This is a genomic window from Bradyrhizobium iriomotense (assembly GCF_030160715.1).
GTDB lineage: Bacteria > Pseudomonadota > Alphaproteobacteria > Rhizobiales > Xanthobacteraceae > Bradyrhizobium > Bradyrhizobium iriomotense.
The window spans coordinates 170,569-226,948 of sequence record NZ_BSOW01000003.1 but is presented as its reverse complement, the minus strand read 5'-3'; the positions used below and the strand labels follow the sequence as shown (position 1 = coordinate 226,948).

The window sequence follows — 56,380 nt, the reverse complement described above, 5'->3', positions numbered from 1 at the left end:
GTCCAGTTCATCAAGGGCGCCTGGGATACCGGCGAGCGCCGCCTGCTCACGGGGCACTTTGGCGATCTCTGCCAGTTCCACGCCATGGGCGAAGGCTTTACCTGGGAGACGCAGGATCGTGCTCGCGACATCGCCGCCGCGCGCGCCGGCTGGGAGAAAGCCAAGGAGCTGATATCGGATGAACGCCTGCGCATGGTCGTGCTCGATGAGATCAACATCGCGCTGCGCTACGACTATCTCGATATCGCCGAGGTCGTCGACTTCCTGCAGACGCAAAAGCCGCCGCTGACGCATGTCGTCCTCACCGGCCGCAACGCCAAGGACGAGCTGATCGAGATCGCCGACCTCGTCACCGAGATGACGCTGGTGAAACATCCGTTCCGCTCCGGCATCAAGGCGCAAGCCGGCGTCGAGTTCTGAGACTTCGGATGGCGCGCGCATTGATGATCCAGGGAGCGGGCTCGGACGTGGGCAAGTCGCTCGTCGTTGCGGGCCTTGCGCGCGCTGCAAAGCGCCGGGGCCTGCGCGTGCTCCCCTTCAAGCCGCAGAACATGTCGAACAATGCGGCGGTGACCGTCGATGGCGGCGAGATCGGCCGCGCGCAGGCGCTCCAGGCGCTCGCCGCCGGCGTCGAGCCGCACACCGACATGAATCCTGTTCTGCTCAAGCCCGAGACCGACGTCGGCGCGCAAGTCATCGTGCAGGGCAAGCGCATCGCGACGGCACGCGCCCGCGACTACGCGGCGATGAAGCCATCGCTGATGGGCGCGGTGCTCGAGAGTTTCGAACGGCTGAAGGCGCGCGCCGATCTCGTTCTGGTCGAAGGCGCCGGCAGCCCGGCCGAAGTCAATTTGCGCAAGGCCGACATCGCCAATATGGGCTTTGCCCGCAAAGCCGACGTTCCCGTCGTGCTGATCGGCGACATCGACCGCGGCGGCGTCATCGCGCAGCTCGTCGGCATCAAGACCGTGATCGATCCTGACGATGCGGCGATGATCCAGGGTTTTGTCATCAACAAGTTCCGCGGCGATCCCACGCTGTTCGATGATGGCTACCGGCTGATCCAGGACAAGACATCCTGGCGCGGTTTTGGCGTGCTGCCCTGGTTTACCCGCGCCGGCGAATTGCCGGCCGAGGACGCACTGGGACTGGGCGAGGCGCGAAAGCCCGGCCGATGCAAGATCGCGTTTCTGGCGCTGTCGCGGATTGCCAATTTCGACGATCTCGACCCGCTCAAGCTCGAGCCAGGCGTCGATCTGGTGATGGTGCGCCCCGGCGAAGCAATCCCCGGCGACGCACAGCTCGTCATCATCCCCGGCTCGAAATCGACGCGCGGCGACCTCGCCTTCTTGCGCGCGCAGGGCTGGGACATCGATCTCCTCGCGCATCACCGCCGTGGGGGTCATGTGCTCGGCGTCTGCGGCGGCTACCAAATGCTCGGGCGTAGCGTGGCTGATCCCGAGGGCATCGAGGGCCCGGCCGGCGAAACAGCCGGTCTCGGCCTGCTGGATGTGACGACAGTGATGACGCCGCAGAAGACGCTCACCCGCGTTACGGCGCGCCATGCGGGAACGAACGAGCCGATCGACGCCTATGAAATCCACATCGGCTGTACCGATGGGCCGGATCGCGCGCGTCCCTTCGCGATGCTCGACGGCGCACCGGAAGGCGCGATCTCCAGCGACGGCCGCGTGCATGGCAGCTACCTGCACGGCCTGTTCACGTCGGACGGCTTTCGCAAGGCGTTCCTCGCGAAGCTCGACATTCCCGCGACAGACCAGCCATACGGCGCCAGGGTCGAGAGCGCGCTCGACGCACTCGCTGATCACATCGAGATGCATCTTGATGTCGAAGGCCTGCTCGCCCTGGCGCGCTGAGCGTCAGCGGGCGAGCGCCGATGCAAGGCGCGACCATTCCGTCTCATCGCCCGGCAGTCCCAGACGCAACCATCCCGGCTGCTGGGTGAAGACGCGCGACCAGATCCGGCCGCGCGCGAGCTTGTCCTGTGCAGCAAGCGCATCACCGACATCGTAGAGCCGGAACAGCGGCGTGCCGCCGACCAGCCGCCATCCTTGCGCCGTCGCCGCGGCGTCGAGCCGTACACAGTCGTGGCCGAGCCGCGCCGTCGTTGCGCCGGCCCATTCGCGATCGAGCAGCGCGCGCCGGCCGATCGCTATCGCAGCCCCCGAAACCGGCCACGGCCCTGCCATCGCCGAGAGCGTTGCAATGTCCGCTTCCGCGCCGAGCACGAAGCCGAGCCGCAAGCCGGCCAGCCCATAAAACTTGCCGAACGAGCGCAGGATCAGGAGACCGCCTCGCCCCGCCTCGGCGGCGAGCGAGAGTTCGGGCAGCGCATCGGCAAAACTCTCGTCGATCACGAGGCGGCCGACGCGCGGCAAGAGTGCAAGCAGATTGGCCTTGTCATGGCGCCGACCGTCGGGATTATTGGGATTGATGACGATGGCGAGGTCAGCGCCCGCGAGCGCATCGAGACTGGAGACCTCGGCAACGTCCCAGCCGGCGGACGAAAGCACCCCGGCATATTCGTTGTAGGTCGGCGCGAGAATGCGCGCCCGTCCCTTGTGCGAAAAACTCGGCAAACACTGGATCGCCGCCTGCGCGCCGGCCATGGCGAGCAGCGGTGCTTGCGTCTTATAGGCCTGCCGTGCGGCCTCGTGCAGCGATTCAATCTCGGACCGCGCCGGCAGCACCCGAAAGGCGTGCGGTTCGATCTCGCCCACTGGATAAGGCTGCCGGTTGATGCCGGTCGACAGATCGATCCAGTCCTCGATGCGCCCGCCGAACCGCTGCATCGCAGAGTCGAGATTGCCACCATGCTCGCGCATCGCCGCCTCGTCAGATCAACGCTAATGCCGCGAGCAAGCCGCCAAGCAGCAGCATTGCGCGAATATAGAGCCGCAATCCCCGGCCGATATCGGCGGCGAGCGGATCGCGCGCACCCTCGTTCAGCCAGGGCTCATCGGTCACGGCGCCATGATAGCTGCGCGGGCCGCTCAGGCGCACGCCGAGCGCACCGGCCATTGCCGCTTCCGGCCAGCCGGCATTGGGCGAGCGATGGCGGTTCGCATCGCGCAACATGCAGGACAAGGCAACTGATGGGTGCGCTGTCACCAGCGCGAACAACAGGCCCGTCAACCGCGCCGGGATGAAATTGGCGACGTCGTCGATGCGCGCGGCCGCCCAGCCGAACCAGAGATGGCGCTCGGAGCGATGGCCGATCATGGAATCCAGCGTGTTGATCGCCTTGTAGCCGAAAATACCGGGCAGGCCGAGCAGCGCGCCCCAGAACACCGGCGCCACGATGCCGTCGGATGCATTCTCCGCAAGGCTCTCGAGCGTCGCGCGCGAAATCCCGGCCTCATTGAGGGACGTGGGATCGCGGCCGACGATCTGCGCGACCGCAAGCCGCGCCGCGTCGATGTCGCCCGACTGCAAGGGTTGCGCGACGGCGGCGACGTGGTCGTGGAGCGAGCGCAGCGCGACCAGCGGCCAGGCAAAAATCCCGAGCAGGACGGCGCGGCTCCATCCGGGAACGAGCCAGCTCTGCACCAACCCGCCGATGCCGGCGCACAGCGCGATCACGAGCAGCGCGGCGGCAGCGCCGGCGATGCGCCGCGTTGCGGGCGCATCCGCCGGTCTGTTCCAGTTGCGATCGAGTAGAGCGATTAGCCTGCCGATCCAGGTCACGGGATGGCCGATGCGCGTGAACAGTACGCCGGGCCATCCCCAGATGGCGTCCACCGTCATCGCTACCGCCATCGCGCCGGCAAAGCCCACGTCACATCTCCTTGTCGCCCGCCCTGATGCGCAAGAATTGGGGCGCAGCGCAAGCCCCTGCCCACCGATTTCGGCTTTGTCTTTGCGCCCGATTGGTGGTTAGTGCGGGTCAGAACGGAGGTTTCATGGCGGTTGTCCTGATCACGGGAGGGGCGAGATCCGGGAAGAGCCAGCGCGCCGAGGCGCGCGCCCGCAGCTTTCCCGGCCGGCCCGTCTACATCGCGACCGCGGAGGCGCTCGATGCGGAGATGGCGGAGCGGATCGCGCGCCATCGCGCCCGCCGCGGCGACGACTGGATCGAGCGCGAAACGCCGCTCGATCTCGTGGCGGCGCTCGATGCGACCGACGGCAGCGGCGCGCGGCTGGTCGACTGCCTGACGCTGTGGCTCTCCAACCTGCTCCATGCCGAACGCGATTGGTCGGGCGAGGCGGCGCTGCTCGCTGCTGCACTTCGCAGGCAACGCAGCCCGGTGATCCTCGTGACCAACGAGGTTGGCCTCGGCATCGTGCCGGACAATGCGCTGGCACGCAGTTTTCGCGATGCCGCCGGCCTCTTGAACCAGGTCATCGCCGAAGTCGCCGACGAGGTCGAGTTCGTGGTCGCGGGTCTGCCGATGAAGGTCAAGTGAGCCCATGACCAGCCGCACGCAACTCACCGCCATCGTCACAGATCTGCGCATCGGTCTGTCGCTTGCCACGATACTTCCACTCGGCCCGTCGACGCCGGTCGGCGATGGCGACATCGCGCGCGCGGGTTGGACGCTACCCGTCGCCGGCCTGCTGGTCGGTCTCCTCGGTGCTGCCGTCTATGCTCTCGCTTTCGTTCTCGGCGTGACACCAGGTCCCGCCGCGCTGCTGGCGCTTGCAAGCACGATCATCGTCACCGGCGCACTGCACGAGGACGGCCTCGCCGACGCCGCCGACGGCCTCGGCGGCGGCACGCGCGCGCGAAAACTCGAGATCATGCGCGACAGCCGGATCGGCAGTTTTGGCGTGTGCGCGCTGATCATCTCGCTGACGCTGCGCTGGAGCGCGGTCGCGGCCATCGCCGCGCCGCGCTCGGTCCTGATCGCGCTTCTGCTTGCGCATGTCGCGGCGCGCGCAGGGCTGCCGCTGTTCATGGCGCTGGTGCCGCCGGCGCGAACGGACGGATTGTCCGCCGGCGCCGGCCGTCCGGCAGGAGCGAACGCCGCCATTGCGCTCGGCCTTGGTGCCCTCGCGCTCGCGATCGGCTTTGGGCCGGGCAAGGCAATCCTTGCCGTGATCCTACTCGCCTTCATCGGACTGCTGACGACCTGGCTCGCGATCAGGCAGCTCGGCGGACAGACCGGTGATATCCTTGGGGCCTACGAGCAAGTCGCCGAGACCGCCATCCTGTTGATGGCCGCCTCGCTCTTTCATACGAGCCCGTAATGGTGTCCTTTGACAACGATTTCCGCCGGCAATTGCGCGAGCTCTTCGTCTGGCGCCGCGACGTGCGGCGCTTTCGCACCGAGCCGTTGCCCGAGGGTACGCTGGAGCGGCTGATCGACATCGCATGCCTATCGCCATCGGTCGGGCTGAGCCAGCCCTGGCGCTTCGTGATTGTCGAGGACGAGGCGCGTCGGCGCGCCGTGATCGACGACTTCAAGCTCTGCAATGCCGATGCGCTCAAAGCCTATTCCGGCGAGCGCGCCGCGCGCTATGCCACGCTCAAGCTGGCCGGCCTCGAAGAGGCGCCCGGGCATCTGGCGGTGTTCGCGGAAAAGGCCTGCGAGACCGGGTACGGCCTCGGCCGCGCGACGATGCCGGAGACTCTCGACTATTCGGTCGTCGCGGCGATCGTCTCGGCCTGGCTCGCCGCGCGCGCGGACGGCATCGGCATCGGCTGGGTATCGATCCTCAACCCGCTCCGCGTCCGCGAGATCCTCGATGTGCCGGAGACCTGGAAATTCATCGGCTATCTCTGCATCGGCTATCCCGAGGCCGAGCTCGATCGTCCCGAGCTCGAGCAGGCCGACTGGGAACGCCGGCGGCCGTCAAAGGATGTCACGATCCGCCGCTGAATTGCTCGGCTACGGCAGATTGTCGCGCAAGAAGATGTCGATGCGGATGCGCTCCTGATCAGCGCTGATCGGCTCGCCCGAGCAATGCGCGAGCAGGACGCGCGCGGCGGAGCGCGCCTCGTGGCCGGGATCCTGGTTGATGATCGCATCGATGGTGCCGCGCACCAAGAAGCGTTGCGTGTGCTGCGTGAGCTCGTGGGCGATCCAAACAACGTCGCGCGCACGCCCGGAGGCTTCCAGCGCTTCGGCGATGCCGCGATTGCCCGCGCCGCAGGAATAGATGCCGAGCAGATCGGACCGTCGTGACAACAGCTCCGCCGTCAGCACGCGCGTGCGCTCGCTGTCGTCGCGCCCCTCCAGCACCGGCAGCACGACCAGATCCGGATATTCGCTCGTCAGAATCTGGTGGAAGCCGAATTGTCTCTCAGTGTGATCGCGCAGCGACAGCGAGCCGGCAACGACCGCGACGCTGCCTTGGCGGCCCCAGAGGAAACGTCCCATCAGGGTTGCGGCCGTGCGACCTGCAGCCGGATTGTCGATGCCGACATAATGCAGGCGACGCGCGCTCGGCGCGTCCGAGACCAGGGTGACGACGGCGACGCCGCGGGCCGCGAGATCGTCGATCGCGGCGCGCACGCGCGGATGATCGAGCGCGATGACGGCGATACCGTGATAGGCCGGCGACAGCTCCTCCAAGGTGCGGGCCAGAACGTCCGGATCGAACACGTCGACGTGCAGGATATCGATGAAGCCGCGCTGGCTGGCGAGCCACTCCGCGGTGCGCCGCACCTGCTCGCTCAAATTGGTCATGAAACTGTTGCTGCCGGTCGGCAGCACGAAAGCGAAGCGAAACGTCTGGCCGCGGGCGAGCCGCGCGGCGGCGACGTCGGCGCGGTAACCGAGCTTTGCCACCGCCGCCTCCACGCGCGCCACCGTTTTAGCACGCACCCCTTCGCGACGGTTGACGACGCGATCGACCGTTGCGAGCGACACTCCGGCCATGCGCGCGACGTCTTCCAACGTCGCACGCATGGCCGGATGTATCTCGCCGCTGGTCATCCGCGCGCGGCCCACAACATGCCGCGGATCATCATGGTCCTGATCTCGGGCACGTCGAGCTCATAGGCGCGGTGGCCGAGCGAGGAATAGAACACCCTGCCCTCGCCGTAGCGCTTCTTCCAGACCACCGGCATCACCACGCCCTCGATCCAGGGCGCGTGCTCGCCGGAAAACGTCGTCGTGGCCAGCACCTCGTTGGCAGGGTCGACATGCATGTAATACTGCTCGGATCGATGCTCGAAGCTCTTCAGGCCCTTCATGATGGGGTCATCCGGCTTCGTCAAGTCGACCCTGTAGTCGATGATGTTGCCGGGATGGGCAACCCACTGGCCGCCGCAGAGGAATTGATAGTCGACCGACTCCCGGAAGGCGTCACACATGCCGCCATGATGGCCCGCGAGCCCGACGCCGCCGCGCACGGCCGCACAGAGATTGAGCGCCTCCGGCTTCTCGATCTTCGACATGGTGTAGATCGGAATGATCAGCGAGAGATCATGGATCGCGGGATCGGCGAACGCCGCCGTCGTGGTCTCGACGCGGACCTCGAAGCCTTCCTGCTTCAGCCAACCTCTTATCATCGAGGCGCAGAGATCAGGATCGTGTCCCGGCCAGCCACCCCATACGATCATTGCCTTGCGCATTGTCATGATCCTCAGTCGATCTGTCCGGTCTCGCGCGCGGCCGGCAACATCGCCGGCCGCTCGACGCGGCTCTCGATTTTGACGCGACGCCCCTCGTCGGCGGAGGTCTGGAACGCTTCCATCACCTCCAGCACATGGAAGGCGAGCGCGCCGCTGGCGCGGTGCGGCCGGTTGGTGACGATGGCGGTCGCCATATCGGCGACGCCGATCGAGCGGAATTCGCCTTCGACATGGCCGTGGGTCAGCGGCACGGTCTCCCACTCGCCGCCGGTCTTCGCCACCTGCACGTCGCCGCCGAAGCGGTTGGGATCGGGCACCAGCATGCTGCCCTTGTCGCCATAGATCTCGATTGGCGCATGCCGGTGCTTCGGCACGTCAAAGCTCATGGCGATCGAGACCACCGCCCCGCTTTCGAATTCCAGCGTGCCGGCCACATGGGTTGCGACCTCGACCGGGATCATCTGGCCGTTCATCGGCTGGCTCGTCACGAGACGCTCGGATTTCGGCCGCGCGGTCGACCCCATCACGCTCGCGACGGGGCCGAGGAGCTGCACGAGGTCGGTGATATAGTATGGCCCCATGTCCAGCATCGGCCCGCCGCCGCGCAGATAATAGAAGCCGGGTGCCGGATGCCAGCGTTCGTGGCCCGGGCACATGAAGAACGCGCTGCCAGCAACGGGAATGCCGATTGCGCCGTCGTCGATCAGCTTGCGTGCCGTCTGGTGGCCGCCACCGAGAAAGGTGTCCGGCGCGCAGCCGACCCGAAGGTTCTTTTGCGCGGCGAGATCCATCACCTTCCGCGCCTCCGCGACGTTGACGCCAAGCGGCTTCTCGGAATGAACGTGCTTGCCCGCGTTCAGCACCGCGAGGCTGACGTCGGTGTGGGCGAGCGGCACTGTGAGATTGATCACGATCTCGATATCGTCGCGCTTGAGCAGCTGGTCGACGCGCATCCCGGGCAGGCCGAACTCGGCCCCCCGTTTTTCCGCCGCATCGCTGCGCATGTCGGCGAGCGCACGAACGTCGAGAACCGGGAAGCGCTGCGCCGCCTTGAGATAGGCGGTGCTGATATTGCCGCAACCGATGACGCCGATACCGACTTTTCTCATTCTTGTCTCCGTGAGGTGTCGTTCATCCCTTGACTGCGCCTGCGGTGAGACCGGCGACGATGTGCTTCTGCGCCAAGAGAAAGAGGATGATCGTCGGCAGGATCGTCAAAGTGATGAAAGCGAGGATCAGGTGCCATTCCGACGAATATTCGCCCTGGTAAACCATGATGCCGAGCGGCCATGGATACAACGCATCGGTGTTCAGCATCACCAGCGGCAACAGATAGGCATTCCAGCTATTGACGAAGGTGATGGTGCCGACGGTGGCCAGGATCGGCCGCGACAGCGGCAGCGTCACGTAGCGGAAGAATTTGATGTAGCTGCAACCATCGACCAGCGCGGCCTCGAGCAGCTCGTAGGGGATGTCCTTGAAGAAGCGCCTAAGCAGCAGGATGCTCATGGCGAGGCTGAAGGCCACCTGCGGCAGCACGACGCCGAGATAGGTATCAAGCAGCCCGAGATCGCGCACCTTGATGAACAGCGGCAGCACGGCGGTTGCGGCCGGAAACAACAGTCCCAGCGTCAAATAGCTCAGCAGCATCGAGCTGCCGAAGAACCGGACATGGGCGAAGGTGAATGCCGCCATCGACGCGACGATCAGGGTCAGTGTCACCGTCAGCGTCGAGATGATGAGTGAATTGCGCAGAAGCTGCCAATAGCGCTGCGAGAACAGGATGTCGGCGTAGTTCTGCCATTCCCAGTGCCGCGGCAGACCGAACGGATTGACGCGCAATTCGCCGAGCGTCTTGAAGCCGCCGAGCACGGTCGCAAGCAACGGCACCGCGACGAAGATCGCGACCAGGCCAAGGAACAGCGCCTTGTACAGCACAGCGGGATCGAATGGCGCGCGGGTGATCTCGACGTTACTCATCACGCATGAACCACCGCTTGTAGGTGAAGGCGAAGGTGACACAGGTCATGAACAGGATGACGCCGATCGCGCTGCCATAGCCGACCCGCATGCGCGAGATGCCGTTGTTGTAGAGGAAGCTCACCATCGTATTCGAGGAATCCGCCGGCCCCCCGCGCGTCAACGGCATCACCAGGTCGAACAGCTGCAAGGAACCTATGATGGCGAAGAACACTGAGAGGCGGATGGTGGGATAAAGCAGCGGTATCACGACGTGGCGCAGCGTCTGCGACCGCGTTGCGCCGTCGATGCGGGCCGCCTCGATCAGGCTCTTGTCGAGGCTCTGCAATGCGGCGATGAACAGCATCATGTGGAAGCCAAAGTACTTCCAGACGATCACGATCAGCACCGCCAGCATCGCGGTGTCGGTCGAGGCGAGCAGATGCGGGGCTTCGCGGCCGAAGGCGCGCCAGATCGAGGCGACGAGGCCGTAGTCGCCGTCATAGACGAACGAGAAGATCAGCCCGGTCGCGATCTCGGCGAGGATGTAAGGCATGAAAAACAGCATGCGCAGCGCGACCGCGCCGCGGAAGCGCTCGGCGAGCATGAGGGCGAGCGTCAGCGCCAGCGGCAACTGGACGAGCAGCGAAACCGCGATGATCAGGCCGTTGTTGCGCAGCGCGAGCCAGAAGGCGCGCGTCTGGAGCACGAAGCGATAATTGTCGAGCCCGATCCAGTTGGTCGGCCGGCCAAAACCGTTCCAGCTGAAGGCGGAATACCAGGCGGCTTCCCCGATAGGCACCACGACGAACAGGGTGAACAGCAGCAGCGCCGGCGGAAGAAACAGCACGAGCACGGTGAGCCGGCCGTCCCAGCTCGGGCCGCGCACCGCGATTGGCGCGATTGCGGGCTCGACCGCGCCCATGGCGGGCGATGTCGCGATCCGTCGCGCCACGCTCAGTTGCCCTGCTTCCAGGCCGCTTCGATCGCTTTGGCCGCGTCCTGCGGGCTCATGCTGCCGCCGGCAATCTCCGCCGTGACGTCGTTGACGACGCGACCGACGGAGGGACCGAGGCTCTGGTCATAGAAGTTCTGGTGATAGTTCGATTTCGCGAGATTTTCCGCGATGCGTTTCATGAATGCGTTGTTGAGCCCGGCCTCGGCGCCCTTCACCACGGGAATGATGTAATTGCCCCCCGCAAGGCGCGTCTGCACGTCCTTGGAGACGAAGAATTTGAGGAAGTCGACAGCCTCCTTCGGCGAGCCCTTGGTGACGAGCCAGCCCGTGATGCCGCCGAGCGTATCTGATGGCGCGCCCTTGCCACCCGGCACCACCGGGAAATCGAACCAGCCGATCTTGTCCTCGCCGAGGCCCACCTTGTCGGCGGCAAGCGCGCGCTGGAGGTGATAGACGGTGCTGATGGCAAGCGTCATCGCCGCCTTGCCGTCGCCGAAATAGCCCACGGCTTGCGGATTCTTGAAGCCGAGGAAGCCGTTCTGGAACGGCTGGAGGTCCACGAGCTGCTTGAACAGCTCGCCGGATTTCTGGAACGTCTCGCCGGCAAAGCCGCCGTTCTCGCCGCGCAGCGCTGTATCGAAGGCCGGCTTGCCGCCGATCCGTACCGCAAGGTGGGTCCAGTAGAAATGCAGCGGCCATTTGTCGGCGCCGCCGACGACGATCGGCGTCACGCCCGCGGCTTTCAGCGTCTTCACCGCCGCGAGCAGATCGTCCCAGGTCTTGATGGAGGCGGGATCGACGTTGGCCTTCGCCATCAATTCCTTGTTGTAGAGGAAGCCGACCTGCGACAGCGCCGTCGGCAAGCCGTAGACGCGGCCATCCCTGCTGAAGGCGGCAAGCGCCGCCGGCGTCAGCGTGTCGGAATAACCCTTCACCTGGTCAGTAATGTCGTCGAGGACATCAGCCTCGATCTGCGCCTTCAATACGCCGCCCGCCCAGCTATAGATGATGTTGGGCCGATCCTTGGACTGGAGGATGGTCGGAAGCTTCGCCTTGTAGGCCTCATTCTCGAGGAACTGCATCTCGATCTTGACGCCGGGATGCGACGCCTCATAGGCCCGCGCCACCTGTTCCCAGATCTTGACCTGCGCGGGATTGGCCTCGATGTGCAGCCATTTCACGGTGGTGTCGGCCATTGCCGCGCCTTGCGCGAACAGCCATGCGGCAAGAGCGAGTCCCAGCCTGCTGAGCAGCCTCATCACCATTCCTCCCGACTATCGTTCTCGTCTTGCTTATGTCGTTGTCGCAATGCTGCCCTCATTTTTTGAGGTACGCAACTAAAATTCTGATCTATGCACCTCACCAAGCGTATGGCTAAGGTCCCGGACGAGTCGTTTTTGCCGGGTGAGCGTTACCCGGACACCAGTGCCGGGAGGACATCATGGCCGCCATTTATCCGGATCTTGCAGGCAAGGTCGTTCTCGTCACGGGCGGCGCGTCCGGCATCGGCGAAGCGATCGTGCGGCGCTTTGCGCAGCAGAAATCCGTCGTCGTGTTCTTCGATATCAAGGCGGAGGACGGCACCCGGCTGGCGCGCGAGCTGTCTGGCCAGGGCCTCGCGGCACATTTCCGGCATGTCGACCTCACCGATATCGCGGCCTTGCGCACCGGCGTCGCGGAGGCCCACAAGGCGCACGGCCCGATCAGCGTCCTCGTCAACAACGCCGCGCATGACGAACGGCATCCGACCGAGGAAGTGACGCCGGAATATTGGGACGACCGCATCGCCGTGAACCTGAAGCATCAGTTCTTCGCGGCGCAGGCGGTCCTGCCGGACATGAAGGCGGCGAATGCCGGTGCCATCATCAATTTCGGCTCGGTCTCCTGGATGGCCGGACAAGGCGGCATGGCCGCCTACACCGCCAGCAAGTCCGGCGTGATCGGCCTCACCCGCTCGCTGGCGCGCGACTACGGCCCCTACAACATCCGCGTCAACGCGATCGCGCCCGGCTGGATCATGACCGAGCGCCAGGTCACGAAATGGCTGACGCCGGAAGGCGTGGAGGAGCTGATGCGCCGCCAGTGCCTCAAGCGCAAGCTGATGCCCGACGAGATCGCGAAGGTCACGCTGTTCCTTGCCTCCGACGAGGCTTCAGCCTGCACATCGCAGCACTATGTCGTGGATGGCGGCTGGGTCTGATGCGAGCCGACCGATGGATACGTCCTTTCTCTCGCGTGCCCCCTTCAATCTCGACGCCCGCGCCACGGCGTGGGTCGAGGCGACCTATCGCGCGCTGAGCCTGCGAGACAAGGTCGGGCAGCTCTTCAACTTTCTGTCGCGCGGGACCGATCCGGACGAAATCGAGAGGCTCGAGCGGCTGCGGCCAGGCGGCATCACGCGGTACTTCGGGCCGGATGGCGATGGCGAGCGCGCGCGAATAGCCGTCGCGCAGAAGTCGGCGACGGTGCCGCTGCTGGTCAGCGCCGATCTCGAGGGCTCACGCATGAGCCTGCCCTTCGGGACGCAGGTCCCCAACCCGCTCGCGCTAGCGGCGATAGACGACCTCGAAGTCACCGCCGAAATCACGCGCATCATCGCCGAGGAGGCCGCGTCCATCGGCGTGAACTGGTCGTTCGCGCCGGTGCTGGACATCAATCGCGCGTTCCGCAGCTCGATCGTCGCCACACGAAGCTTTGGTGCCGACGTCGAGACGATCCGCCGCCATGCTCTCGTACACATCGACATTCTGCAACGACACGGCATCGCCGCGACCGCCAAGCATTGGCCCGGCGAGGGTTACGACGACCGCGACCAGCACCTGGTGACCACGATCAATCCGCTCCCGATGGCGGAATGGGACGCGACCTTCGGCAAGCTCTATCGCGCTGCGATCGAAGCCGGCGTGCTCTCCGTCATGTCGGCGCACATCGCCTTGCCGGCGTTCGTCAGAAGCCGGAAATCGGATCCGGGCGTCGAGGCTTTCCGCCCTGCGTCAATCAGCAGCCTTCTCAATATCGAGCTGCTGCGCCGCGAGCTCGGGTTCAACGGCCTGATCGTGTCCGATGCCAGCGAAATGGCCGGCCTCACGTCCTGGTGCCGAATGCGATCCGCGAAGTCGCAGATCATTGCCGGTGGCTGCGACATGATCTTGTTCTCGCGCGCACCGGAGGAGGACATCGCGGAGGTGCATTCGGCCGTCGAGAACGGCAACCTGCCGGCTGAGCGCTTCGAGGAGGCCGTGCTGCGCGTCCTGGCGCTGAAGGCAGCGATCGGTCTCCACGACAGGGCGCCGCTGCCAGCCGGTGGCGCGATGGCTCGGGCTTCCGACAAGGCCATTGCTGATGCGGCCTTGAGGCGCGCGCCGACCCTGGTCAAGGACACGTTGGGGCTCCTCCCCATCGATCCGCAACGACACCGGCGCGTGCTGGTCATATCGGGAGGCATCATAAACCCGCTTCACGGCGCGCCGCAGGACTTCAGTCTGCCGGACATGCTGAGGGCAGAGGGCTTCGAGGTGACGGTTTGCGCCGAGCAACCCGCCATCGATCCCGGCAGCTTCGATCTCGTGCTCTATCTCCTTGGCGAGGAGACTCTGCTCACCCGTGGTCGCGTGTTCCTCGACTGGGCGCGACTCGGCGGTGATTTCGTCGGCGCCATGCGTCGCTATTGGCACGACATTCCGACGGCCATCATCTCCTTCGGCTATCCCTATTATCTCTATGACGCGCCTCGCGTCCCGGTCTACATCAACGCCTATTGCACGATCGACGACATGCAGGCCGCCGTCGTCGACCTGCTGATGGGACGGGCTTCGTGGAACCGGAACAGCCCTGTTGATCCGTATTGCGGCCTGGAAGACGCAAGGTTCTAAGCCTACAGGCGCCTCATTCCGCGTTCGCGCGCTCCAGCGGCGCTGCTGCAACGTTGGCCTGCGGTTTTGCCTTTGCGGTCGTCGCGCGGCGGCGCTGCACCAGATACTGGTCGCCGAGCACGCCGATCAGGATCACCGTACCCATGACGGCGAAATTCAGCGAGCTCGGAATGCCCAGGAGATTGACGAGATTCTGCAGCACCTGGAGCAGCACGGTGCCGAGCACAACGCCGATGATCGAGCCCTCGCCGCCGCGCAGGGAGCAGCCGCCGAGCACGGCGGCGGCAATGGCGTAGAGCTCGTAGAAGGAGCCGTGCACCGCCGGCGAGATCGAGCGGGTGTACATTGCGATCAGGATCGCGGCGAACGCGGTCAGCCCGCCGCAGATGATGTAGGCGGAAATCACGACGCGATCGGAGCGGATGCCGGAATAGCGCGCCGCCTCCTCGTTCTTGCCGACGGCGTAGAGATAGCGGCCGAACACGGAACGGTGCAGCAGCACCCAGGCAACCGTGGCAACGATGATGAGCGCGACCACGCTGTGCGGCAGTGGAAAGCCGAGCACATTGGTGCGCCCGGCGGTCAGCCATTCCAGCGTCGGAAAGCTCGCGCCGAAGCCGAAGCCGGCGGTGGCATCCTCGGTGTAATAGCGCGCGGCGCCGCGATAGATCAGAAGTCCGCACAGCGTCACCACGAAGGGCTGGATGTGCATCCTGGTGACGAGCGTGCCGTGCACGAGGCCGATCGCAAGCCCGCCGGCGATGATTGCGGCAAAGGCGAGCATCCAGTTGACGTCGTGATTGACGATAAGATCGATGAACAACACGCCGAGCAGCGCGATGACCGATCCGACCGAGAGCTCGATCCCGCCGATGATGATGACGAAGGCTTCCGCGATCGAGAAGATGCCGAACATCCCGACCTGGTTGGCGGTGTTGGAGAGATTTCCGACCAGCAGGAAGCGCGGGTTGATGAAGGTGACGACCGCGCCGACCACGAGGATCAGGACCAGGAGGCTTAGATCTTTCTTGTTCAAGGTCCCCTCGCCCTAGATTGTGTGGCCGACCGCCAGTTGCAGCACATTGTGCTCGCTGAACTGGCTGCGATCAAGGAATCCCGAGATCGCACCTTCGTGCATCACCGCGATGCGGTCGCTCACCCCGATCACCTCCTCCATGTCGCTGGAGATCATCAGGACCGCGACGCCGGCGTCGGTCAGACGGCGCAGCATGTCGTAGATCTCCTGCTTGGCGCCGACATCGATGCCGCGCGTCGGCTCGTCGAAGATCAGGACCTTCGGCCGCATCGACAGCCATTTGGCGAGCACGACCTTCTGCTGGTTGCCGCCGGACAGTGAGCCGACGGCGGTTTCGACGTCAGGCGTGCGGATCTTGAGGCGCTCGCGCTGGCGGCGGGCGTTCTCGGTCTCGCGCGCAGTGTTCACGAGCCAGAGCCGCAAGTAGGATGACAAGTCCGGCAGCGAGATGTTTTCGGCGATCGAGACGTCGAGCAGGAGGCCGGAACTCTTGCGATCCTCAGGGACAAGGTAAATGCCGTGCTCGATCGCAGCGCGCGGGCTGGCAATACGGACCGGCGCGCCGTCCAGCCTGATCGCGCCGCCACGCAGGGGATCGACGCCGAAAATGGCCCGCGCGAGTTCCGTGCGCCCCGAGCCGACCAGGCCGGCAAGCCCCAAAATCTCGCCGCGGCGCACCGACAGGCTGACGGCGCGCTCCGGATAGGTGTCGGTGACGGCTTCGACGATGTCGAGCACGGCCTCACCGGGAGCAGCTGCCGGCGGAACGTACAGCGATCTGAGGTCGCGCCCGATCATCAGGCGGATCATCGCCGCCGGCGAGAGCTCCGCGCGGGTCAGCGCGCCGACCATGCGCCCGTCGCGCAGCACCACCGCGCGATCGGCGCATTGCATCACCTCGTTGAGGCGGTGCGTGATGAAGATGATGCTGACGCCGTCGGCCTTGAGGCCCGCGATGACCCGCATCAAGCGGTCCGTCTCGGTCAAGGTCAGGCTCGAGGTCGGCTCGTCCATGATGACGAGGCGCGCATCGAGCGAGAGCGCCTTCATGATCTCGACGAGCTGGTGCTGGGCGAGCGACAACTCGGCGAGCGGCGCGTCGGGTTCGAAATCGGCGCCCAGCCGTTCCAGCAAGGGCCGCACCTTGGCATAGAGCGCCTTGCGGTCGATCAGCCGCAACGGCCCGCCATGCACCGGCTCGCGCCCGATGAAGACGTTGCCGGCGACGTCGAGATTGTCGAAGAGGTTGAGCTCCTGGTGAACGAAGGCGATGCCGGCCTGGATCGCCTCCCCCACCGTGAACGAGCCCCGCTCGACGCCGTCGACCCGGATGAGACCGCCGCTCGGCTCGACGACGCCGCCGAGCACGCGCATCAGGGTCGACTTGCCGGCGCCGTTCTCGCCGATCAGCGCAATCACCTCGCCCGGCGCGACCTTGAGGTCGACGTGGTCGAGGGCGACCACGCCGGGATAGGTCTTGCTGATGTCGACCAGTTCGAGGAACGGCTCAGGCATTGGCTGCGAGCAGCGCTGACACCCCCTATTTCTTGAGCATCGCTTTCATCGAGGCCATGAAGTCGTCGACATTCGACTTGTCGATGACCTTGCCGGGAACGATGATGATGCCGTTCGCCGGAATGCCCGACTTGTCGCCGCCGATATAGCTGGCCATCAGCTTCATGCCCTGATAGCCCCACTCGAACGGCTGCTGCACGACCGTGCCGACGATGCTGCCTTCCTTGACGCCGCCGAGCGTGATCGGATCCTCGTCGAAGCCGATGATCTGGATCTTGCCGAGCTTGCCGGCCTCCTTCAGCACCTCGTAGATGCGCGGCGTGTTGTAGGAATAGAAGCCGACGAGGCAGCTCACGTCGGGCATAGCGGCGAGGATGTCCTCGACATTGCGCTTGGCCCGGGTCTGGTCGATCTCATCGCCGCGGACATCCACGAGCTCGACCTTCGAGCCCTTGATCGTCTCCTTGACGCCCTCGATACGCTCGCGGGCGTTGTCGGCTCCGGGAAGGCCGACGAAACCGACGCACTTGCCGCCGTTCGGCAGTGCCTTCAACATCATCTTGCCGGCATCCTTGCCGAGATCGGTGTTCGACGAGCCGATATAGCCGACACGCTTCGAGGCCGGCGCGTCGCTGTCGGTGGTGAACAGCAGCGCCTGCGAGGCGATCTTGTTGAGATGTTCGGTCTGGTTCTTCGGATCGACGGCGCTGACCATGATGCCGGCGGCACCCGCCGCGACGAGGTCGTCCATCACCCGCTGCTGCACGGCGGCCGCGGCCTGTTCTGGATATTTGAACTGAAGCTCGTAATTGGGCAGTTCGCCCTGCGCCTTCTTCACGCCGGCTTCGGCGATCTTCCAGAAGTCGGACGCGCCGTTGACGACGAAGGCCAGAACCTTCTTGTCCGCCGCGTTGGCCGAGCCGAGACCCAGCGCGACCGCGAACACAACGGATACACCTGCAACCAAGAGACGCTGCATTCATCCCTCCCTTTTGAGCGGTTGACCGTCGTTCGCGGCCAACTCTTCATGTCATTTACGCAAGCCGTCCTGTTTCTCCCCGAACCCAAGCAACGAAGCCCGGCTCCAAAATCAGCGGAGGTCGCGGCGCCGTCGGCTTTAGCCTACCCGGAAGAAAAATGAGGCACGCACCTCAAACGTACCAGAATCCCGCCGGGCGTGCAACCGAGGGCTCGGCTCGCTTCGATAGGGCGAGGCAAATCAGTCCTGCAGCCCGGATGGAGCGCAGCGGAATCCGGGACGAACGCCGCCCGTGGCGAGATACCCCGGATTGCGCTGCGCTCCATCCCAGCTACTCCACCAAACCAAAATATCGAAAACAACCCCATGCAAAGGAGTCGATGACGACCGGCGCGACGCCTTGCGGATTTTACGAAATCGTTTGACACGTCGGGCAAATCACTGGCAAGATGCCATCATCGACGTGCGCGGTCAGACTCAGCATGGCGGATCATCAGCACCGTCATTGCGAGCGCAGCGAAGCAATCCGGATATCTTTTCGCGGCGGGATTCTAGATTGCTTCGCTGCGCTCGCAATGACGACGTGGAGAAAGTTCTGCGCCACAATGCTCGGTCGCGTGCGCCGGGCGCAAGACTGCGAATGAACATTCACAGGCGCCGACCTTCCTCATTTGTGATCGCAACGCTTTCGCGCTATTCACAGCGGCTGGAACAAGCCATCGTGCAACCCATTTCATGACAGGGCAGTCCGCGCGTCCCCTCGCCCCGGTGGCGGTCGACCGCCGCAATTTCATTCGCCTTGTCGGCGCATCGGCCGCGGGATGGCTTGCGCTCGGCGCATCGCCGGACCGGGTGCGCGTCGTCGCCTCCCTGATTGGACTGCCGCTCGGCGATCCGCTGACCAACCGGAGCGCACCGGAGAGCGCGGCCTCGCGACTGAGCGCACTGATCCAGGGCATGACCGAACGGGGATGGGTGGAAGGCGTCAATGTCCGCTATGAGACCCGTTCGAGCTTCGGCGGCCCTGCGCAGCAGGAAGCTGCGATCCGGGAAATCCTCGCACTCAAGCCGGACGTGATCCTGACCTCGTCGACGAACGAGACTGCGGCTCTGATGGCCGCCACCAAGACGATCCCGATCGTGTTCGCGACCTCCAACGATCCCGTCGGCAACGGCTTCGTCGAGAGTCTCGCGCGCCCCGGCGGCAACGTCACCGGCTTCACCAACGGCACCGCCGAAATGGGCGGCAAATGGCTTCAACTGCTGCGCGAAGCAGCTCCCGCCATCTCGCGCGTCGGTGTGCTCTTCAATCCGGCGACCACACCCCGCGCCGGGCGCTTCTTTCTCGACTCGATCGAATCCGAAGCCGCGTCCATGGGCGTGAGCGTCTCGCCAGTGCCGGTCAACGACGCAACCGGAATAGACCAGGCCATCCGCGGCTACGCCGGTCCCCCGGCGGGCGCGATGATCGCGCTCGTCGACCCGTTCCTCGTCATCAACCGGCGCGCCATCGTCGCGGCCGCCGCGCAGCACCGCGTGCCGATCATCTATCCCTTCCATTATTTCATCGACGTCGGCGGGCTGATGAGCTACGGCGCTGCCCTCGAGGTGCGCTCGGCGGACTATGTCGACCTCATCCTGCGCGGGACCAGGGCCGGCGACCTTCCGGTGCAGTCGCCGCGAAAATACGAGCTTCTGATCAACCGCAAGGCCGCCGACGCCCTGGGGCTGAAACTGCCGGCCACGTTGCTCGCGCGCGCCGACGAGATCCGCGAGTGAACGAGCCGGCGGACCAGGACACCTCGCGCGCGCCTCCGAGCCGGCTGTTTCGCAAGTATCTCTACTCGTTCGTCGCGCTCGCCTTCGCGGCGCTCGCCGTCAACACCTCGCTCGAGGTCTGGTTCTCCTACCGCGAGCAGAAGCAGCTTCTTGCGGCGACCCAGCGCGAACAGGCGGCATCGGCGGCGATCCAAATCGGCCAGTTCATCGGTCAGATCGAAAGCCAGCTCAGATGGCTGTCGCGCCTGCCGCCGGATCTGTCGGCCCAGGAGGACGAGCGGCTCAACGCCATCCGCCTCCTGCGCCTCTCGCCCGCCATCGCCGAGATCGCATCGCTCGATGCTCGCGGACGCGAGCAGGTCCGCGTGTCGCGCCGCCTCGCCGACAAGGTCGGCAGCCAGGCCGATCTTGCGGCCTCGCCGGCCTTTCTCGGTGCCAGGGCGAGCGGCATCTATTACGGACCGATCTACTTCTTCGGCGATACGGAGCCGTTCATGACGCTTGCCGTCCTCGGCGGCGGAAACGATCCGCAAGTCATGGTCGCCGAGGTCAATCTGCGCTTCATCTGGGACCTCGTCGCGAGGATCAAGGTCGGCAGCACCGGCAAGGCCTATGTCGTCGACCGCAAGGGACAGTTGATCGCGCATCCGGACTTGTGGCCTGCGCTGCGCCACACCGATCTCTCCGGGAGCCCCGACGTCCAGGCGGCGCTTGCCGGCGTTCCGCCCGCCGCGGGAGGACTCGTCAGGGATGACCTGTCGCAGCGGCGCGTGCTCTCGACCTACGCAACGGTCCCTCCGCTCGGCTGGCTCGTCTTCGTCGAACTGCCGGTCAGCGAAGCCTATGCGCCGATTTACGCCTCCATCGGGCGCTCGACATTCTTGCTGGTCGCCATGCTCGCATGCGCAGTTCTGGCGGCATTCCTGCTCAGCCGGCGCATGACGGTCCCCATCCAGGTATTGACGCAGGGCGCAAAGCGGATCGGCAGCGGCGATCTCTCCCTGCGGCTCGCCATCAAGACCAATGACGAGCTGGAGGCGCTCGGCGACCAGTTCAACGTGATGGCCGCGCACTTGCGCGACTCCTACGCGACGCTGGAGCGCAAGGTTGCCGAACGTACGGCCGAGCTCGAAAAGGCGCGCGATCATGCGCTCGCCGAGCATGATGCCGCCGAACGCGCCCGCAGCGCCGCCGTGCAGGCCAACGAGACCAAGTCGCGCTTCCTGGCCGTCGTCAGCCATGAGCTGCGCACACCGCTCAACGGCGTCATGGGCGTGTTGCAGCTGCTCGACGACGGCAGCCTGAACGAGGCGCAGCGGCGACACCTCGCGACCGCGGCCGGATCCGGTGAAACCCTGATCGCATTGGTCGATGCAATCCTGGAATATGCGCGGCTGGAAGCGAGCACGGAAGCGCTGGAGACCCGCGATTTCCGCCTCGACCAGCTGATCCAGACGGCCGCCGACCTGATGCGTCCGCAGGCGGTGGCGAAGGGGCTTGCATTCGACCTCTCCTGCGATGCGAGCCTCAATGCGCATGTGCATGGCGATCCGGTGCGGCTCAATCGCGTGCTGCTCAATCTCATCGGCAACGCCGTCAAGTTCACCTCGAAGGGCAGCATCACGCTCAAGGCCGCGCTCGAGCCGCAGCAGGATTCCCTGCTGCTCCGCGTATCCGTCGCCGATACCGGCATAGGCATCGCGTCCAACATGCACGAGCGGGTCTTCGAGGATTTCGTGCAGGCCGACGACAGCATTGCGCGACGCTTCGGCGGCACCGGACTGGGACTTGCGATCGCCCGCCGCCTGACGCGACTGATGGGCGGGGACGTGACGATGGAGAGCACGCCGGGCTCCGGAAGCGTGTTCCACCTCGCAGTTCCGCTGGGACTTGCCGAGAAAGTCGCCTCTCAAGGCGCTCCACGCGCGCCGTCGCGCGCGCTACGCGTGCTGCTCGTCGACGACGATCCCGTCAATTGCGAGATCGGCGAAGCCATGCTCAGCCGGCTCGGGCACCAAGCCGTGATTGCCACCGACGGCGCATCCGCGGTCGAGCAGGCTCGCAACGCTGTGTTCGACGTCATCCTGATGGACCTGCACATGCCCGACATGGACGGCGTGGAGGCTGCGGCGCGCATCGGGCAGCTTCGATTGCAGCAGGCACCGCGCATCATTGCGGTGACCGCGGACGTCTCGCGGAGCGCGCGCGAGCGCCTTGCCGGTGCCGGGATCAGCAAGATCGTCGGCAAGCCGATCCTGATCAAGGACCTGCGCGACGCGCTCGAAGACGATCCGCAAGAGGGATCGGAGACAGCCCGGCTGGCCGCAGGCACGCTGATCGATGAGCGCTTCCTGAGCGATCAGAAGGAGCTGCTGGGCGCGCAGCAGATCGCCAAGCTCTGCGAGCTGCTCGAAGCGACGAGTGAAACGCTTGTTGCAGACATGATAAAGGCCGCAGCCGCAGATGATCGCGTGCAGCTTGCGAAATGCGCGCACCGGCTCGGCAGCGCCGCCAGCGCGCTTGGCCTCGTCGGTCTGTTCGAAGCCTGCAACGCGATCGAGCTTGCGGCCGCATCGATGTCGATCGCGGAGTGCCGGACCGCTGCGCGCGAGCTGGACACGCTCCGGCAGGCATCCCTGCATGCGCTGGCTGGCCTGATCCGCTCCGAAGAGAAGCACGCGCCCGCGCCGGAGTCCCGGCGGACCAAAAAGAGGCCCGCCAACCGGGGCGGGCAGGATTTCTAAGGGAGGAAGCGCCCTGACATAGGGAGCGCTATGCAATCTCGTCGATTCGATTGGAAACGGTAAGATCGTATAACTACTGTCATCTGCGTCTGCCTTGTTGCTAGCGAGGCCGGCCGCAGGACCATCGCGACAGCCGCGCGGGCCGGATCGGTTCCGCGGGCGCAACAGGGGATTTTCATGAGTTTTTCCAGCGTATTCGCGCGCATCGTCGCGCTGATCGGCGGAGGTGCGCTCGTCTGGCGGCGGATGTCGGAGACCCAGCCAAAACCGGCCTGGGGCGGCGCACCGCAGATTCCGGAAGCCAAGCCGCAAGGCGCGATCCCGACGCTGAAGATGCCGACCGCACGGGGCTGGCGCGGTGACGAGAAGCCAGTCGCCGCGCCCGGACTGAAGGTCAACGCGTTCGCGACCGGGCTCGACCATCCGCGCTGGATCAATGTAATGCCCAATGGCGACGTGCTGATCGCCGAGGCAACGCAGATTGCGGGCCCGCCGAGGAGCGTGTTTCATTATGCGATGCAGGCGACGATGCGGCGCGCCGCGGCGCTCGGCATCAGCGCCAACCGCATCACGCGGCTGCGCGATGCGGACGGCGACGGTGTCGCCGAGCAGCGCGGGACGTTCATGGAAGGACTGAGCCAGCCGTTCGGCATGGCGCTGATCGACAACACCTTCTATGTCGGCAACACCGACGGCGTGGTCGCGTTTCCCTATGTCGCGGGCGCGGAGAGCATCAAGGCTTCGGGACGCGAGCTCGTCACCTTCAAGCCGAGCGGACACTGGACGCGCAGCCTGCTGTCGAGCGCTGACGGCAAAAAGCTCTATGCCGGCGTCGGCTCGCTCAGCAACATCGCCGAGATGGGCATGGAGGTCGAGGAAGGCCGCGCCGCGGTCTACGAGCTCGATCTCGTGAACGGCACCAGCCGCATCTTTGCCAGCGGCCTGCGCAACCCCGTCGGCCTTGCCTTCGAGCCGACGACATCCATGCTCTGGACCGTCGTCAACGAACGTGACGGGCTCGGTGACGAGACCCCGCCCGACTATCTGACCTCGGTGCGCGATGGCGGCTTCTACGGCTGGCCCTATTGCTACTGGGGCCAGACGGTCGACGACCGCGTGCCGCAGGATGAGGCGATGGTCGCAAAGGCGATCACGCCGGACTATGCGCTCGGCGGACACACGGCCTCGCTCGGCCTTTGCTGGATGCCGGCCGGCACCCTGCCCGGCTTCCCTGACGGCATGGTGATCGGCCAGCACGGCTCCTGGAACCGCTCGACCTTGAGCGGTTACAAGGTCGTGTTCGTACCGTTCGAGAACGGCAAACCCTCCGGTCCTGCGCGGGACATCTTGTCGGGCATGCTGTCGCCTGACGAGAAGGAGTCCTACGGCCGGCCTGTGGGTGTCGCGCTCGGACCTGACGGCTCGCTGCTGGTGGCCGACGACGTCGGCAACGTCATCTGGCGCGTGACGGGCGCGTAAGCAACGTCTCTATCCCCTCATCCTGAGGAGCCCGCTGCAAGCGGGCGTCTCGAAGGATGAATGGGTCTCTCGGCGATGCGAAGCATCGTCCGGGAGACGCGCGTTCCGCGCTCCTCACCATGAGGGGCAGGCGGTCCGCCCTAAGTCCCGACGCTGAGGGTGGCGCGCTGCTTGCGCAACAGGGCGATCACGGACAAGGCCGTGATCATGCCGGTCTTCGGGTTCTCCGAGGGGACGTTCTCGATTCCCATCGAGAAGCGTGCGGAATCCGCCTCGACCTCGATGCGGTGCACGTTGCGCGTCACGGTCGGATCGGCCCAGATCTCGACCATGGTGCGATCGGGTCCGATGCCCGCCAGCGACAGCGCGACCGCGACGTTGAGATTGGCCGGAAAGCCCTTGGCCGCCTCGCGCGCGGTGCCCGCGAACAGCCTGAGCGGCTCGCGCAGATTGTCGATGTCGATGCCGTTCTGCACGATGAACGGCGCACCCTTCAGGCCGTCGATCGGCTTGCGCGTGACCATCCTGACCGAATGAATTGTACCGACGGCGGCGGCATTGACCGCGTCGAGCCCGATCAGCGCGCCCGTCGGCACTATGATGCGGCCGCCATGGGCCTTGGCGAGATCGATGAGGTCGGAATTGTCGAGCAGCGCGCCGACACTGACGACCACCGCTGCCTTCCCTCGCCGCACCACCGGCTCGACGATGGTGCGCAACAAATGGCTCGGTGCGCACTCGACGACGATGTCAGCCACTTCTGCGAGCTGCTCGATCGGCAAGATGACCGGCGGCTGGCGCAGGCTGCTCAGGAACGCGCGACGCTTGTCGGGCTCGCGGGCCGCAATCGCCGACAGGAGGAGGCCGTCGATGCCGCGATCGAGCTCGGCGGCGATCTTCGTGCCGATCGAGCCTAATCCCGCGATCGCAACCCGCAAATCCCTTCGATGATCGGCCATGCGCAGCACCTCTTCGCCTTGAGCCTTTCATAGCTCAGGCGTTGGGTGCGCGCAAAGCCGCCTCACCTGCGGCGTGCGTTACTGTTCGAAGGTACGAACACCATGAATGCCGGCATCGGTGCGGATCATCCGCCCCTTCTTGCCGTCGGAGCTGACGAAAATGTCCCAATGCGCGGTGCCGCCGGGCTGGCCGTCCATGATCATCGCGCCAGTGCAATCGGCGTTGATCGTATACGTACCCTGGAGGGTTTCTCGCGCCGGGCTCGTCTGACGAATCGAGGTCTGCTTGCCGGAGAACCTGCCGCTGCCGTCGAAGCTGAAGACGCCGTAGTGCACATTGGTGCCTCGTCCGTCGAAGACATAGGCGCCCTGCAGCCTTTCCACCGAGCATGCCGCACCCGCTGCGTGGGTTGGAGAGACCGAAGCGCCCGCCAGAATCAGGCCGCCGATTGCAGCGCCTGCCAACATCCGATTGAACTGCATATTTCCCCGCCGTTCTCATTTCCGAGGAGGCGAGTACACGTTCAAATTGAGGCGCAAAAAGGGAGGCCCACCTGGGCTCTCCCTTCCGCGGGCCCATTCGCAAAGGACGCAGGTCGACCGACGCGCGCTGCTACCTCGCCCGGTCAGCCTTTCAGCTGCGACCCGACAGCGCGCGCATGCGGGCGTAGGCCGGACGTGCCAGACATTCGCCGAGCCAGCGGGCGATATGCGGACAGGCCGACAGATCGAGCCGGGCGATCCTGCCCCATGCGAGGATGGAGGCAACGTTGAGATCGGCGACCGTGAAGCCGTCGCCGGCCAAATAAGTGCGTGCCGCCAGCGCGTCGTTCAGAATCCGAAGCGGCCTCGCGAGCAGGAGTTCGGCGCGCTCGGCGTGTGAGGGATCGCGCGCAAATTCCGCCAGCAGCGCGCGGTGCATCAACAGATCGAGCAACAGGCCATCCATCTCCAGCATCGCCCAGATACTCCACTGCGAGGCGAGCCCCGCAATCTCCGGTCCGCAATGCATCGGCCCGTCGAATTTCTGCGCGAGATAGAGATTGATCGCCATCGACTCCCAAAGCACGAGATCGCCATCGACGAGCGTCGGGATCCGTGCATTCGGATTGAGGCGGAGATAGTCCGGCGTTTGCAGGTCATCGGCTCGCGTGCTCCTCTCGATCAGCTCATATGGCTGACCGATCTCCTCGAGCATCCAAAGACAACGCGTGGCGCGCGATCTGGTATTTCCATAGAGTTGCAGCACCGTGGCCTCCCGATTGGACGGAACGCAGATATCAGCGGGCACGATCAACCATATCCGAAAGGACGCCAAAGGCGTATGCTTCTCCAGGGCCCTGCCCGACCGGGCTCCAGCGGGAGGATCACATGCCCGAGAGCGCGATGTATCACGACGGAAATCGGCAGTTGCAGGACCGGTTCGACAGCCGGCGGATTTCGGACCGGCTGGAGGAGAAGCTCACGCGCCGGGAGTTTTCTGACGACGACAAGCTTTTCATCGAGAGCATGCCTTATTTCTTCCTGGCGACGGCAGATGCGAAAGGGCAGCCCGATTGCTCGTTCAAGGGCGGTCCGCACGGCTTCGTGCGCGTGACCGGGCCGTCAGAGATTGCCTTTCCGGACTATGACGGCAACGGCATGTTCAAGAGCCTCGGCAACATCATCGTCAATGCCGATGTCGGCCTGCTCTTCATCGCCATGCACGGCAAGCCGCAGCGCCTGCGTGTCAACGGCACGGCGAAAGTCAGCGCCTCCGATCCGCTGCTGGCCGAAACCGTCGGCGCGCAGCTGATCGTTCGGGTCACCGCGCGCGCGATCTTCCCGAACTGTCCGCGCTACATTCCGAAGATGCAACTCGCCGAGCCCTCGATCTACACGCCGCAGGCCGGATGCGACGCGCCCGAGCCGAAGTGGAAGGACTTTGCCGACTTCAAGGATGTCGTGCATCCGCGCCAGCCGACGTTCAAGGGCTGACGACGCGACGACGGCCGGGTCGAGCCCGGCCGTCACACGACATGAAACCTTATGCGCTAAGCATGATCTGGAAAAGTGCGAAGCGGTTTTCCGAAAAGATCATGCTCAAACAACATCCTAAAGCGCGATGACGATTCTTCCCAATCTCATCGCGCTTTAGGACAAAGCGCTGCGCGCCTATTCCCAGGACCAGGCCGAGAAGTCGTTCTCGAACTGCGGGACTTCCTTCCAGACACCCTTCAGCTTCTTACTAATGACAGTGGGCCATTGCGGCTGGAACAGGAAGCCGGCGACCGCGTCGGTTGCCAGCATGCGCTGGGCGTCGCCGAGCAGCTTTGCGCGGCCGGCTTCGTCCGACGTAGACACGATCTGCTTGTAGAGCCCATTGAACGCTTCGTTGTTGTAGCCGAGATAGTAGTCCGGCTCGGTGATCTTGACGAGGTCGAACGGCTCGACATGGCTGACGATGGTGAGGTCGAAATTATGCGGGCTGTTCGGCGCGAACACTTGCGACAGCCACTGTGCCCATTCGACGTTCTCGATCTTGGCGTTGATGCCCACCTTGGCGAGCTGAGCCGCGAGGATCTCGCCGCCCTGCCGCGCGTAAGGCGGCGGCGGCAGCTTGAGCGAGAGTTCAAGCGGCGTGGTGACGCCAGCTTCGGCGAGCAGCTTCTTGGCCTTCTCTGGGTCGTAAGGGTTGATGCCGGTGGTGTCGACATAGCCGAGCGAACCCGGCGTATAGAAGCTGCCGATCGGCGTGCCAAAACCTTCGACCGCGCCGTCGATCATCGCCTTGCGATCGATCGCGGCGAGGATGGCGCGACGAACTCGCACGTCATCGAGCGGCTTCTTCTTCTCGTTGATGGCGACGATGGTCTTGGCCTTGGAGCCGCCAATCAGCACCGTGAAGCGCGGGTCGCTTTTGAATTGAGCAACGACGCGGGTCGCGATGCGCGGAAATGCATCCACGTCGCCCGAGAGCAGCGCCGCGGCCTGCGCCGCGGGATCGCCGATGAAGCGGATCGACACCTTGGACAGCTTGATCGCGGACGCATTGCGATAGTCGGCCCATTTGTTGAGCGTGATCGAGGAGCCCTTGACCCAGGCGCCGAGCTGGTACGGTCCGGTGCCGACCGGCTGGGTCACGTTAGTGGCTGCGCTCTTCGGCTCGACGATCGAGCCGCTCGCCTGCCCCAGCAGGAACGGCAGGTTCGGCTCGGAATATTTCACCGCGACCACGATCGTGTCGGCGTCCGGCGCTGTCACGGATTCGAAGCTCTGGAACAGGCTCTTGTCCTTGTTGGTGCTGTTCGCGGCCGCGTTGCGCTCGAACGAGAACTTCACCGCGGCGGAATCGAACGGCTCGCCATTGTGGAATTTGACGCCCTTGCGGAGCTTGAACGTATAGGTCTTGAGGTCCGGCGAGGCCGTCCAGCTCTCGGCCAGCAAGGGCAACACCGAGCCGTCCTCGTTGATCTTGGTTAGCGTCTCGTAGACGTTATAAAGCGTGACTTCGGCGATCGCCGCTGCGGCCGCGTTGGTGGGATCGAGGCCCGGCGGCTCCAGCGTCATGCCCATGACGACGCTGTCCTTCTTGCCCTGCGCCAGCGCCGGCAGCGACGCCGCAGCGAAGGCGGCGGTCAGTGCGACAATGGTGATTTTCTTGAGCATGTCTTTTTTCTCCCCTGCCATCCATCCGACCAATTTACGCCAATCCGCTGGCCCGCGCTAACCCGCCTCGCCGGCCACGGCTGGCAGCGCCATGACCTCCTCGGCCTTGTGGCAGGCCGCAAGATGCGTCTCTCCGATCCTGCGTAGCGCAGGGGCGGCTTCGCGGCAATGCTGGTCGGCGAGCGGACAGCGTGAAATATAGGGGCATCCGGTCGCAGCTGATGACTGCGAGGCGATCGCCTGCGCGCCGCGGCGGCGGCGCACCCGCCCGGCGCGAGCGCGCGGCACGGCTGCCAGCAGCGCGCGCGTATAGGGATGAGCGGGATGGTCGAACAGGTCCTCCGGCCGGCCCTGCTCGACGATCCGGCCGAGATACATCACCGCGACCTCGTCGCAGAGATAGTCCACGACCGCGAGATCATGGCTGATCAGGATGTAGCTCAGGCCGAACTGCTCCTGGAGGTCCTGCATCAGGTTGAGGACCTGCGCCTGTACGGAGACGTCGAGCGCGGAGACCGGCTCGTCGGCGACGATCAGCTTCGGCTGGGTGATCAGCGCACGGGCGATCGCGATGCGCTGGCGCTGGCCGCCGGAGAATTCGTGCGGATATTTGTCCATATCCGCATCGCGCAGGCCTACCTGCCGCAGCACCGCGGAGACCCGCGCGCGCAGCGTCGCGCGATCGGTACGCTCGAGAGCCGTGAGCGGCTCGGCGACGATGCGCACGATCGTCTGGCGCGGATCGAGCGATCCGTACGGGTCCTGGAACACCATCTGAAAATCGCGCCGCGCGCGGCGCAGCTCATCCGCGGGCAATTGATTGAGGTCGCGGCCGAGCAGCTCGACCCGCCCCGATGTCGGCCGCTCCAGGGCCATCACCACGCGGGCAAAGGTCGACTTCCCCGAGCCGGATTCGCCGACCACGCCGAGACTCTTCCCCGCCTCGATCCGCACGCTCACGCCGTTGAGCGCCAGCACCTGGCCCGGCGGCCGAAACAGGCTTTCGCGCGGCAGCGTGTAGCGCTGCACGAGGTCGTTCACGTCGAGAAGCGGTTGTGAGGCGGCGGTCATGCGGACACCGCCCCGACGCGATCGGCCATTGAGACGTCCGTCCTGATGCAGCGGACGCCATGGCCATGTCCGACCTCCACCACCGGCGGCAGCGCGGCACGACAACCATCGACCACGAGCGGACAACGATCGGCAAACGTGCAGCCGGACGGCAGATCGGCGAGTTCGGGCACCGTGCCGGTGATGGTCTTCAGCCGCGTCCCCTTCCGCGCGCCGAACCGCGGCCGGGCGCGGAACAATCCTTGCGTATAGGGATGGCCCATGCGGCGGAACACCTCGTCGGTCGGTCCGCTCTCCACCACGGTACCGCCATACATCACCATCATGCGCTCGACGTTCTCAGCGATGACGCCGAGATCGTGCGAGATCAAAATCATCGACATGCCGCGCTCCTCGACGAGATCGGCGATGAGGTCGAGGATCTGGCCCTGGATGGTGACGTCGAGCGCTGTGGTCGGCTCGTCCGCGATCAAAAGGTCCGGCTCGCAGGCGAGCGCCATGGCGATGGTGACGCGCTGGCGCTGGCCGCCGGAGAACTGGTGCGGGTAGGCATCGACGCGCTTTGCCGCGTCCGGCAGGCCGACGCGGTCGAGCAAGGCGATCGCCTCGGTGCGTGCCTGGCCTGCGGAGTAGTTCTTGTGGCGCCGCAGCGGCTCGGCGACCTGCTGCCCGATCGTGTGCATCGGATTGAGCGCGGTCATCGGCTCCTGGAAGATCATGCTGATGCGGTTGCCCCGCAGCTTGCAATAATCCGCATCGGAAAGCTTGATGAGCTGGCGACCGTCGAGGCGAACGCTGCCGCCGAGGACGGCGTTATCAGGCAACAGCCCCATCAGTGCAAGCGCAGTGACCGACTTGCCACATCCGGATTCGCCGACCAGACCCAGCGTCTCGCCGCGCTTGAGGGAAAAGCTGATGCCGCGAACGGCCTGCGCCGGGCCACGGCTGGTGTTGAGACGGACGCCGAGATTGTCGACGTCGATCAGCGGCGCATTTGCGGGATTGCCCATCGTCACCGCTCCCGCGCCAGACGAGGATCGAGCAGATCGCGCAACCCGTCGCCAAGGAGATTGAGGCCGAGGACGGCGACCGCGATCGCCGCGCCCGGATAGACCGCAAGCATCGGCGACTGGAACAGCAACGTCTGCGCGTCGTTCAGCATGCGGCCCCAGGACGGCTGCGGCGGCTGCGTGCCGAGCCCGAGATAGGACAGCGCGGCTTCGGCCAGGATCGCGAGCGCGAACTGGATCGTCGCCTGCACGATCAGGATCGACAGGATGTTCGGCAGCACGTGCTCGATGGTGATGCGAAAGCCGCCCTTCCCCGACGCGCGCGCCGCCAGCACGAACTCGCGCGCCCAGATCGCGTTGGCCGAGCCGCGGGTGACGCGAACGAAGATCGGGATCTGGAAGATGCCGATCGCGGTGATCGAGGTCAGCATGCCGGGACCGACGACCGCAGCGAGCATGATCGCCGACAGCACGGCGGGAAAAGCGAAAGTGAAGTCGCTCATGCGCATGATGAGCTCTTCCGTCCAGCCTTTTCGCGCAGCCGCGAGCAAGCCGAAGCAGACTCCGGAGGTGAGACCGATGCCGACCGCAATGATGCCGACCAGGATGGTCGAGCGCGCACCGACCAGCAGCAGCGAGACGATGTCGCGGCCGAAGGAGTCGGTGCCGAGCCAGTGCGAGAACGACGGCGGCTTGAGCTTCGAGGCGATATCGATCTCGTAAGCCGGCCATGGCGTCCAGACCAGCGAGAGCAGCGCCGAGCCGATCACCAGGCAAACCAGTGCGGCACCCAGCACGAAACTGCGATGACGCAGGGCGCGGCGCCAGAAGCCGGTCGCGGGCCGCGACGGCACTGAAGTCGTCGGCAGGCCGACGGCGGCGGTCAGCGGATCGCTCACAGGTCGTGCACCTTGATGCGGGGATCGATGAAGGCATAGAGCACATCGACCACGAAATTGACGATGACGACCATGGCCGCCAGCAGCATCACGCAGTTGCGCACCACGATCAGATCGCGATTGGCGATCGACTGGAAGATCAGCCGGCCGAGGCCGGGCAGATAAAAGACGTTCTCGATCACGATGGTGCCGGCGAGCAGATTGGCGAATTGCAGGCCCATCACGGTCATTACGGGGATCATTGCGTTGCGCAGCACGTGGCTCCAGAGCACCTCGCGCTTGCCGAGCCCCTTGGCGCGCGCAGTGCGGACGAAATCCTCGCGCAGGACTTCCAGCACCGCCGAGCGCGTGACGCGTGCGAGGATCGCGGCCTGCACCACGGCGAGCGAGATCGCCGGCAGCAGCAGCGATTTGACGCCGGGCCAGATGCCGTCGTCCCAGCCGGCAAAGCCGCCGGCCGAGAGCCATTGCAGCTTCACAGAGAACAAGAGGATCAGGAGAATGGCGAACCAGAAGTTCGGCAGCGCGATGCCGACCTGGGTCAGCGACATCACGCCGACGTCACCGAGTTTGTTGTGATTGGCGGCGGTGTAGATGCCGGCGGCGAGCGCGAGGGTCACCGTGATCAGCATGGACATGATCGCCAGCGGAATGGTCAGCACCAGCCGCTCCGCGATCAGGCCGGCGACGGGCGTGCCGTAGACATAGCTGTTGCCGAGGTCGCCCACCGCCATGCCCTTGATCCATTGCAAATAGCGCACCGTGAGCGGCTGATCGAGGCCGAGCTTGATGGTCAGGGCCCGCACCGCATCCGGCGAAGCATCGGCGCCCATCAGCATTTGCGCGGCGTTGCCGGGAAGCGCGTCCAGCACCAGGAAAATGATCAGGGACGCGCCGACCAGCGTCGCCAGCAAGGTCACAAGCCGTCGTAGGACAAATACGCTCATGCGCTCTCGGGTTCAGGGCTCACGGGGTCAGGCTTCCCTTGGCACGATCAACATGTCCCGGCGCCGGGCGCAAGCCCCTTGCTGCATGTGTCCCACTTCAGCCGGGCCGGCGGGACAAGAGATCATGCGAGGCCTCGAACAGCGCGCTCACACGCAACAGCTCGGCATCGCCGCGGAAGCGGCCGACGAGCTGAAGGCCGATCGGCAACCCGTCCCGGCCGAACCCGCAAGGCAGGCTGATCGCGGGGTGACCGGTCATGTTGAACAGCATGGTCCAGGGGAACCAATGCGGCCGGACGCTGTCAAAGCTCCTGCCGTCGATCTCGATGCTGCCGAACAGGTCCTGGTCGATCGGTAGCGCGGTCCGGGTCAGGGTCGGCATGGCCAGCAGATGGCCGCGCGCGAGCAGCGATTGCACGCGGCGGAATAACGAAGTGCGCGCAAACATCGCCTCCTGGTAGTCGACGCCGCTCACCTTCGTGGCGAGCGCGAGCTGCTTGAGGAACGCTTCGCTCAGTTCGTCCTTGTGGTCGGCCGCGAGCTTGGAGAAACGCGTCCGCCAGACCGTGTGGTTGATCGCGCGCCAGATCGGCTCGATGTCGAACCCCTCGCCGGAAAACTCTTCGAGCTCCGCGCCGAGACCCGCCAGCCGGTCGAGGCTTGCCTTGAAGGCACCGGCGACATCGGCCGAGACGGGACGTCCGGGCGGCGAAAGGCAGTACATGACCTTCTGTCCGCGCAGATCGCCGCGCGGCGCGGCCGTGCCGATGAAATCGGGCGCGGCAAGACCGATCGACCAGGGATCGCAGGCATCCTCCCCGGCCATGGCCTGCATCATCAAGGCGGTGTCGGCGACGGTGCGCGTGGTCGGCGTGACATAGGTCTGGTTGCCGAAGGCATCCTGCACCTGGCTGTGCGGGATCACGCCGTTGCTCTGCTTCAAGCCGACGACGCCGTTGCAGGCGGCAGGAATCCGGGTCGAGCCGCCGCCATCGGTTGCGATCGCCAGCGGCGCGATGCCGCTCGCAACCGCCACCGCAGCGCCGCCGCTGGAGCCGCCGGAGGAGCGCTCGGCGCTCCAGGCGTTGCGGGTGCGGCCGAACAGCGGCGAGTCGGTCAAGCATTTGCTGCCGAACTCCGGCGTCGTGGTCTTGCCGATCAGGATCGCGCCATGGGTGCGCAGCCGCGCCACCGCCACGGCGTCCTCCTCCGGCACATTGTCCTTGTAGGGGACGGCGCCGAAGGTGGTCTTCACGCCCTTGGTGTTGACGATGTCCTTGATCGTGACGGGAATGCCGTGAAGCAGGCCGAGCGGCTCGCCCGCCATCACCTTGCGCTCCGCTTCGCGGGCCTGCGCGATCGCCTCGTCGCCGCACAGCGTGATGAAACAGTTCAGCTTCGGCTGCAATGCTTCGGCGCGGGCGAGCACCGCACGGGCGATCTCGACCGGCGAGGCCTGCTTGCGGACAATGAGGTCGCGGAGATCCACCGCGGACAGCAGGCAAAGGTCGCTGTTCATTGTCAAACCATGCTCCGGAAAGCCGGCCCCCGTTGGCCGATGGCATTGACAGCGAGAATGACACCCAGGTTAACTCGCCGTCCAATACGATTTTGACAGCCAACCCATACGTTTTCAGTATGCCCATGGATCTTCGCCGGCTCCGCTACTTCGTGGCGGTGGCCGAAGAGCGCAGCGTCGGCAAGGCTGCGGAGCGGTTGCGGATGGCGCAGCCACCGCTCTCGGTCCAGATTCGCAAGCTCGAGGCCGAGATTGGGACGCCCCTGTTCCATCGCGGCACGCGCGGCATGGACCTCACCGAAGCGGGGCTCGCGCTGTTGTCGCGGGCAAGCGAAGCCCTCGCGCTCGCCGACGAGGGCGTCGAGGCCGCGCGCGCCGTAGCGGCCGGGCGACGCGGTCGCCTCGCGGTCGGATACATGTTCGTCCTTGCCAACGCGGTCCTGCCGCGGCTCGTTCCGGAATTGCGCCGGTCGCTGCCGGGGGTCGATCTCGACTTCGTCGAGTTGAGCGCATCGACGCGAGAGAGCATGCTGCTCGACCGCACCGTCGCAGCCGCCCTGTGCATGCCCGCGATCCGCCATCCCGAGATTCAGGCAAGCCAGATCGGCAGCCAGCGGCTGATGCTTGCCGTTCCGGCGCGTTCGCCGCTCGCTCGACTTGCGGCCGTGCCGGTGACGAGATTGCAGGGGCGACCGCTCGTCGCGCTGCCGCGGCCCGACGAAGAGCCGACCTCCTCCGCGGTCGCGGCGCTCTTGCGACGGCATCAGGTGGTGATGCCGATCGCGAGCCGGGTCGAGACCGTGCACTCCGCGCTGAGCCTCGTGCTGGCCGGCGAAGGTGTTGCGATCCTTCCGGCGTGCGCGCAGCTTGCTGCGCCGCGCGGCATCGTGTTCAGGCCGTTCCTTGACGCGACCGACGCCATCGAGATCGCGGTCTGCTGGCGGCGCGATACGCAGAGCCCGCTGATCCGAAGCTTTCTCAAATGCGCCGAGAAAGCCGTCGCGCGAATCTGACGCGCGTGGAGCTACCCGTTCCAATGTCCCTTGCACCGAAACAAGTGCTTGTAGGTCCAGTAGAATCCCCGATTCGGCGGATTTTCCGATTCGGGTGTAGGCTTGACGCACGCATAGGCTGTGATTCGGGCTGATCGACTATTTTGATGGCTGAAAATCCTGTTCCGCAGAGGAACGTTGTTTTCATAAGTAAAGCAACTCCCGGCGATGACGAATTTGCGCTTTGGCTGGCACCGCGCCTGGAAGCTGCGGGCTACGCCGTCTACGCGGATATCATTCGGCTTGATCCTGGTACACGTTGGCGGCAGGAGCTGACAACAACATTGCAATCCAAAGCAATCAAGATGCTGTTGTGCGGGCGGGATTCGACCCTCACTCGAAACGGCGTGCAGGAAGAGATCGGAATCGCCGAGGATCTGGCGAGAGAGCTCAAGGACCCCAAATTCATCATCCCGCTCCGGCTTGAACCCTACAAGAAGATCTTCGGCATCGGCGAACTTCAGTATGTCGATTTTTCCAAGAGCTGGGCTTCTGGTCTGAATCAGCTGCTCGCTACGTTGGAGAAACAGGGCATCCCATGTGACACCTCTACCGTGCGGATCAGTCCAAATTGGGAGCAGTATCGGCAACGCGACGCCGTTCAGATCAAGAACGAGCCTGAGTCCCTCACATCCAATTGGCTGCGCGTCGTCGAGGTGCCCGATCAAATCCGGTACTTTTCACCCAAAGGCGCGATTGATCATAGTCAGTTCGCGAAAGCGTGCGCAAAGTTTGACTATCATGCACATGTTCATGAACGCGGTTTCTTCTCCTTCGCATCGCTGGATGACGTAACCAAGAAACTCGCGGATGTCGGGACGTTCGAGTTGGTCTCCGAGACGGATCTGTTGTCCTTCGTCAAAAATGGTATCCCGGATCGCTCAATTCGGGCACGCGAGGCATCCAATTGGGTTCAAACCATCTTTCGCGAGGCGTGGGAAAGCTGGGCAGTAAAGGCTGGATTGCTCCGGTTCGAGTACTCGAGCAGTAGCGCCTTCCACATTACGAAAGATCAGGCTGCGATTGGCCAACGCATTCCCTGGGGTGTCCAAGGTGAGAAACACTCCTCGATGCTGCGGAACATCGCCAAGAAGCATGTCTGGTCTTACGGCGTAACCGCAACGCCGGCATTCTGGCCCTACTATCACTACAAGCTGAAATCACGCGTTCTGTTTTCGGAAGTAAACGGCGAGGAGGCCGGGCCGGTCATCAAGGACACTGCCGCGCAACACCGCTTGCGTCGTTCTGTCTGCAAGGGCTGGCGCAACAAGCAATGGCACGGTCGACTCCGAGCCTTCCTTGAACTGCTCATCGGCGATTCTCCCTGTATCAAATTGGCGCTGGGCTCAGATGCAGCCATAAAGCTGGAGGCGGTACCTATTTTCTTTACCTCACCAGTAACGACCGATTTGCCTGATGAGGTCGACGACGCCGCGGAAGAGGCAGACGACTCGACGCTTAGCGGTCCGCCTCCTGACGACGAGGATACCGAATGAAGTTCGACGAGACCTCGCTCCCGGTCCTGCATATCCCAGAGCCGCCACTCGGGTTCTTTTACGATCAAACCAGTCCCTATCCGAAAGACGGGCTCTTCCTCTATGGTCCGCATCGCAAGCCGTCAAAGACGCCGCAGATTTCAATAGGCGTCATCGGTCGCGCTGAGGGCATAGCCCACTTCAAGACGTGGGCGGAAAAGATCAAGCATCGGATTGAAGTCCCGCCGCCGAAGCGCGGTGAAAAGAAGAACCGGCTTCATCTTTCGAATTTTCCGGGGATTGAAGAAGCTTTCAACATCTCCTTCGACCCAGCGGAAATCGTGGCCTACGAGATCGACTTCAAAGAACTCGACAAAGCCACCCGAACGTTGAACTTGCACGAAGCCGTAAGTAAAGCGATCGATGTCTATACCAGCAAGGTGCGACACCATACAAAGAACGAGGAACGAACGATTGATGTTTGGATCCTCATCTTGCCAGAGCTCGTTTTCGAGCGCTGTAAGCCAAAGGCGAAGCGCACCGGTTTGGCCCTTGTGAAGGGCGATTTCGGCAAGAAGCAAGTTGAACGCGCGGATCTGCCTTTGCTCGAAGAGGTGATCGATCAAGCCGGGGAGGAAATCTTCGACGACATTCCTGATTTCCACCGGCAGGCGAAGGCTGCATTCCTCAAGCTCAACTTCACGTCCCAACTTATCCGCGAGACGACACTCGCCCCTGAAGCGTTCCTAAACAAGGCTGGATACCAATCACGGCGTCTGCAGGACGCAGCAACGGTCGGCTGGAATCTTGCCACTGGGCTCTATTACAAAACCCAGGCGGAGCCGCCCTGGAAATTGGCGAGTGCACGGCAGGGCGTTGCCTACATCGGTCTTGTCTACAAGGTTCTGCCCAACGACCCGAGCGAGCACGCATGCTGTGCCGCACAAATGTTTCTTGCCGAAGGTGACGGCGTGGTCTTCCGTGGCGCCAATGGTCCTTGGCAGACAGGCCGCAATGAATTTCACCTACAGCCGGATGCCGCGAAGAACCTCATCAAGCAAGTTCTCGACACCTACGACGGGAAGCACGGCGGCCCCCCAAAAGAACTCTTCATTCATGGACGTACAACTTTTCAGGATGATGAGTGGAAAGCATTTGAGAGTGCCGTGCCGAAGGAAACGACACTCGTCGGCGTGCGAATTAAGACGACATATGGCGAGACTAAGCTGTTCCGCAACGGCGACTATCCAGTCCTGCGGGGCACCGCCATCATCCTGGATGCGCATAACGCATACCTTTGGACGACGGGCTACGTGCCGCAGCTTGACACCTACATCGGCCCCGAGACGCCCAATCCGATCTTCATCTCCGTCTTGCGGAGCAGTCGAGAAATGCCGCATCTGGAAGATGTTCTCGGCGACATCATGGGCCTGACCAAGATCAACTACAACGCCTGTAACTTCAACGACGGCCTTCCGGTAACCGTGCGCTTTGCGGACAAGGTCGGTGACGTACTGTCTATGGGCAGCGCTAAAGGCGCCGAGAAGCAACCATTCAAGTTCTACGTTTGATCGAGCCGGCCCCGCTCAGGGCTCTTCACCAGCGCCAGTCGATCTCGCTCAGGCGTGGCGGATCGGCGCCGGGGCGGGTGCAGGTGAAGCCCGCGCAATTGGCCGCGAAGGACAGCGCGCGGCGCAGCTCGTCGGCGCCGATATCCCCGAGCTGCTGGCGGCGTAGACGCTCCTGCTTGTGCAGGGCGAACAGCAGCGCCGCCTGAAAGCTGTCGCCGGCGCCGATCGTGTCGGCGACCGTCACCTTGGGCGCGGCGACCTCGATCTTCCCCGCCGTCTTGTGCCAGGCGACGGCGCCGTCGATGCCACGGGTAATGACGACGAGGCTCGCGCTTTGCCCAAGCAACGCATCGACCCTCTGGTCGTACGGCTCGTCACCATAGAGATAAGCGAAATCGACGTCGGACATGCGGACGATATCGGCGTTCGCAGCGAAGCCTGCCATGCGCACGATATATGACGGCTTGTCCTTGACGAGGTTGGGCCGGCAGTTCGGGTCGAACGCGATGGTCGAGGACGCCCTCGCGTCTGCGATCAGCGCCTGGGTCTCGGCCGCACCGGTGTCGTTGACCAGCGTGGTCGAGCCGACATGCATCGCTTCGATCGTGTCGAACGGAATGGATCCGCGCTGATAGGTCCAGTTCCTCGTCGCGGTATCGGCGTCGTAAAAGGCGTAGTGCGACTCGCCGGCAACGATACGCACGAAGGCGAGCGTGGTCTGGTGATCGCTGCGCGTGGCGTAGCGGAGCACGACGTCGGAGGCCTCGGCCTGCGCCGCGATCATCTGGCCGAACATGTCATTGGAGATACCGCCGACAAAGCCGGTCGGCGCGCCCAGCCGCGCCATGCCGATCGCGACGTTGAGACAGGAGCCGCCGACCGCGGGCATCACGCGGCCGTCGGCTTCGCGCGTCGGCACGAAATCTATCAGTGCATCGCCACAACTGAGCAGCATCACCCCTACCCTTGTCTCGGCAGCGTCGGCTCGAAGCCTGCCATCGCTTCGCGGCTGCCGCGGTCGACCTCGCGCAGCATCTTATAGGCCTTCCGCTTGCGGCTGTGAAACTCGGCCATGCCCGGCGCCGTCGGCTCGCTGAGGCGGCCGAGCGCCGACATCTTTGCCATGGTCTCGCCGATCGAGGCAAAGGCACCGCCGGCGACCGCGCCGAGCATCGCGGCACCGAGCAGCACCGGCTCCCTGGTTTGCGGCAGCGCGACGGTCAGGCCCGTGGTATCCGCCATGATCTGTCGCACCAGCGGGCTGCGGCTCGCCCCACCGCCCATGATCATGATGCTGGAGTGAACACCGTGTGCGGCAAAGGCTTCGATCACCTCGGCAAGACCGTAGGCAAGACCGCAGAGCCCGGCGACGAAAAGGCGCTCCATCGCGCCGATGTCGGTATCGAGATCGAGGCCCGCGATCACCGCGCGCGTATCGGGATCGGCGTAAGGCGAGCGGTTGCCGATGAACTCCGGCAGCACGTGGATATCGCGCGCCAGCTGCGCCGCTCGGCTCACATCGCCCGCGCGCGCGATGATGCGCTTCTCCAGGAAGTCGATGATATCTAGCCCGTCCTTGCGCGCGGCCGCGCTCGCCTCGGCATATCCCGCATGCGACTTCAGAAGATGATCGATTGCGGCGCCCGCAGCCGACTGCCCACCCTCGTTCAGCCAGAAATTCGGCACCATGCCGGAGTAATAGGGCCCCCACACGCCGGGAACGAAGCACGGCTCCGTGGTCGTCGCCATGATGCAGGCCGATGTCCCCATGATGTAGGCGAGACGGTCACTGACATCGGCAGTGCCGCCCGAGCCGTCGCGTCCGCCGATCGCACCGATGCCGCCGGCGTGGGCATCGATCAACGACGCGCCGACCGGCGTGCCCGCACTCAATCCCAGATCAGCCGCCGCCGCGCGGGTCAGGCCGGAGCCGAGCCGCGTGCCCGGCGCGACGATCTCGGTACCGATCCGGGCATATTTTTCGGCGACGAAGTCCGACAGCCCGATGCGCTGGAAGAACGGCGCACTCCAGCCGCCGCCATCATGCGCCAGATAGTTCCATTTGCAGGTTACCGTGCAGGTTGAACGCTGGAGCGAACCGGTCGCGCGCCAGGTCAGATAGTCCGCAAGGTCGAAGAAATGGCCGGCGGCATCAAAACTCTGGCGCAGATGCCGCTTCAGCCACAAGAGCTTCGGCATCTCCATCTCGGGCGAGATCGACCCGCCGACATAGCGCAGCACATCATCCTGCGTCTCGTTGATCAGACGCGCCTCGGTCGTGGCGCGATGATCCATCCAGACGATGACGTTGCGCTGGCTGTCGCCGGAGGTGCTGACCGTGACCGGCTCGCCGTCCTTGCCGAGCGCGACCAGCGAGCAAGTGGCATCGAAGCCGATGCCTCTCACGATATCGGGCGCTATCCCCGCCTCTGCCATGGCCGCGCGGACAGATCTCGCGCAGGCGTCCCAGATGTCCGACGACGACTGCTCGACGATGTCGCCGGCCTCATGCCAGTTCCTGATCGGATGCCGCGCGGTTGCCAGAAGATTGCCGGCCTCGTCGAAAACTCCAGCCCGCGTGCTGGTCGTCCCGACGTCGACACCGATATACGCCTGCGGCATTGTCGCTCCCGTCAATTTTGACGCAAGCCTACCAGCAAGTGTAACCGCCATCCACTAGCACGATGCTGCCCGTCATCAGGCTCGCGGCCTCAGAGGCCAGGAACAGCACGACCGAGGCGATCTCCTCCACCTGCCCCATCCGCGCCATCGGAGTTCCACCGATCCAGGCGTCATACATTTTGGGATTGCTCTTCACGAAGGCGTTCAGCGGCGTCTCGATATAGGTCGGAGCCACCGCGTTGACGCGGATGCCCCGCGCACCCCATTCCGCGGCAAGCGACTTGGTCAGGTGGTGCACCGCGGCCTTGGAGGCATTGTAGAAGGACTGCTCCTGCGGCTTGTTGACGATGAAGCCCGACATCGAGCCGACATTGACGATGGTTCCCGCTTTCGCCTTCAGCATGTGCTTGCCGAATTCGCGGCAACACCAGAAGGTGCCGTTGAGATTGACGTCGACGACGTTGAGCCAGTGCTCGTCGGTCACGGTCTCCGCCGGCGTCTCGCTGCGGGCAATGCCGGCATTGTTGACGAGGATATCGACCCTGCCGTGACGGGCGACGAGCTCGTTCGCCACGTCGGCGACGCGCCTGGTATCGGTCACGTCCATCACGACGGTTTCGGTATCGTAGCCCTTGGCCTTGAGGCCGGCCTGGGCGGCCTGGGCAACCTTGCCGTCACGGTCGGCGATGATCACCTTGGCGCCGGCTTCGGCCAGCGCCTCGGCGCAGGCGAGCCCGATGCCCTGCCCGCCGCCCGTGATGATCGCGGTCTTGCCGTTCAGCTTGAATTTTTCCAGGTACATGTTGCTTTTTCCCGTTTCTTGTTCGCCCAGCTTGGCAGCCCCTCAGCCCCGGATTGCGTTGCCAGCCTCGTTGAAGCGGTGAATGCGCGCAGGGTCCGGCACCAGCGACACGCGGTCGCCGGCGTGCAGGCTCAACTCGCCGATATAGCGCGCGGTGAGCATGCCCAGCGGGCCTGCATCGACATAAAGAAAAGTGTCGCTGCCGAGATGCTCGGCGACCGCGATCGTGCCCGGCCAGCCGCCGGCGCCGTCGCGCTCGATCTTGAGGTGCTCGGGCCGCACGCCGATCGTTGCCGCACCGCGCTGAAGCGCCGACTCGCCGGTGACGAAGTTCATCTTGGGCGAGCCGATGAAGCCCGCGACGAACAGGTTGGCGGGCTTCTCGTAGAGCTCGAGCGGCGAGCCATATTGCTCGATCTTGCCGGCGTTGAGCACGACGATCTTGTCGGCCATGGTCATGGCCTCGACCTGGTCATGGGTCACGTAGATCGCGGTGGTGCCGAGCTGCTTTTGCAGCCGCGTGACCTCGATCCGCATCTGCACGCGCAGCGCGGCGTCGAGATTCGACAGCGGCTCGTCGAACAGGAAGCCCTTGGGCTCACGGACGATCGCGCGACCGATCGCGACGCGCTGGCGCTGGCCGCCCGAAAGCTCGCGCGGCTTGCGATCGAGATAGGGGGTGAGATTGAGCGTCGCGGCCGCCGCCTCGACCTTGCGGTTGATCTCGTCCTTGGCAAGACCGGCCATCTTCAGGCCAAATCCGATATTGCCGCGCACGCTCATATGCGGATAGAGCGCGTAGGACTGGAACACCATCGACAGGCCGCGCTTCGCCGGCGGCACGGCGACGACGTTCTTGCCGTCGATCAGGATCCGTCCGTCGGTGACGTCTTCCAGACCCGCGATCAGCCGCAGCAGCGTGGTCTTGCCGCAACCGGATGGGCCGACGAACACCACGAAGGAGCCGTCCGCGATATCGAGGTCGGCGCCCTTGATGATGTGAACCGGACCGAAGGCTTTTTGTACGCCCTGAAGTGTGATCTGACCCATGATTCGGCAGCCCTTCTGTTACTTGACCGCGCCGAAGGTGAGCCCGCGGACGAGCTGCTTCTGGCTGAACCAACCGAGGACGAGAATGGGCGCAATCGCCAGCGTCGAAGCCGCCGACAATTTGGCCCAGAACAGTCCTTCGGGACTCGAATAGGAGGCGATGAAGACGGTGAGCGGCGCGGCCTCGGAGGTCGACAGGTTCAGCGTCCAGAATGCCTCGTTCCAGGCGAGGATGAGGTTCAGCAGCAGCGTCGACGCCAGGCCCGGGATCGCCATCGGCGTCAGGACATAGACCAGCTCACGGCCGATAGTCGCTCCATCCATGCGCGCGGCTTCCAGGATGTCGCGTGGAATCTCCTTGAAATAGGTGAACAGCATCCAGATCACGATCGGCAGATTGCCGAGACACAGGATGAAGACGAGGCCGATGCGGGAATCGAGCAGGCCGACGGTCTTGAAGATCAGGTAGATCGGCACGAGCACACCGACCGGCGGCATCATCTTGGTCGAGAGCATCCAGAGCAGGATGTCCTTGGTGCGCTTGGTCGGCGAGAACGCCATCGACCACGCCGCGGGGACCGCGATCAGGAGCGCAATCAGCGTCGAGCCGCCGGCGATGATGATCGAATTCAGCGCGTGATGAAGGTAGTCGCTGCGCTCCTGCACGGTCGCGTAGTTTTCCAGGGTCCAGTGGAAGAACAGGAAGGACGGCGGAATGGCGAAAGCTTCGAGCTCGGTCTTGAAGCTCGCCAGGATCATCCAGAGGATTGGGAAGAAGATGAGAAAGCCAGCCAGCCAGGCTCCTGCCGTCGATACCGCCACCCGCCGTGTCGTTGCCATCCGCGCCATTTTTCAAGCCTCCAGGTTGCGGCCGACGATGCGGACGAGGAAGAAGGCGACGATGTTGGCGATCACCACCGCGACGAGGCCGCCCGCCGACGCACTGCCGACGTCGAACTGGATCAGCGCCTGCGAATAGATCAGGAAAGCGATGTTGGTGGTCTGCAGTCCCGGGCCGCCGCCAGTGGTGACGAAGATCTCGGCAAAGACCGTGAGCAGGAAGATGGTCTCGATCAGGATCACGACCGTGATCGGGCGCGCCAGGTGCGGCAGCGTGATGTAGATGAAGCTCGAGAGCCCGCCCGCACCGTCCATCTCGGCGGCTTCCTTCTGCTCCTCGTCGAGAGATTGCAGCGCAGTGAGCAGGATCAGGGTCGCGAACGGCAGCCATTGCCAGGCGACGATCAGGATGATGGCGAACATCGGCACGTCGTTGAACCAGTCGATCGGCGTCAGCCCGAACAGCTTGGTGAGCCAGGCAAACAGGCCGGACACCGGATGCATCAACAGGTTCTTCCAGACCAGCGCACTCACCGTCGGCATCACGAAGAACGGCGCAATCACCATCAGCCGCACGATGTTGCGGCCGACCACCGGCTGATCGAGCAGCATCGCCAGGGGAATGCCGAGCAAAATGGTCAGCACCAGCACCGAGCCGACCAGCACCAGCGTGTTCTTGAGCGAGGCGATAAACGCGGGATCGGTGAGGAAGTAGCGGAAATTCTCCAGGCCGACGAACACCTCGGAGCCGGGATCGAGCAGGCTGTAATGCAGCGTCGAGAAATAGAGCGTCAGCGCCAGCGGGACGATCATCCAGATGAACAGCAGCCCGACGGCCGGGGCCAGGAGCGACCGCGCAAGATACTGCGTCTGCTTGGTTGCCATCCTCGCTTCTCCTCTTCCGGGAAGAAGGCGGCCATCCATCCTATGGGCTGGATGGCCGCAAGTTTAGGCTCTCAGGAGGGTGAGCCCGCTTACTTGATGTAGCCGGCGCGCTTCATCTCGCGCTCGGTCGTTGATTGCGCGGCAGACAGCGCAGCATCGACGGTGGTCGATCCCGACAATGCGGCCGAGAACTGCTGCCCGACCTGCGTGCCGATGCCCTGGAACTCGGGGATCGCCGCATATTGCACGCCGACATAGGGCACCGGCTTCACGGTCGGGTGGTTCGGATCGGCCGCATCGATCGAGGCCAGCGTTGGCTTGGCGAAAGGCGCGACCTTCAGATACTCGGGATTCTGATAGAGCGAGGTCCGGGTGCCCGGCGGCACGTTGGACCAACCCTCCTTCGAGGCCACGAGCTTGGTGTAGTCCTTGCTGGTTGCCCAGGCGATGAACTTCTCGGCCGCATCGCTCTTCTTCGAGCCGGCAGGTATCGCCAGACTCCAGGCCCACAGCCAGTTGGCGTTCTTGCCGAGCCCGGTATTCGGGGCGAGCGCGAAGCCGACCTTGTCTGCGACCTTGGAATCCTTCGGATTGGTGACCATGGACGCCGCAACCGTCGCGTCGATCCACATCGCGCATTTGCCGGCGTTGAACAGCGCCAGGTTCTCGTTGAAGCCGTTCGAGCTCGCGCCGGGAGGGCCGGCCTGCTTCATCAAATCGACATAGGTCGTGAGCGTCTTCTTCCATTCCGGTGAGTTGAACTGCGGCTCCCACTTCTCGTCGAACCAGCGTGCGCCGTAGGAGTTGGACATGGCGGTCAGGAACGCCATGTTCTCGCCCCAGCCGGCCTTTCCGCGCAGGCAGATGCCGTAGATGCCGGCATCCTTGTCGGTCACCTTCTTCGCCGCATCGATCACGAAATCCCAGGTCGGGCTTTCCGGCATCTTCAAGCCGGCCTTCTCGAACAGGTCGGTGCGATACATCACCATCGAGCTCTCGCCGTAGAACGGCGCGGCGTAGAGCTTGCCGTCGACGGAGACCGCATCCTTGATCTTGGGCAGGAGGTCGGCGACGTCGTAGTCGGCGCCGAGATTGGCGAGCGGCACCAGCCAGCCCTTCTTGGCCCAGATCGGCACCTCATAGGTGCCGATGGTGAGAACATCGAACTGTCCGCCCTTGGTGGCGATGTCGGTGGTGACGCGCTGGCGCAGCACGTTCTCCTCCAACGTCACCCATTTGACCGTGATGTCGGGATTCTTCGCAGTGAATTCACTGGTCAGCCCCTGCATGCGGATCATGTCACTGTTGTTGACGGTGGCGATCGTCAGGGTCGTTTCGGCCATCGAGGGGACGGAAAACAGCAGTGCGGACACGCCGCAGACAGCGCCTAGGACTTTTTTCACGGTGACCTCCCTAAACTCGCGTTTTGAGCATATGCCCACGCGTTGAGCGTATGTTCACCCCAAGGCCGGAGTTTTGTCAAGCAGGCCGCGCGGGCGTTTCAGCAACTTCCGAGTGCTGCGGTGCGGGAGTGAGCGCTCTTGCATGACCCTCGGTGTCATGCCCCGCGCAGGCGGGGCATCCAGTACGCCGTGCAGTAAATTGGTTTGGCCCAAGCGAGGCCGCGGCGTACTAATCATCCGCCGGAGCCGGTCGTCCGGCCGGCCGAAGGCCGGACCGGATGGCGGATGACGACAGTGTCGTGCGGGGAAAGACCGCGCGCCTCACGAGGATGCTGGAAAACGAGCCGCCTACCGCTCGAGGATCGCGCGTGCGGTCGCCTCGTCGGTGATCAAGCCGTTGATCAGGCGGCCATTCAGTGCGGCCGCGATCGCCGAAACCTTCGCCGCGCCGACCGCCGCCCCGATCGTCGTGGTCTTGACCGGCACCTCGGGCGGGATGCTGGTGAGGCGCTTGTTGGTACCGCCCTTGAGCAGGCGGCCCTTGGCATCATAGGCCCAGCCGGTGATCTCGCCGATGGCGCCGAGCCGCATCATTTCGAACAGCTCGTCGCGGGTGACGAAGCCGTCGACGTGAACCTGCGCCTTCTGGTCCATCTGGCCGATGCCGACCAGCCTGAGGTCGGCCTTGGTCGCGATCGCCTTCACCTTCGCGATCGGCTCGATCCGACCCATCTTGTTGCGCTCGTCCTCCGAGGACATCAGGAACGGCAGCGGCATCGGATAGTGCCGCGCCCCGGTGCGGTCGGCGAGCCGGCCGACGGTATCGTAGAAGCTCGCCGAACCGTCGGCGGAGATGTTGCCGACCAGCGACACGATCTGGTGATTCGGCCGGTCGATCGGGGTGACGCGCTCCACCGCCGCACGCACCGCACGGCCCGTGCCGAGCGCGACGATGACCGGCGTCTCGGAGCGCAACGTCGCGTCCAGGAGGTTGGCGCAGCGCTCGGCAATCCCCGCGGTCGCCTGCGGCGCTGCGGAATCGGTCGGCACCACCTCGCAATGGGCAAGCTCGAAGCGCTCCTTCAGCCGCGCGGCCAGTTCCATACAGGCCGCAATGGGATGTTCGAGCCGGAACGTGATCAGGCGCTCGGCAAGGCAGAGCGAGACCAGCCGCTGCGCCGAGGCACGCGAGACCTGGAGCATTTTGGCGATCTCGTCCTGCGTGTGACCGGCAATGAAGTAGAGCCAGCCGGCGCGCGCGGCATCGTCGAGCCTGGATTTTTCGTTTTCCACCGCCATGGCCGGCGTCACGCGTCCTTCCAAAAATCACTCATCTGCACGAAGACCCGATCGGCCCCGGCGGCGGTCAATATAGCGCGGCCGTCGCGGCCGCGATAATGGCTGCCGCCGACAAATCCCCAGACGCTCATGCCGGCCGCCTTGGCCGCCTGCACGCCGCTGACGCTGTCCTCGATCACCAGCGCGCGCGCCGGATCGGCCCGCATCTTCGCAGCGGCATAGAGGAAGAGATCGGGGGCCGGCTTGCCGTGTCTGACCATCTGCGCCGTGTAGAGCCGGTCGCCGAAATGCGGCTTCAGGCCGGTGACATCGAGCGAAAGCGAGACGCGATCGATGTCGCTCGACGAGGCCACGCAAAACGGCCTGTTCAACTCCGATACCACCGCGGCGATCCCGGGGATCGGCTGCAGCGCACCTGCGAAGGTGCTCAGCACCCTCGACTTGAAGCGAGGCAGGAAGCCATCCGGCACGACCTGTCCGATATCGCGATAGTGCTGCTCGATCGCCTTCGTGCTACGTCCGAGGAACAGCTCGAGGGCCTGCTGCTCGCTGAGCGCGATGCCGAATTCGGACAGCACTTCGGAAAGGCAGCGGCAGCTCAAGAGCTCGCTGTCGACGAGCACGCCGTCGCAGTCGAAGATGATCAGATCGGGCTTTCGGCGGCCGTTCTCCATCCGGCCATTCGATCATATACCCAAGCCATGAGCAATAGCTCAGCCGGGAACACGCCCCCGCGGCATGGCGTACCGCCGTGAACGAGGACGAACGATCCGGGCTGTGCCATGATGACAGCGAGCCACGGCAACAGGGAATGAGCAGGTATCTTCCGCTGGTCGGGCAGACCCGCCATCGAGCCGAGGCGGCCTGCAAGCCCACATCGTGGGGATTGTCGATGAATCGCTTGAAGGGCTGTGCTTTGGCGACCGCCGCCCTCGTTGCACTACTGGCAACAGCATCGACCCTTGCCGAACAACCATCCGCAAAACCGGTGCAAGAGGTGAAGATCCCGCTCAACTATCTGCCCTTCGACCTCAAGGGTTATCTCAGGCGTCCCGACGGAAACGGCCCGTTTCAGGCTGTCATCCTCCTTCCGATCTGCGGTGCTTTTCTGGATTCCGTCGATCAGAACTGGGGGGCTGCGATCGTATCCTGGGGGTATGTTGTGCTGACGCTGGATGTCTTTACAGCGCGGGGCATCAAGAGCGGACAGACCTGCCCCTATCCTGCACCTCCCGAAACCGTCGAGGATGTCTATCAGGCTTTGAACTGGCTGGTCGCGCAGCAGAACATCGATCGAAACCGAATTTTCCTCGTGGGCTTCGGACGAACCGGGACGGTTGCCCTGTCAACCGTGGAACGAGACGTCGCGACGAAGGCAAAGCGCAGGTTCCGCGGGGCTGTTGCATTCTATCCTGCTTGCGGCACGAACAAGGGGGTCATGGCCGCAGCCAGTTTGGTCATCGTCGGCGCTCTCGACGAGAACAGATTCGAGGCCTGCCGCAAGATGGCCGAAGGTAACGACGACATTGGAATTTCGCGGCAGCATGGCGAGGGTATTCCCATCGAATTTGTCGCACTGCCCGACGCTTATTCGGGCTTCGACGTACCGCAATATCAAGAACCGGTCGAGGTGCATGGAGTTCACGTCGAGTTCAGCAAAGCGGCCACCGAACGATCGAAGGAGATTCTGCAGCGCTTCCTTCGCGCCGTCGGACAGTAATATAGTAATATCAAGAGGCCCACTATCACCCTGTCGGATGGCGCCCTTCATCCTCTTTGGCTTATGACCGTAGCGCGCTAATATCGTCGTCGCCTCGCTAGCCGATGAGCCCGGCCATGCCAGAGATCATCAATCTTGGCGCAATCCAGCTGACGTTTCTGCAGAGCAAGGACGACACCGCCGGCAGTCTCGATCTGTTCGAGATGACGCTCCAGCCCAACGCGCGCATGCCGATCCCTCACTATCACGATCGCTGGGACGAGACGATCTATGGCCTGAGCGGCATCTCGACCTGGCGGATCGATGGACAAGACACCGACGTGGCGCCGGGCGAGACCGTGTTCATCAGGCGCGGCGTCGTGCACGGCTTCACCAATCGTTCGGCCCGACCGGCAACCTGCCTGTGCATGCTCAGCCCGGGCGTGCTTGGTCCGCAATACTTCAAGGAAATGGCCGCCCTGCTCTCGGCCGGCACGCCTGATCCGGCAAGAATGAAGGAGACGATGCTGCGCTACGGGTTGGTTCCGGTGCTGCAGTCCTGAAGCAGGCGCGGCCATCAAGCTGAAATGGTTAACCGCCAAATCGCGCTTGCTCGGCGAGGACGAGACAGGTCCCCGCAATCATCCGTGCTTGATCTCCGGCAATGGCTCTGTTTGGATGGATTCCATTCGGCGCTTCAATTTTCTGATAATCGTATTTTACGGAATCGAAATGTTGCTTGCTGCGTTCCTGATTGCCTTTGCCGCGACCGCTCCGTGGGTTCCACCTCAAGGCTGCCGCGCACGTGAAAGCAGCCGTGCCGCCACGCGCTGCATTGACACAAAATCACTTTCATGGATGCTAGCCACCGTCGTTCCTCGGTTGCTCGCTCACCAAGAGGCATCGTGACCGTACACCGCACCGGCTTTGGGAATCGGCTCCTGGCGGCGTTGCCGCCCGAGGATTTGGGCTTGCTCACGCCCCACTTCCAGAAGGTCTCGTTCGAACCCGATGCCGTCCTGGTACGGTCGGGCGACGAGCTCGACCCGGTCTATTTTCCCCATAGCGGCGCGATCGCCTTCATGCTCGATATGCCGGACGGGCAAACGGTTGCCACCACGTTGATGGGGCGGGAAGGTGCCTTGGCCTCGTTCTCCGTACTCGGTCCGTCGCTTTCGTCCGTCACGGCGACTGCCCGCTTGGCCGGCACGGCATCGCTGATATCAGCCGCCAAGTTCCGGGCTGCCTACGCGCGGAGCTCAGCCATCAGGCATGTCGTGCAGGTCCACGCCCGCGCACTGTTGTTGCAGCTCCAGCACGTGGCCGCCTGCAACGCGCTGCATCGGGTGGATGGCCGCATGGCGCGGTGGCTCCTGCAACTGCACGACCGCGTTCCCGATGATCTTCTTCCCGTGACGCAGGAGGCACTGGCGCAATTGCTCGGGGTGCGGCGGACGACTGTGACTCTGACGATGAGCAAGCTTCGCGCGGCGGGCGCCATCCCGTCCGACCGGCGCGGCTCCGTAGAGATTCACCGGGCGCGACTGGAGAGGGTCGCATGCGAATGCTACGCGCTCATGCAGCGCAACATCGACCGGATGTATTGCCAGGAATTGTCGGCGCCGCAACCTGCCTCTGCGCCATTCCGGGAAAGCTCCTTCGTCCCCTTCGACGAAGCAGCTATCGAACCCAGAGCCGCTTTGCGCGAGCAAAAATGAAGCGTGTCCTCGATCGGATCAGCCTGACATAGCCAACAAGTCGCGGGAGCGCGTGCCGTCAGCGTGCCCACGACCTTGCGTAAAATTGAGGAAGATGATGGGCACGGCGCTTGCGCGCGTTTGCCCACCCTACGACTACGATAGCCCAGCTACCGCCGCTGGTTGTACACGTCGATGCAGACCGCACCGAGCAGCACCAGGCCCTTGATGACTTGCTGGTAATCGATGCCGATGCCGAGGATGGACATGCCGTTGTTCATCACGCCCATGATCATGGCGCCGACCACGGCACCGCCGACGCGCCCGACGCCGCCGTAAGCCGAGGCGCCGCCGATGAAGCAGGCGGCGATGACGTCGAGCTCGAAGCCGAGGCCCGCCTTCGGGGTAGCGGTGTTGAGCCGCGCGGCGAAGACGAGGCCGGCAAGCGCGGCCAGCACGCCCATGTTGACGAAGGTGAAGAAGGTCAACCGCTCGGTCTTGATGCCCGAGAGCTTTGCCGCCTTGGCATTGCCGCCGACCGCATAGATCTGCCGCCCGATCACGGTGCGGCGGGTGACGAAGCCGTAGAGCGCGATCAGGGCGCTCATGATCACCAGCACGTTGGGCAGGCCGCGATAGGTCGCGATCAGATAGGTGAAATAGAGCACCGCACAGGCCAGCACGACGCTCTTGCCGAGGAAGAACGCGTAGGGCTCGACCTCGATGCCGTGCGACTGCTCGCGCGAGCGGCTCTTGGCGCTGGCATAGACCAGTCCGAGGGCCAGCACGGCGCCGATCAGCAGCGAGGTCGGATGCAGCGTCCCGGCTTCAGGCAGGAACTCCGGAATGAAGCCGGACGATAGTTTCTGGAAGGTCGGCGGGAACGGCCCGAGCGACTGGCCCTGCAACACCGCAAGCGCCAAGCCCTTGAACACGAGCATGCCGGCCAGTGTCACGATGAAGGACGGGATGCCGAAAAAGGCGACCCAATAGCCCTGCGCCGCGCCGATCGCCGCACCGAGCAGCAGGCAGGCGATGAAGGCGACGGTGTAGTCGACCTTGTAGGTCACCATCAGCAGCGCGGCCACGGCGCCGACGAAACCCGCGACCGAGCCGACCGAGAGATCGATATGGCCGGTGACGATCACCAGCAGCATGCCCAGCGCCATGATGACGATGTAGCTGTTCTGGAGCACCAGATTGGTGAGGTTGAGCGGCTGGAGCAACGTGCCGCCGGTCATGACCTGGAAAAACAGCATGATCGCAATCAGCGACATCAGCATGCCGTAGTTGCGTAAGTTGTTCTTGATGAAGCCCGTGTGCCGGCGTTCCTCAGGCAGCGAAACCGTCTTGTCGGTCATGGCTGCAGTCCTCCCATCTCCGCGGCCTCAGGCACGCCGTTCCCATTGTTTCTCTCGTTGCGCATGATGGCGCGCATGATCTTCTCCTGCGTCGCCTCATGGCCCGCGAACTCGCCGACGAAAGCGCCGTCGTTCATGACGCAGATGCGGTCGCAGATACCGAGCAGCTCCGGCATCTCCGACGAGATCACCACGACGCCCCGGCCGGCCTCCGCCAGCTCGTTGATGATACAATAAATCTCATATTTCGCACCGACGTCGATACCCCTGGTCGGCTCGTCCAGGATCAAAACCTTGGGGTCGGTCATCAGCCATTTCGACAGCACGACCTTCTGCTGGTTGCCGCCCGAGAGCTGGCCCGTCTCCTGGTAGACGTCGGAGCAGCGGATGCGCATCCGGTTGCGGTAGTCGCTTGCCACCTTCAGCTCGGCAATGTCGTCGATCACCTTGCCGGGGGCGACCTGATCGAGGCTGGCCAGCGTAATATTCTTGCGAACGTCGTCGGCCAGGATCAGCCCGAGCTGCTTGCGGTCCTCGGTGACATAGGCAAGGCCGGCGTCGATCGCCGCCGCCACGCTCGGCAGCACGATCTCGTTGCCCTCGAGGCGGATGCGGCCCGTGATATTGGTGCCCCAGGAGCGGCCGAACAGGCTCATGGCGAATTCGGTGCGCCCCGCCCCCATCAGCCCGGCGATCCCGACGACCTCGCCGCGCCGCACACCGAAATTGACGTTCTTGATGACCTGCCGCTCGGGATGGATCGGGTGATAGACCGACCAGTTCTCGACCTTGAGGACGGGCTCCCCGATCTTGGCGCTCCGCTCGGGGAAGCGGTGGGCGAGATCGCGGTTGACCATGCTGCGGATGATGCGGTCCTCCTGGACCTGCTCGGTCCGGCAGTCGATGCCATCCACGGTGCGGCCGTCGCGCAGCACCGTGATGTGGTCGGCGACCTTGGCGACCTCGTTCAGCTTGTGGGAGATCAGGACAGAGCCGATGCCCTGCTCGCGAAATTTCATCAGCCGCTCGAGCAGCGCGGCGCTGTCGGCCTCATTCAGGCTCGCGGTCGGCTCGTCCAGGATCAGCATCCGCACCCGCTTGGAGAGCGCCTTGGCAATCTCGACCAGCTGCTGCTTGCCGACGCCGAGATCGGTGATCAACGTGTCCGGCGACTCCTTCAGGCCGACCTGGGCCAGGAGCTCCCGCGTCCGGCGGTAGACCTCGTCGCGGTCGATGACGCCGAGCTGTGACGGCGGATGCGAGAGAAAGATATTCTCCGCAATCGACATCAACGGGATCAGCGCCAGCTCCTGGTGGATGATGATGATGCCGAGCGCCTCGGAGTCGTTGATGTCGCGGAAGCGGCGCTCCTCGCCGTCGAATACGATGGTTCCCTCATAGCTGCCGTGGGGATAGACCCCGCTCAACACCTTCATCAGGGTGGATTTTCCGGCACCGTTCTCGCCGACCAGGGCATGGATCTGCCCGGCCTGAACCGAGAAATTGACGTCACGCAGCGCCTGCACGCCCGCAAAGCTCTTGCTGACGCCGCGCATTTCCAGCATTGCCGTCATCGTCTTGTGTCCCGTCGGTTAGTTCACCTCTCCCCGCTTGCAGGGCAAGCGGGGAGAGGGAGCAGCGCACCTTACTGGAATTGCGCCTTCTTGTAGTAGCCGCTGTCAACCAGGATCTTTTCCCAATTGTCCTTGTAGACCACGACCGGCTTGAGCAGGTAGGACGGCACGGTCTTGGAGCCGTTCTCGTAGGTCTTGGTGTCGTTGACCGTGACCTGCTTGCCGGCGAGCGCCGCGTCGACCATGTCGGCGGTCACCTTGGCGAGGTCGCGGGTGTCCTTGAAGATGGTCGAGTACTGGTCACCGCGCAGCATCGCCTTGATCGAGGGCACCTCGGCGTCCTGGCCGCTGATGATCGGCATCGGCTGGTCGGCACTGCCGTAGCCCACGCCCTTCAGCGACGAGATGATGCCGATGGAAAGCCCGTCATACGGCGACAGCACCGCGTTGACCTTCTTGTTGCCGTAGTAGGCGCTGAGCAGGTTGTCCATGCGGGCCTGCGCCGTGGCGCCGTCCCAGCGGAGCGTTGCAACCTTGTCCATGCCCATCTGGCCGGATACGACGACGAGCTTCTTGCTGTCGATGTAGGGCTGCAGCACCGACATCGCGCCGTTGTAGAAGAAGTAGGCGTTGTTGTCGTCTGGGGAGCCGCCGAACAGCTCGATGTTGAACGGACCCTTGCCGTCCTTCAGACCGAGCCCCTGCACGATCGATTCCGCCTGGAGCACGCCGACCTGGAAGTTGTCGAAGGTCGCATAGTAGTCGACGTTCGGCGTGCCGCGGATCAGGCGGTCATAGGCGATGACGGTGATGCCCTTGGCCTTGGCCTGCTTGAGCACGTCCGACAGCGTGGTGCCATCGATCGCCGCGATCACCAGCGCCTTGGCGCCCTTCGTCACCATGTTCTCGACCTGCGAGAGCTGGTTCGGAATGTCGTCCTCGGCGTATTGCAGATCGGTGTTGTAGCCGCGCTCCTTCAGCACCTTGACCATGTTGTTGCCGTCATCGATCCAGCGGGCCGACGACTTGGTCGGCATGGCGATGCCGACGGTCGCCTTGTCCTGGGCCATCGCTGGCCCCGATGAGGCCATCGCGGCGGCGCCCGCGAATGCGAGCGCGAGTACGGTCGTCTTCAGTTTAAGCATACTTCACTCCCTTGGGTGTAAGAACGTTTGTAGTTGCAGCAAGAACTTAGGTGTTGTGCGCCTTTGAGTGACTCCTTGGATCTCCTATTCAAGCTTGACGTCGGGCTCCGCGCGACCGCGTGCGGCAGCCTCGAGGATGAAGGTGCAGCCGGCTTGCGGATCGGCGGCGCGTGCCGCCGCATCCATATCCTGCCACGCCGAGGTGACAAGAAGCCGTGACAGATCGGGCCCGACGAAGGCGGGACAGCTCGACTGCCGCGCGGGCACCGCCAGCGAGCGCAAGCGCTCGCCTTCGGGACTATAGACGTCGACGCAGGCGCCGCCCCAGCGCGCGTTCCAGATCAATCCGTCGGCATCGACCACCGAGCCGTCAAGACCGCCGACGCCGGTGTGGCGCACCAGCACCTCCGGCTCGCCGCGCGGCAATCCCGTCGCCGGATTGAGCGGAACGCGATAGAGCACGTGACGCGCGGTGTCGGCGAAGTACCCGATCGCGCCGTCCGGCGAAAAACAGATCGAATTCGGAATGCTGACGCCGGGAAACAGCGTCGAGATCTTGCCGCGATGGAGCGCGTAGATCGCGCCGGCGCCCGCTTCCGCCTTGAGGCCCATGGTGCCGATCCAGAACGTGCCGGATTGATGCACGCGTGCGTCGTTCGACCGCGTGCCCGGATTATCGGCCTCCAGCGGACGATAGAGCGTCATCGCGCCGTCGGCGAGCGCGCGGATATAAAGGCCGTCCTCGGCCACGATCAGCTGCCGCTCGGCATCGATGCGGCCGAGCGCGCTCGCCATCCGGCCGAGTGCGTGGACGCGGATATCGCCGCGGCCGAGATGGGCTTCGTAAAGGCGACCTTCGCGGATGTCGAACCACCAGGCGGTATCGGTGGTGACGTCATAGGTCGGGCCCTCGCCGAGATGGCAATGCTCGGCGGAGAGGACAGAGGTCGGCACCTGCTCGGTCATGGCGAGCTCACCCCAAATCGATACACGGTGTGGTGCTTGTAAGCGCTGCCGGGCGCAAGACGCGGGCTCGGGAAATCCGGCCGGTTCGGCGAATTCGGCCAGATGTGCGGCTCAAGGCAAAGCGCATCGGACTGCCGATACAGCCGGCCGCCCTTGCCCGCCACCGAGCCGTCGAGGTAGTTGCCGGAATAGACCTGCAAGCCCGGCTGATCCGTGAACAGCTCCATGACGCGCCCCGAGCGCGGCGCCTCCACGCGCGCGGCAAGACGCAAGCTGCCGTCAAGCGGAAGGCAGAACGTGTGATCATAGCCCTTGCCGTTGCGCAATTGCCGATCGTTCTGCCGGATCCGCGCGCCGATTGAAGTGGCCTCACGGAAGTCGAAGGGCGTGCCGGCAACCGCGTGCGGCGGCCCCGCCAGCGGGATCGCGGTCGGATCGATCGCCAGGAAATGTTCGGCCGCGACCATGAGCTTGTGATCGAGGATCGGCGTTCCCGACGTCGCCCCTTCCAGATTGAAGAAGCTGTGATTGGTGAGGTTGACGATGGTCGGACGATCGCTCCTCGCCTCCATGATGACCGACAACTCGGCAGGACCGGTCACCCGATAGGTGAGACGAACGTCGAGTTGGCCCGGGTAACCTTCCTCACCGTGCTCGCTTGTATAAGTGAGCGTGACTGCAGGCTCCGCGCCGTCAGCGAGGTCGGCGATCTGCCAGAGCTTGCGGTCGAATCCGTCCAGGCCGCCATGCAGCGCGTTCGGGCCGTTGTTGGCGGCGAGTTCGACCTTCTCGCCATCGAGCACGAAGCGCGCGTCCGCAATACGGTTGGCATAGCGGCCGACGGTCGCGCCGAAAAACTTCCGCTCGGCAAGATAACCGGCAAAATCGTCATAGCCGAGCACGACGTCGTCGGGTGCGCCCTTGGCATCGGGAGCGATCAGCGCCTGAAGCACCGCACCATGGGTGATGATGCGCGCTTCGAAACCGCCCTGCCCGCGCAGCACCACGCGCTCGACGGCGCG

51 protein-coding genes (2 of these 51 running past the window's edge) are annotated in these 56,380 nt (G+C 64.4%); 17 read left to right on the top strand and 34 right to left on the bottom strand.

All coding sequences use genetic code 11. The annotated features are described in order from the left end of the window. Together cobO and QQL28_RS05545 are read left to right on the top strand one after the other, a co-directional pair. On the top strand, positions 1-420 hold the 3' portion of the coding sequence (gene cobO, locus QQL28_RS05550) for a cob(I)yrinic acid a,c-diamide adenosyltransferase (protein WP_284262029.1). The gene continues 216 nt to the left of window position 1, outside the view; the window shows 420 of its 636 coding nt (coding positions 217-636); the start codon falls outside the window, past its left edge; the stop codon is at positions 418-420. A gap of 8 nt (positions 421-428) precedes the next feature. After that, a complete protein-coding gene (locus QQL28_RS05545) occupies positions 429-1,877 on the top strand; it encodes a cobyric acid synthase (protein WP_284262027.1) in 1,449 nt (482 codons plus the stop codon). Positions 1,878-1,880: 3 nt separating this feature from the next. Here QQL28_RS05545 and cobD read toward each other — a convergent pair whose 3' ends face one another. Both cobD and cbiB read right to left on the bottom strand, forming a co-directional pair. After that, positions 1,881-2,846, bottom strand: a complete 966-nt coding sequence (gene cobD / locus QQL28_RS05540) for a threonine-phosphate decarboxylase CobD (RefSeq protein WP_284262025.1) — start codon at positions 2,844-2,846, stop codon at positions 1,881-1,883. Positions 2,847-2,856: 10 nt separating this feature from the next. Next, positions 2,857-3,798 (bottom strand): adenosylcobinamide-phosphate synthase CbiB, encoded by a 942-nt coding sequence (cbiB, locus tag QQL28_RS05535; RefSeq protein ID WP_284262023.1) that lies wholly within the window; start codon positions 3,796-3,798, stop codon positions 2,857-2,859. A gap of 125 nt (positions 3,799-3,923) precedes the next feature. Between cbiB and cobU the strand changes: the two genes are divergently transcribed. Genes cobU through bluB form a run of 3 tightly spaced genes read left to right on the top strand, consistent with a single transcriptional unit; the run spans position 3,924 to position 5,843 of the window. After that, on the top strand, positions 3,924-4,427 hold the full coding sequence (gene cobU / locus QQL28_RS05530) for a bifunctional adenosylcobinamide kinase/adenosylcobinamide-phosphate guanylyltransferase (protein WP_284262021.1): 504 nt from the start codon (positions 3,924-3,926) through the stop codon (positions 4,425-4,427). 4 nt (positions 4,428-4,431) lie between these two features. Next, positions 4,432-5,211, top strand: coding sequence for an adenosylcobinamide-GDP ribazoletransferase (locus tag QQL28_RS05525; protein ID WP_284262019.1), 780 nt, complete (start codon positions 4,432-4,434; stop codon positions 5,209-5,211). Further along, a complete protein-coding gene (gene bluB, locus QQL28_RS05520) occupies positions 5,211-5,843 on the top strand; it encodes a 5,6-dimethylbenzimidazole synthase (protein WP_284262018.1) in 633 nt (210 codons plus the stop codon). The genes QQL28_RS05525 and bluB overlap by 1 nt, the downstream gene beginning before the upstream one ends. A gap of 9 nt (positions 5,844-5,852) precedes the next feature. Here the strand turns inward: bluB and QQL28_RS05515 are convergent, their stop codons facing one another. Genes QQL28_RS05515 through QQL28_RS05490 form a run of 6 tightly spaced genes read right to left on the bottom strand, consistent with a single transcriptional unit; the run spans position 5,853 to position 11,719 of the window. Continuing rightward, positions 5,853-6,875 (bottom strand): LacI family DNA-binding transcriptional regulator, encoded by a 1,023-nt coding sequence (locus QQL28_RS05515; RefSeq protein ID WP_284262015.1) that lies wholly within the window; start codon positions 6,873-6,875, stop codon positions 5,853-5,855. Positions 6,876-6,898: 23 nt separating this feature from the next. Beyond that, positions 6,899-7,543 (bottom strand): ThuA domain-containing protein, encoded by a 645-nt coding sequence (locus tag QQL28_RS05510; RefSeq protein WP_284262013.1) that lies wholly within the window; start codon positions 7,541-7,543, stop codon positions 6,899-6,901. Between the two features lie 11 nt (positions 7,544-7,554). Then, complete coding sequence (locus QQL28_RS05505; protein ID WP_284262011.1) at positions 7,555-8,652, bottom strand: Gfo/Idh/MocA family protein; 1,098 nt, start codon at positions 8,650-8,652, stop codon at positions 7,555-7,557. A 22-nt stretch (positions 8,653-8,674) separates the two neighbouring features. After that, positions 8,675-9,523, bottom strand: coding sequence for a carbohydrate ABC transporter permease (locus QQL28_RS05500; RefSeq protein WP_284262009.1), 849 nt, complete (start codon positions 9,521-9,523; stop codon positions 8,675-8,677). Then, on the bottom strand, positions 9,516-10,457 hold the full coding sequence (locus tag QQL28_RS05495; protein WP_284262007.1) for a carbohydrate ABC transporter permease: 942 nt from the start codon (positions 10,455-10,457) through the stop codon (positions 9,516-9,518). The genes QQL28_RS05500 and QQL28_RS05495 overlap by 8 nt, the downstream gene beginning before the upstream one ends. Positions 10,458-10,459: 2 nt before the next feature. After that, positions 10,460-11,719, bottom strand: coding sequence for an ABC transporter substrate-binding protein (locus QQL28_RS05490; protein WP_284262005.1), 1,260 nt, complete (start codon positions 11,717-11,719; stop codon positions 10,460-10,462). A 182-nt stretch (positions 11,720-11,901) separates the two neighbouring features. On the opposite strand from QQL28_RS05490, the gene QQL28_RS05485 reads away from it, so the two are divergent. Continuing rightward, positions 11,902-12,660, top strand: coding sequence for an SDR family NAD(P)-dependent oxidoreductase (locus tag QQL28_RS05485; RefSeq protein ID WP_284262003.1), 759 nt, complete (start codon positions 11,902-11,904; stop codon positions 12,658-12,660). Positions 12,661-12,673: 13 nt separating this feature from the next. After that, positions 12,674-14,332, top strand: a complete 1,659-nt coding sequence (locus QQL28_RS05480; RefSeq protein WP_284262001.1) for a glycoside hydrolase family 3 protein — start codon at positions 12,674-12,676, stop codon at positions 14,330-14,332. Positions 14,333-14,345: 13 nt separating this feature from the next. Here QQL28_RS05480 and QQL28_RS05475 read toward each other — a convergent pair whose 3' ends face one another. The 3 genes from QQL28_RS05475 to QQL28_RS05465 are packed head-to-tail and all read right to left on the bottom strand — an operon-like array spanning position 14,346 to position 17,862. Beyond that, positions 14,346-15,368 (bottom strand): ABC transporter permease, encoded by a 1,023-nt coding sequence (locus QQL28_RS05475; protein ID WP_284261999.1) that lies wholly within the window; start codon positions 15,366-15,368, stop codon positions 14,346-14,348. A 12-nt stretch (positions 15,369-15,380) separates the two neighbouring features. Continuing rightward, a complete protein-coding gene (locus tag QQL28_RS05470) occupies positions 15,381-16,883 on the bottom strand; it encodes a sugar ABC transporter ATP-binding protein (protein WP_284261997.1) in 1,503 nt (500 codons plus the stop codon). Between the two features lie 25 nt (positions 16,884-16,908). Further along, positions 16,909-17,862 (bottom strand): sugar-binding protein, encoded by a 954-nt coding sequence (locus tag QQL28_RS05465; RefSeq protein WP_284261995.1) that lies wholly within the window; start codon positions 17,860-17,862, stop codon positions 16,909-16,911. A gap of 735 nt (positions 17,863-18,597) precedes the next feature. Between QQL28_RS05465 and QQL28_RS05460 the strand changes: the two genes are divergently transcribed. The 3 genes from QQL28_RS05460 to QQL28_RS05450 all read left to right on the top strand — a co-directional run bounded on the left by QQL28_RS05460 (position 18,598) and on the right by QQL28_RS05450 (position 23,864). Next, complete coding sequence (locus QQL28_RS05460) at positions 18,598-19,641, top strand: ABC transporter substrate-binding protein (RefSeq protein WP_284261993.1); 1,044 nt, start codon at positions 18,598-18,600, stop codon at positions 19,639-19,641. Further along, positions 19,638-22,385: a hybrid sensor histidine kinase/response regulator gene (locus QQL28_RS05455; RefSeq protein WP_284261991.1), complete on the top strand. Its 2,748-nt coding sequence runs from the start codon at positions 19,638-19,640 to the stop codon at positions 22,383-22,385. Before QQL28_RS05460 ends, QQL28_RS05455 begins: the two co-directional genes overlap by 4 nt. A gap of 177 nt (positions 22,386-22,562) precedes the next feature. Beyond that, positions 22,563-23,864, top strand: coding sequence for a PQQ-dependent sugar dehydrogenase (locus tag QQL28_RS05450; protein WP_284261989.1), 1,302 nt, complete (start codon positions 22,563-22,565; stop codon positions 23,862-23,864). 140 nt (positions 23,865-24,004) lie between these two features. Here QQL28_RS05450 and QQL28_RS05445 read toward each other — a convergent pair whose 3' ends face one another. From QQL28_RS05445 to QQL28_RS05435, 3 genes are all read right to left on the bottom strand, one after another. Then, positions 24,005-24,823 (bottom strand): aspartate dehydrogenase, encoded by an 819-nt coding sequence (locus tag QQL28_RS05445; protein WP_284261987.1) that lies wholly within the window; start codon positions 24,821-24,823, stop codon positions 24,005-24,007. Positions 24,824-24,901: 78 nt separating this feature from the next. After that, positions 24,902-25,306 (bottom strand): hypothetical protein, encoded by a 405-nt coding sequence (locus QQL28_RS05440; protein ID WP_284261985.1) that lies wholly within the window; start codon positions 25,304-25,306, stop codon positions 24,902-24,904. A 151-nt stretch (positions 25,307-25,457) separates the two neighbouring features. Then, the gene (locus tag QQL28_RS05435; protein WP_284261981.1) at positions 25,458-26,114 is read right to left on the bottom strand and encodes a glutathione S-transferase family protein; all 657 of its coding nucleotides are present in this window, start codon (positions 26,112-26,114) and stop codon (positions 25,458-25,460) included. A gap of 80 nt (positions 26,115-26,194) precedes the next feature. On the opposite strand from QQL28_RS05435, the gene QQL28_RS05430 reads away from it, so the two are divergent. Further along, positions 26,195-26,800, top strand: a complete 606-nt coding sequence (locus QQL28_RS05430; protein ID WP_284261980.1) for a pyridoxamine 5'-phosphate oxidase family protein — start codon at positions 26,195-26,197, stop codon at positions 26,798-26,800. 177 nt (positions 26,801-26,977) lie between these two features. Here QQL28_RS05430 and QQL28_RS05425 read toward each other — a convergent pair whose 3' ends face one another. The 6 genes from QQL28_RS05425 to QQL28_RS05400 form a co-directional block, all read right to left on the bottom strand. Further along, positions 26,978-28,471 carry an ABC transporter substrate-binding protein gene (locus tag QQL28_RS05425; RefSeq protein ID WP_284261978.1) on the bottom strand — a complete coding sequence of 498 codons (1,494 nt, stop codon included), beginning with the start codon at positions 28,469-28,471 and terminating at the stop codon, positions 26,978-26,980. A 57-nt stretch (positions 28,472-28,528) separates the two neighbouring features. Beyond that, on the bottom strand, positions 28,529-29,542 hold the full coding sequence (locus QQL28_RS05420) for an ABC transporter ATP-binding protein (RefSeq protein ID WP_284261976.1): 1,014 nt from the start codon (positions 29,540-29,542) through the stop codon (positions 28,529-28,531). Continuing rightward, positions 29,539-30,552 carry an ABC transporter ATP-binding protein gene (locus tag QQL28_RS05415; RefSeq protein WP_284261975.1) on the bottom strand — a complete coding sequence of 338 codons (1,014 nt, stop codon included), beginning with the start codon at positions 30,550-30,552 and terminating at the stop codon, positions 29,539-29,541. The genes QQL28_RS05420 and QQL28_RS05415 overlap by 4 nt, the downstream gene beginning before the upstream one ends. Positions 30,553-30,554: 2 nt before the next feature. Further along, positions 30,555-31,451, bottom strand: coding sequence for an ABC transporter permease (locus tag QQL28_RS05410; protein WP_431309578.1), 897 nt, complete (start codon positions 31,449-31,451; stop codon positions 30,555-30,557). Then, on the bottom strand, positions 31,448-32,398 hold the full coding sequence (locus QQL28_RS05405; RefSeq protein ID WP_284261973.1) for an ABC transporter permease: 951 nt from the start codon (positions 32,396-32,398) through the stop codon (positions 31,448-31,450). The genes QQL28_RS05410 and QQL28_RS05405 overlap by 4 nt, the downstream gene beginning before the upstream one ends. A 97-nt stretch (positions 32,399-32,495) precedes the next feature. Continuing rightward, on the bottom strand, positions 32,496-33,917 hold the full coding sequence (locus QQL28_RS05400; protein WP_284261971.1) for an amidase: 1,422 nt from the start codon (positions 33,915-33,917) through the stop codon (positions 32,496-32,498). A gap of 125 nt (positions 33,918-34,042) precedes the next feature. On the opposite strand from QQL28_RS05400, the gene QQL28_RS05395 reads away from it, so the two are divergent. The 3 genes from QQL28_RS05395 (at position 34,043) to QQL28_RS05385 (ending at position 38,015) form a co-directional block, all read left to right on the top strand. Next, the gene (locus QQL28_RS05395) at positions 34,043-34,930 is read left to right on the top strand and encodes a LysR family transcriptional regulator (RefSeq protein ID WP_284262495.1); all 888 of its coding nucleotides are present in this window, start codon (positions 34,043-34,045) and stop codon (positions 34,928-34,930) included. Between the two features lie 146 nt (positions 34,931-35,076). Continuing rightward, positions 35,077-36,465 (top strand): toll/interleukin-1 receptor domain-containing protein, encoded by a 1,389-nt coding sequence (locus QQL28_RS05390; RefSeq protein WP_284261969.1) that lies wholly within the window; start codon positions 35,077-35,079, stop codon positions 36,463-36,465. Then, positions 36,462-38,015 carry an argonaute/piwi family protein gene (locus QQL28_RS05385; RefSeq protein ID WP_284261967.1) on the top strand — a complete coding sequence of 518 codons (1,554 nt, stop codon included), beginning with the start codon at positions 36,462-36,464 and terminating at the stop codon, positions 38,013-38,015. The genes QQL28_RS05390 and QQL28_RS05385 overlap by 4 nt, the downstream gene beginning before the upstream one ends. Before the next feature lie 25 nt (positions 38,016-38,040). Here the strand turns inward: QQL28_RS05385 and QQL28_RS05380 are convergent, their stop codons facing one another. From QQL28_RS05380 to QQL28_RS05340, 9 genes are all read right to left on the bottom strand, one after another. Beyond that, entirely contained in the window at positions 38,041-38,970 is a 930-nt protein-coding gene (locus tag QQL28_RS05380; RefSeq protein WP_284261965.1) for a carbohydrate kinase family protein, read from the bottom strand. Between the two features lie 5 nt (positions 38,971-38,975). Then, on the bottom strand, positions 38,976-40,637 hold the full coding sequence (locus QQL28_RS05375) for an FGGY-family carbohydrate kinase (RefSeq protein WP_284261963.1): 1,662 nt from the start codon (positions 40,635-40,637) through the stop codon (positions 38,976-38,978). A gap of 28 nt (positions 40,638-40,665) precedes the next feature. Beyond that, a complete protein-coding gene (locus tag QQL28_RS05370; protein ID WP_284261961.1) occupies positions 40,666-41,439 on the bottom strand; it encodes an SDR family NAD(P)-dependent oxidoreductase in 774 nt (257 codons plus the stop codon). A gap of 42 nt (positions 41,440-41,481) precedes the next feature. Next, the gene (locus tag QQL28_RS05365) at positions 41,482-42,489 is read right to left on the bottom strand and encodes an ABC transporter ATP-binding protein (RefSeq protein ID WP_284261959.1); all 1,008 of its coding nucleotides are present in this window, start codon (positions 42,487-42,489) and stop codon (positions 41,482-41,484) included. An 18-nt stretch (positions 42,490-42,507) separates the two neighbouring features. Next, complete coding sequence (locus QQL28_RS05360) at positions 42,508-43,338, bottom strand: carbohydrate ABC transporter permease (protein ID WP_284261957.1); 831 nt, start codon at positions 43,336-43,338, stop codon at positions 42,508-42,510. 3 nt (positions 43,339-43,341) lie between these two features. Then, entirely contained in the window at positions 43,342-44,214 is an 873-nt protein-coding gene (locus QQL28_RS05355) for a carbohydrate ABC transporter permease (protein ID WP_284261955.1), read from the bottom strand. Between the two features lie 89 nt (positions 44,215-44,303). Next, positions 44,304-45,557: an ABC transporter substrate-binding protein gene (locus QQL28_RS05350; RefSeq protein WP_284262493.1), complete on the bottom strand. Its 1,254-nt coding sequence runs from the start codon at positions 45,555-45,557 to the stop codon at positions 44,304-44,306. 408 nt (positions 45,558-45,965) lie between these two features. Beyond that, positions 45,966-46,916 (bottom strand): sugar-binding transcriptional regulator, encoded by a 951-nt coding sequence (locus QQL28_RS05345; protein WP_284262491.1) that lies wholly within the window; start codon positions 46,914-46,916, stop codon positions 45,966-45,968. An 8-nt stretch (positions 46,917-46,924) separates the two neighbouring features. Further along, a complete protein-coding gene (locus tag QQL28_RS05340; RefSeq protein WP_284261953.1) occupies positions 46,925-47,590 on the bottom strand; it encodes an HAD family hydrolase in 666 nt (221 codons plus the stop codon). A gap of 77 nt (positions 47,591-47,667) precedes the next feature. Here QQL28_RS05340 and QQL28_RS05335 point away from each other — a divergent pair, with 77 nt between their 5' ends. The 3 genes from QQL28_RS05335 (at position 47,668) to QQL28_RS05325 (ending at position 50,333) form a co-directional block, all read left to right on the top strand. Further along, the gene (locus tag QQL28_RS05335; protein ID WP_284261951.1) at positions 47,668-48,636 is read left to right on the top strand and encodes a dienelactone hydrolase family protein; all 969 of its coding nucleotides are present in this window, start codon (positions 47,668-47,670) and stop codon (positions 48,634-48,636) included. A 116-nt stretch (positions 48,637-48,752) separates the two neighbouring features. Beyond that, positions 48,753-49,178: a cupin domain-containing protein gene (locus tag QQL28_RS05330; RefSeq protein ID WP_284261949.1), complete on the top strand. Its 426-nt coding sequence runs from the start codon at positions 48,753-48,755 to the stop codon at positions 49,176-49,178. Positions 49,179-49,520: 342 nt separating this feature from the next. Further along, positions 49,521-50,333 (top strand): Crp/Fnr family transcriptional regulator, encoded by an 813-nt coding sequence (locus QQL28_RS05325; RefSeq protein ID WP_284261947.1) that lies wholly within the window; start codon positions 49,521-49,523, stop codon positions 50,331-50,333. A 149-nt stretch (positions 50,334-50,482) separates the two neighbouring features. Here the strand turns inward: QQL28_RS05325 and mmsB are convergent, their stop codons facing one another. From mmsB to QQL28_RS05300, 5 genes are all read right to left on the bottom strand, one after another. Next, a complete protein-coding gene (gene mmsB, locus QQL28_RS05320) occupies positions 50,483-51,673 on the bottom strand; it encodes a multiple monosaccharide ABC transporter permease (protein ID WP_284261945.1) in 1,191 nt (396 codons plus the stop codon). Beyond that, positions 51,670-53,247 carry a multiple monosaccharide ABC transporter ATP-binding protein gene (mmsA, locus tag QQL28_RS05315; protein WP_284261943.1) on the bottom strand — a complete coding sequence of 526 codons (1,578 nt, stop codon included), beginning with the start codon at positions 53,245-53,247 and terminating at the stop codon, positions 51,670-51,672. The genes mmsB and mmsA overlap by 4 nt, the downstream gene beginning before the upstream one ends. Positions 53,248-53,318: 71 nt before the next feature. Further along, positions 53,319-54,392 (bottom strand): multiple monosaccharide ABC transporter substrate-binding protein, encoded by a 1,074-nt coding sequence (chvE, locus tag QQL28_RS05310; protein WP_284261940.1) that lies wholly within the window; start codon positions 54,390-54,392, stop codon positions 53,319-53,321. Positions 54,393-54,476: 84 nt separating this feature from the next. Further along, positions 54,477-55,358, bottom strand: a complete 882-nt coding sequence (locus QQL28_RS05305) for an SMP-30/gluconolactonase/LRE family protein (protein ID WP_284261938.1) — start codon at positions 55,356-55,358, stop codon at positions 54,477-54,479. Further along, positions 55,355-56,380: the 3' portion of an aldose epimerase family protein gene (locus tag QQL28_RS05300; protein WP_284261936.1), read on the bottom strand. It continues 51 nt past the right edge of the window; only the last 1,026 of its 1,077 coding nucleotides appear in the window; its start codon lies off the right edge, out of view; the stop codon is at positions 55,355-55,357. Before QQL28_RS05300 ends, QQL28_RS05305 begins: the two co-directional genes overlap by 4 nt.

What these genes read in the sequence shown, in the direction of transcription:
- QQL28_RS05545 (WP_284262027.1), top strand. Translation starts at nt 429, where the DNA reads ATGGCGCGCGCATTGATGATCCAGGGAGCGGGCTCGGACGTGGGCAAG.
- QQL28_RS05440 (WP_284261985.1), bottom strand. Translation starts at nt 25,306, where the DNA reads ATGCAGTTCAATCGGATGTTGGCAGGCGCTGCAATCGGCGGCCTGATT.
- QQL28_RS05510 (WP_284262013.1), bottom strand. Translation starts at nt 7,543, where the DNA reads ATGCGCAAGGCAATGATCGTATGGGGTGGCTGGCCGGGACACGATCCT.
- QQL28_RS05370 (WP_284261961.1), bottom strand. Translation starts at nt 41,439, where the DNA reads ATGTACCTGGAAAAATTCAAGCTGAACGGCAAGACCGCGATCATCACG.
- QQL28_RS05365 (WP_284261959.1), bottom strand. Translation starts at nt 42,489, where the DNA reads ATGGGTCAGATCACACTTCAGGGCGTACAAAAAGCCTTCGGTCCGGTT.
- QQL28_RS05400 (WP_284261971.1), bottom strand. Translation starts at nt 33,917, where the DNA reads ATGAACAGCGACCTTTGCCTGCTGTCCGCGGTGGATCTCCGCGACCTC.
- chvE (WP_284261940.1), bottom strand. Translation starts at nt 54,392, where the DNA reads ATGCTTAAACTGAAGACGACCGTACTCGCGCTCGCATTCGCGGGCGCC.
- QQL28_RS05515 (WP_284262015.1), bottom strand. Translation starts at nt 6,875, where the DNA reads ATGCGTGCGACGTTGGAAGACGTCGCGCGCATGGCCGGAGTGTCGCTC.
- QQL28_RS05340 (WP_284261953.1), bottom strand. Translation starts at nt 47,590, where the DNA reads ATGGAGAACGGCCGCCGAAAGCCCGATCTGATCATCTTCGACTGCGAC.
- QQL28_RS05480 (WP_284262001.1), top strand. Translation starts at nt 12,674, where the DNA reads ATGGATACGTCCTTTCTCTCGCGTGCCCCCTTCAATCTCGACGCCCGC.
- QQL28_RS05450 (WP_284261989.1), top strand. Translation starts at nt 22,563, where the DNA reads ATGAGTTTTTCCAGCGTATTCGCGCGCATCGTCGCGCTGATCGGCGGA.
- QQL28_RS05485 (WP_284262003.1), top strand. Translation starts at nt 11,902, where the DNA reads ATGGCCGCCATTTATCCGGATCTTGCAGGCAAGGTCGTTCTCGTCACG.
- QQL28_RS05425 (WP_284261978.1), bottom strand. Translation starts at nt 28,471, where the DNA reads ATGCTCAAGAAAATCACCATTGTCGCACTGACCGCCGCCTTCGCTGCG.
- QQL28_RS05430 (WP_284261980.1), top strand. Translation starts at nt 26,195, where the DNA reads ATGCCCGAGAGCGCGATGTATCACGACGGAAATCGGCAGTTGCAGGAC.
- QQL28_RS05490 (WP_284262005.1), bottom strand. Translation starts at nt 11,719, where the DNA reads ATGAGGCTGCTCAGCAGGCTGGGACTCGCTCTTGCCGCATGGCTGTTC.
- QQL28_RS05525 (WP_284262019.1), top strand. Translation starts at nt 4,432, where the DNA reads ATGACCAGCCGCACGCAACTCACCGCCATCGTCACAGATCTGCGCATC.
- QQL28_RS05420 (WP_284261976.1), bottom strand. Translation starts at nt 29,542, where the DNA reads ATGACCGCCGCCTCACAACCGCTTCTCGACGTGAACGACCTCGTGCAG.
- cobU (WP_284262021.1), top strand. Translation starts at nt 3,924, where the DNA reads ATGGCGGTTGTCCTGATCACGGGAGGGGCGAGATCCGGGAAGAGCCAG.
- QQL28_RS05360 (WP_284261957.1), bottom strand. Translation starts at nt 43,338, where the DNA reads ATGGCGCGGATGGCAACGACACGGCGGGTGGCGGTATCGACGGCAGGA.
- QQL28_RS05375 (WP_284261963.1), bottom strand. Translation starts at nt 40,637, where the DNA reads ATGCCGCAGGCGTATATCGGTGTCGACGTCGGGACGACCAGCACGCGG.
- QQL28_RS05500 (WP_284262009.1), bottom strand. Translation starts at nt 9,523, where the DNA reads ATGAGTAACGTCGAGATCACCCGCGCGCCATTCGATCCCGCTGTGCTG.
- QQL28_RS05350 (WP_284262493.1), bottom strand. Translation starts at nt 45,557, where the DNA reads ATGGCCGAAACGACCCTGACGATCGCCACCGTCAACAACAGTGACATG.
- QQL28_RS05330 (WP_284261949.1), top strand. Translation starts at nt 48,753, where the DNA reads ATGCCAGAGATCATCAATCTTGGCGCAATCCAGCTGACGTTTCTGCAG.
- QQL28_RS05470 (WP_284261997.1), bottom strand. Translation starts at nt 16,883, where the DNA reads ATGCCTGAGCCGTTCCTCGAACTGGTCGACATCAGCAAGACCTATCCC.
- QQL28_RS05445 (WP_284261987.1), bottom strand. Translation starts at nt 24,823, where the DNA reads ATGGCCGATCATCGAAGGGATTTGCGGGTTGCGATCGCGGGATTAGGC.
- QQL28_RS05465 (WP_284261995.1), bottom strand. Translation starts at nt 17,862, where the DNA reads ATGCAGCGTCTCTTGGTTGCAGGTGTATCCGTTGTGTTCGCGGTCGCG.
- cobD (WP_284262025.1), bottom strand. Translation starts at nt 2,846, where the DNA reads ATGCGCGAGCATGGTGGCAATCTCGACTCTGCGATGCAGCGGTTCGGC.
- QQL28_RS05380 (WP_284261965.1), bottom strand. Translation starts at nt 38,970, where the DNA reads ATGCTGCTCAGTTGTGGCGATGCACTGATAGATTTCGTGCCGACGCGC.
- QQL28_RS05390 (WP_284261969.1), top strand. Translation starts at nt 35,077, where the DNA reads ATGGCTGAAAATCCTGTTCCGCAGAGGAACGTTGTTTTCATAAGTAAA.
- bluB (WP_284262018.1), top strand. Translation starts at nt 5,211, where the DNA reads ATGGTGTCCTTTGACAACGATTTCCGCCGGCAATTGCGCGAGCTCTTC.
- QQL28_RS05405 (WP_284261973.1), bottom strand. Translation starts at nt 32,398, where the DNA reads ATGAGCGTATTTGTCCTACGACGGCTTGTGACCTTGCTGGCGACGCTG.
- QQL28_RS05305 (WP_284261938.1), bottom strand. Translation starts at nt 55,358, where the DNA reads ATGACCGAGCAGGTGCCGACCTCTGTCCTCTCCGCCGAGCATTGCCAT.
- mmsB (WP_284261945.1), bottom strand. Translation starts at nt 51,673, where the DNA reads ATGACCGACAAGACGGTTTCGCTGCCTGAGGAACGCCGGCACACGGGC.
- QQL28_RS05460 (WP_284261993.1), top strand. Translation starts at nt 18,598, where the DNA reads ATGACAGGGCAGTCCGCGCGTCCCCTCGCCCCGGTGGCGGTCGACCGC.
- QQL28_RS05385 (WP_284261967.1), top strand. Translation starts at nt 36,462, where the DNA reads ATGAAGTTCGACGAGACCTCGCTCCCGGTCCTGCATATCCCAGAGCCG.
- QQL28_RS05415 (WP_284261975.1), bottom strand. Translation starts at nt 30,552, where the DNA reads ATGGGCAATCCCGCAAATGCGCCGCTGATCGACGTCGACAATCTCGGC.
- QQL28_RS05355 (WP_284261955.1), bottom strand. Translation starts at nt 44,214, where the DNA reads ATGGCAACCAAGCAGACGCAGTATCTTGCGCGGTCGCTCCTGGCCCCG.
- QQL28_RS05505 (WP_284262011.1), bottom strand. Translation starts at nt 8,652, where the DNA reads ATGAGAAAAGTCGGTATCGGCGTCATCGGTTGCGGCAATATCAGCACC.
- QQL28_RS05395 (WP_284262495.1), top strand. Translation starts at nt 34,043, where the DNA reads ATGGATCTTCGCCGGCTCCGCTACTTCGTGGCGGTGGCCGAAGAGCGC.
- mmsA (WP_284261943.1), bottom strand. Translation starts at nt 53,247, where the DNA reads ATGACGGCAATGCTGGAAATGCGCGGCGTCAGCAAGAGCTTTGCGGGC.
- QQL28_RS05345 (WP_284262491.1), bottom strand. Translation starts at nt 46,916, where the DNA reads ATGGCGGTGGAAAACGAAAAATCCAGGCTCGACGATGCCGCGCGCGCC.